The sequence below is a fragment of the Streptosporangium heterodermiicola genome (genome assembly GCF_051390675.1).
Taxonomy (GTDB): Bacteria; Actinomycetota; Actinomycetes; order Streptosporangiales; family Streptosporangiaceae; genus Streptosporangium.
In genome coordinates this window covers 114094-169527 of record NZ_JBPJSR010000012.1, presented here as the reverse complement: position 1 = coordinate 169527, position 55434 = coordinate 114094, and the positions used below count along the sequence as shown (strand labels likewise).

Below are 55434 nucleotides of genomic sequence, written 5' to 3'. Positions count from 1 at the left end.
CCCTGTGGGTGCTCTGGTGCCATCTGGGGCTCGTCAGGGAGGGCCGCCACTATCTCGACCGCGCCCTGGCCGCCGCCCCCGTCACCGACCGGGCCAGGTCCAGGCCGCTCTGGGTCGCCGCCCACCTCGCGCTCATCCGGGGAGACATGGCCCTGGCACGCAGCAGGGCCGAGGAGGGCGTCGAGAGCGCCCGGCGGCACGGCGACGCCGACGCCGAGGCACACGCCCTCCTCGCCCTCGCCGAAGCCCGCCTGTTTACCGGAGACCTGGACCTGGAGGGCGCGCGGGCGTACGCGCGGCGCGTGGCCGACGGGCTTGACCCCACCTCGCCGGGGGCGCTCTTCCTGCCCTCCTTCCTCGCGATGGCCGCCATCTTCGGCGGCGACTTCGACGAGGCGGTGCGGGTCCTGCGCGAGGCGCGCTCCCGCCACGAGGCGCGGGGGGAGCTGTCACAGCGCGCCATGGACGACTACGTCCTCTCCCTGGCCCTCTTCGGCCGGGGGGACGTCGCGGCGGCCTCCGCGGCGGCCAGGGCGGCGCTGGAGGTCAAATGGCGGCTACGGGACACGGTCGGCAGCGTCCTCGCCATCGACCAGCTCGCCAGGATCGCCGCCGCCGTGGAGGACGGGCACCGCGCGGCCTGGCTCCTGGGAGCCGCGCACCGCATCTGGACGACCTTCGGGCCGCCCGCCACCGAGGCCGACACCCTGGCCGCGCTCCGCGAGACCGCCGGGGCCCGCGCCGCGTGCCTGATCGGCGAGACCGCCTACGCGCGGGCCTTCAACGAGGGCGCGGCCGCCCACTTCGAGGGCGCCGTGACCTACGCCCTGCGGGACTGACCGCACCGAGGCTGCCGAGACCGCCGTGGCCGCCGGGGCTCACGCCCCGACGAGCCCGAGCCCCGCCCGGCGCGCGGAGGCCGTACGCGTAGGGAGATCGTGGCCCGGCCGGCCGGACGGGGAGCCGTCGTGCTCAGCCGGCCTGGCCGAGGAACTTGGCGAGGCGGCTCACGCCCTCGGCGAGGTCGTCGTCGCCGAGGGCGTAGGACAGGCGGAAGTAACCCGGGGTGCCGAAGGCCTCACCGGGGACGACCGCCACCTCGGCCTCCTCCAGGATGATCTCGGCCAGCTCGGCGGAGGTCGCCGGGCGCCCGCCGCCGAACTCCTTGCCCAGCAGCGCCTTGACCGACGGGTAGGCGTAGAACGCGCCCAGCGGCTCGGGGCAGAGCACGCCCGGGATCTCGTTGAGCATCCGGACCATGGTCCGGCGGCGCCGGTCGAAGGCGGCGCGCATCTCCGCCACGGCCGACAGGTCGCCGGTGACGGCGGCGAGCGCGGCGGCCTGGGCGACGTTGGAGACGTTGGAGGTGGCGTGCGACTGCAGGTTGGACGCGGCCTTGACGACGTCCTTGGGGCCGATCAGCCAGCCCACCCGCCAGCCGGTCATCGCGTAGGTCTTGGCGACGCCGTTCAGGACCACGACCTTGTCGCCCAGCTCGGGGACGACGGTGGCGATGCTCGCGAACGTCGCGTCGCCGTACGTGAGGTGCTCGTAGATCTCGTCGGTGACGACCCACAGGTCGTGCTCGACGGCCCAGCGGCCGATCTCCGCGACCTGCTCGGGGGTGTACACCGCGCCGGTCGGGTTGGACGGGGAGACGAAGAGGAGGACCTTGGTGCGGTCGGTGCGCGCCGCCTCCAGCTGCTCCACGCCCGCCAGGTAGCCGGTGGTCTCGTCGGTCACCACGTCGACCTGGACGCCGCCGGCGAGCTTGATCGCCTCGGGGTAGGTCGTCCAGTAGGGGGCGACGACCAGGACCTCGTCACCCGGGTCGAGCAGCGTGGCGAACGCCTCGTAGACGGCCTGCTTGCCACCGTTGGTGATCAGGACCTGGGCCGCGTCCACCCGGTAGCCGGAGTCGCGGAGCGTCTTGTCGGCGACGGCCTGCTTCAGCTCGGGAAGGCCGCCGGCCGGGGTGTACTTGTGGAACCGGGGGTTCCGGCACGCCTCGACGGCCGCCTCGACGATGTAGCCGGGAGTCGCGAAGTCCGGCTCGCCGGCGCCGAAGCCGATGACCGGGCGGCCCGCCGCCTTCATCGCCTTGGCCTTGGCGTCCACGGCGAGCGTGGCGGACTCGGAGATCGCGGAGATGCGCGCTGAGATGCGAGGACGGGTCATACATCCATGGTTACAGACCTGTGCCGATGTTTCCGCCGCGTATCCACCATGCGGACGACACCCCCGCAAGCCAGGCGAACACCGGAAAAAAGCCTCTGAGCTGGACGATCGTCAACCGGTTCGACGCGGTGGCCATTCACACGTAGACTCCGGCATGTTCTTTCCGCCGCATGCGTGAACCGGCGGTCAAGACCGTGAGCCACGGACAAACTTCGGTCCAACCGATGTATGGTGGTTCATGTCTTAGGGCACTAGCGCAATTGGTAGCGCACCGGTCTCCAAAACCGGCGGTTGGGGGTTCGAGTCCCTCGTGCCCTGCTAGGAGCGGTCCGCGCATCAGGCGTCCAGCGCGCCGCTTATGTGCGTTGGACTCGACGGATTCAGGTGAGGACTGTGGCGATCGACACGCGCGGCGAAACCGCAGACAAGCCGAGCGGTGAGAAGAAGACTAAGCGCACTTCTCCCGCCCTTTTCTACCGGCAGGTGGTCGCAGAGCTGCGTAAGGTCATCTGGCCTACGCGCAAAGACCTCATTTCGTACACCATCATCGTCCTGGTCTTCGTTCTGATCATGGTCGGGATCGTGTCGGCTTTGGACGCGCTGTTCACCGAGGGCGTGCTGAGAATCTTCGGCGGAGCCTGAGCCGCGGTCTCTCTCCAGCGGGCCAGCGACCCCGCGGACGAGTCCACAAGCCATCGACGAAAAGAGAAAGAGCACCGTGTCCGAGTCTGCACAGTCGGCCGGCGAGTCCCGCGAAGAGCGCGAGGACGAGCTGGAGAAGGCCGTCGACGTCACCGAGGATTCGCTTGACGAGTCCGACGGGCAGGACGTCGACGCCGAAACCGACGCCGACGCCGAAACCGAGGCCGAGCAGGCCCCGGCCGGCGCCGTCGACGAGGACGGTGACGTCCTTCCCGACGTCGACCCGGTCGAGGAGTTCAAGCGACACCTGCGGAGCCTGTTCGGCGAGTGGTACGTCATCCACTCCTACGCCGGCTACGAGAACCGCGTGAAGTCGAACATCGAGACCCGCACGCAGTCCCTCAACATGGAGGACTACATCTTCCAGGTCGAGGTGCCCACCCACCATGTGACCGAGATCAAGAGCGGCAAGCGCCAGCTGGTCAAGGAGCGGGTGCTGCCCGGCTACGTGCTGGTCCGGATGGAGCTCACCGACGAGTCCTGGTCCGCGGTGCGTAACACGCCCGGCGTGACCGGTTTCGTGGGTCTTTCCAACAAGCCGAGCCCGCTGAGCCTCGAAGAGGTCGCCAAGCTGCTCGCGCCGGAGCCCTCGGAAGAGGTCAAGAAGTCCACCGCGAAGGCCTCCGCCGCGACGGTCGACTTCGAGGTCGGCGAGTCCGTCACCGTCATGGACGGCCCGTTCGCCACGCTGCCCGCCACGGTCAGCGAGATCAGCGCCGAGTCGCAGAAGCTCAAGGTGCTCGTGTCGATCTTCGGTCGCGAGACCCCGGTCGAGCTCTCGTTCAACCAGGTCTCGAAAATCTAAACCGGTCGCGTAGACTTCACCAGTCTGCCCCGCGGTCGCGGGGATTGTTCCACGTCCACGGCACCGGTCAAGGTGCGCTCGCCGTGGGTCCCGCTGTCGCGGGGATCTGGAACATCGTTCAGAGAAGCAAGGACCCGGAGAGAAGCATGCCTCCTAAGAAGAAGTTCGCCGCGCTGGTCAAGGTCCAGCTGCCCGCCGGCCAGGCCACGCCCGCGCCGCCGGTCGGTACCGCCCTCGGCCCGCACGGCGTCAACATCATGGAATTCGTGAAGCAGTACAACGCTGCCACCGAGGCCCAGCGCGGCAACATCATCCCCGTCGAGATCACCATCTACGAGGACCGCACCTTCACCTTCGTCACGAAGACGCCCCCGGCGCCTGAGCTGATCAAGAAGGCCGCCGGTGTCGCCAAGGGTTCGGCCGTCCCGCAGAAGGACAAGGTGGGCAAGCTCACCAAGGAGCAGCTGCGCCAGATCGCCGAGACCAAGATGCAGGACCTCAACGCCAACGACGTCGCCGCGGCCGAGAAGATCATCGCCGGCACCGCCCGGTCGATGGGCATCACGATCGTCGACTAGCACCGTCCGCCGTACGGCCCGGCGGCGATCTCGTGGCGGCGAACCGCTTCCGCGAGACCGGCGAGGACCGGCGGCGAGCGCGATCCCGATCGCGCGAACCATCCAACGTCGAAGTAAGTGGAGGGGCCTGCGCAGGCCCGTACCACGGACACTCGGATCCACAGGAGTGAGCAAGTGAAGCGCAGCAAGGGATACCGCGCCGCGACGGCGCAGGTCGACCGCGAGACCCTGTACAGCCCGGCCCAGGCGGCCAAGCTGGCCAAGGACACCAACGTCGCCAAGTTCGACGCCACCGTCGAGGTGGCCCTGCGGCTGGGCGTCGACCCCCGCAAGGCCGACCAGATGGTCCGCGGCACCGTCAACCTCCCGCACGGCACCGGCAAGACCGCCCGGGTCCTGGTCTTCGCGACCGGTGACCGTGCCGAGGAGGCCCGCGCCGCGGGTGCCGACATCGTCGGTGCCGACGAGCTGATCGACGAGGTCGCCAAGGGCCGCCTCGACTTCGACGCCGTCGTCGCCACCCCGGACCTCATGGGCAAGGTCGGCCGTCTGGGCCGCGTGCTCGGCCCCCGTGGCCTGATGCCGAACCCCAAGACCGGCACCGTGACCCCGGCCGTCGGCAAGGCCGTCACCGACATCAAGGGCGGCAAGATCGAGTTCCGTGTCGACCGGCACGCGAACCTGCACTTCATCATCGGCAAGGTGTCCTTCGGTGAGCGCCAGCTCATCGAGAACTACGCCGCCGCCCTCGACGAGGTGCTGCGTCTCAAGCCGTCCGCGGCCAAGGGACGCTACGTCAAGAAGGTCGTCTTCTCCACGTCCATGGGCCCCGGCATCCAGGTCGACCCCAACCAGACGCGGGCGCTGACCGCCGAGCTCGACGCCTGATAGCAGACGTCTTCCGAGGAAGGCCTCAACCGAATGGCCATTCGGTTGAGGCCTTTCTTCGTTCTCCCGGACGACGCGCCCGGCTTTGCCGACGCGTAGTGTCGTAAGTCAGGATCATCGGGGGAAGAAAGGGTGAAGACGAAATGCGCCGATTGGCTCCCGTAGTTGCACTGGGAGCGGCCGCGCTCGTCGCGGTCGCGGGATGCGGTGCACAGGGCACCGGTTCCCTCGGAAACGTAAAACTCGCCGCGGCGGACGCGGTGCAGCAGAGCGCGCAGAAGGCCGAGGAGGTCACCTCCTACTCCGCGGACGTCGTTCTCGACGCCAGCGGCGGCGAGAAGGGGTCGGGCAAGATCCAGGGCAGCATGCTCTACCAGAGCAAGCCCCAGCTGGCCACGGACATCAGGCTCGACACGATCACCTTCGGCGGGCAGAACGTGCCCGGCGGGGCGCGGGCCATCCTGTCGGGTGACACGGTCTACGTGAAGTCGGAGCTCGTCAACAGGTTCGCCGGCACCACCAAGCCGTGGACCAAGGTGTCGCTCGGCGAGCTCGACGCCAAGGGGCAGTCCGAGATCAGGAAGTTCATGGACCAGGCCCAGCAGTTCGACCTGGCGGGCACCGTCAAGCTGCTGACCGCGTCGAAGGACGTCAAGGCGGTCGGCACCGAGACGGTCGGCGGGGTCGACACGACGCACTACAGCGGCACCTTCCCGGTCGCCGAGGCCGCCCAGCTGATCGACCCGGCCAAGCGCGAGAAGCTCCAGGAGCAGCTCTCGCAGGCCAAGAACGTGAAGTTCGACCTCTGGGCCGACGCCCAGAGCCTGCCTCGCAAGGTGACGCTCAGCGGCGCCGAGAAGGAGGCGACGTTCAACCTGACGGCGCTCTTCAAGGGCTTCAACGAGCCCGTGGAGATCACCGCTCCGCCCGCCGACCAGGTGGGCGACCTGCCCGAGCACCGCGGCGGAAACTGACGTTTCCCCGAGTTCCGCGCCCCCGGCCCACCGGCCGGGGGCGCGAGCCTTTTCCAGGGTCCTCCGTCGAGACCGGCCCGCGAGTTGGCATCCGGGACGACAGGACGTATGCTGTCAACGCCGAAGACCGCCGGTCGTCGTCAAGCCGCATGGCCTGACGACTTAAGGATCCACGTCAGTGGACGGCCCGCGCAGGTTGTGATGTGAGTTTTCATCTGGACTAACCTCCTCATGTGAGCCCCGTGCGCCTGCGCCGGGGCTTGTTCGCTTTCCTGGGCCCTTTGCCCCGGCGGCACATCTGGAAGGAGGCCCATGGCGAAGGCAGAAAAGGCAACGGCTGTCGCTGAGCTGAAGAGCAGCTTCGACGGCTCCAATGCTGCCGTTCTGACCGAATACCGCGGTCTCACCGTCGCTCAGCTCAAGCAGCTGCGCGTTTCCCTCGGTGAGAATGCGAAGTTCGCCGTGGTGAAGAACACGCTGACCAAGATCGCGGCCACCGAGGCCGGGTTCAACCAGCTCAACGACCTGCTCGCGGGTCCGTCGGCGATCGCGTTCGTCAACGGCGACGTGGTCGAGGCTGCCAAGAGTCTGCGTGACTTCGCCAAGGCCAATCCCCTCCTGGTCATCAAGGGCGGTGTCGTCGACGGCAGGTCGATGACGCCGGACGAGATCAGCAAGCTTGCCGACCTCGAGTCGCGTGAGGTTCTCCTCGCGAAGCTGGCCGGCGCACTGAAGGCGAAGCAGGGCCACGCGGCCGCCGTCTTCAACGCGCTGCCCACCAACATGGCTCAGCTGGCCGAGGCCCTGCGCGCCAAGCGCGAAGGCGCCGGCGAGTAGGTCCGCGCAGGCGGTCACAGGGGATTAACGCAAACCGCGGTCCCGACTTTCTTAAGTAGTTCAGATCCGTATGGAGGAACCATCATGGCGAAGCTCAGCACCGACGAGCTGCTCGACGCTTTCAAGGAGATGACTCTCCTTGAGCTGTCCGACTTCGTGAAGCTCTTCGAGGAGACCTTCGACGTCAAGGCCGCTGCCCCCGTCGCCGTCGCCGCCGCCGCCCCCGGTGCGGCCGCTGTCGAAGAGGTCGAGGAGCAGGACGAGTTCGAGGTCATCCTCGAAGGCGCCGGCGAGAAGAAGATCCAGGTCATCAAGGAGATCCGCGCCCTGACGAGCCTGGGCCTCAAGGAGGCCAAGGACCTCGTCGACGGCGCTCCCAAGTCCGTCTTCGACGGCAAGGTCAACAAGGAGCAGGCCGAGAAGGCCAAGGCCGCCCTTGAGGGCGCCGGCGCTTCGGTCACCGTCAAGTAGTTCGTCTCACCGGAAAGAGCGGGTCCACCTGGTGCCGGTGGCCCGCTCTTTTCGTGTTTCCGGGCTCGGCCGGTTCGTACGCGCTCAGGCGGGCCGGGGCGAATTTCGTACGCGCTCAGGCTGGGCGTGGGGAAATGGCCCGAGGCATGTGCGCGAAGGCCGTTATGCGGATCTGCGCGGCGGGTTATGATCCGGCGATCGGGGAGCATGCCGTCCCGGGCGGCGAAGCGGTCGCGCTCGCCGGCCAGCGTTCCGCGGACCGTGCGATGGGAGAGACGCATGGCAGACGCCACCCGCCCCCGTCGCTCGCGTCGCTCCCGCCGCCCGCTCAGGATCGCCGGGCCGGTGCTGGGGGTGCTGATCGTGGTGCTGCTCGCCGCCGCGTTCTGGGTCGGTGCCACCCTGCGCGACGCCCAGACGGCCGCTGACGACAGGCAGGCGGCGCTGCGGGCCGCGGGGGCCCACGCCGTGTATCTGCTCTCTGTCGGCTACAGGAGCGTCGACGACGACATCGGGCGCATCCTCGGCACCTCCACGGGAGCGGCCAGGGCCGAGTACGTCAGGACCGCCGCGGAGCTCAAGAAGAGCACGGTGAAGGACAAGATCCTCCAAACGGGCGCCCTGCGGGCCTCGGGGCTGGTCTCGCTGCGGGGGAGTACGGCCCAGGTGATGGTGGTGGGCGACGCGGTGGTCCGGCGGGACGGGAGCGAGGACGCCCCGCAGGCGCGGTTCTACCGGTGGAACATGGAAGTGACCAAGGTGGGGGAAGCCTGGCTGGTGTCCAGGGCGGAGCTGGTGCTGTGAGACGCGCCTCCCGGCTGGCGACCGGGCTCATGGTCGCCGTCGCGCTCGCGCTCGCGGCGGCCGTCTGGATCATGTTCACCGACCTGAGCCGGTTGCGCGCGGACGAGACGGCGGGGGTGGAGGCGCTCGCCGCCGCCCGTGCGGTCGCCCCCGACATGCTGTCGTACGACTATCGTACGATCGAACAGGATTTCGCAAGAGCGGGCGGATACACCACCGGGGCGCTCAGCCTGCACTACCGGCAGCTGGCCAGGAGCATGGCTCCGCAGGCGAGGAAGCAGAAGACGGTGCAGCAGGCCGCGGTGACCGGGGCCGGGGTGGAGTCGGTGGAGTCGGGTGATTTCGGCAGGGTCGAGGTGCTGCTCTTCATGAGCATGAGCACCGTCAGGACCCCCGAGGGCGAGAAGGAGCCCCGCCGGGTCGTGAGCCAGAACCGGGCCAGATTCATCATGGTCAAGAAGGATTCCCGCTGGCTGGTCTCGGAGCTGTCCACGCTGCTCGGAGACCCTCCGCCACCTTGATCGGCGTGTCGCTTTACCCAATTGTTAGTAAAGGCTTGGTTTAGGTTGGGCGCGCGGTTGGGTACATCGGCCATGGCAGCGTCGATCGTCAGTCGATCCCTCGGCTAGCGTTCGATCCGCCGGGTGACTCAGCGTCAGCCGCACCAGGTCGGACATCGTCTCCGGTCTTGTGGTGTACGCAGGTCACCCGGTGGGAAAACTCCCAGGGTCTCGGCTGTCTCCCGGCCGAAATGTCAGCTCCCGGGCTTGACGTTTCGACTCTGACGAGCGATGCTGCGACCAACGTGGAGCTTGCAGAGAGACTGAAGTGGACAGGTGTATGCCGTTCGGCTACACTGCCCCTTTGCGCTGCCCTTTGACGACCCGCTTCTTTTGGTGCTCTGATGCATGGTCGTCTGGCGTGCGTGTAGTCAGTCCGCCGCGAGCCCTCGGAAGGACATCTGTTGGCAGCCTCGCGCAACGCCTTCGCCGTACCCGCCGGTCCCCGTCGTGTGTCTTTCGCACGAATTCAGGAGCCGCTAGAAGTTCCTGACCTTCTCGCTCTTCAGACCGAGTCCTTCGACTGGTTGCTCGGCAACGAGAAGTGGAAGGGGCGGGTCGAGGCGGCTCGCCAGGCCGGGCGCAAGGACGTTCCGGCCCAGTCGGGCCTCGAAGAGATCTTCGAGGAGATCAGTCCCATCGAGGACTTCTCCGGGACCATGTCCCTGTCGTTCCGCGATCACCGGTTCGAGCCGCCCAAGTACTCAGTCGATGAGTGCAAAGACAAGGACATGACCTACTCCGCCCCGATGTTCGTCACGGCGGAGTTCATCAATAACACCACTGGTGAGATCAAGAGCCAGACCGTGTTCATGGGCGACTTCCCGCTCATGACCGGCAAGGGCACTTTCATCATCAACGGCACCGAGCGTGTCGTCGTCTCCCAGCTGGTCCGGTCCCCGGGCGTCTACTTCGACCGCAGTGTCGACAAGACCTCCGACAAGGACCTCTACGGATGCAAGGTGATCCCCTCCCGGGGCGCCTGGCTCGAATTCGAGATCGACAAGCGCGACAGCGTCGGTGTCCGCATCGACCGCAAGCGCAAGCAGGCCGTCACCGTCCTGCTCAAGGCGCTCGGCTGGACCAGCGAGCAGATCCTTGAGCGCTTCGGCCAGTACGAGTCCATGCGCGCCACCCTGGAGAAGGACCACACGGCCGGCCAGGACGACGCGCTGCTCGACATCTACCGCAAGCTGCGCCCGGGCGAGCCGCCGACCAAGGAGTCGGCGCAGACGCTGCTGGAGAACCTGTACTTCAACTCCAAGCGCTACGACCTCGCCAAGGTCGGCCGATACAAGATCAACAAGAAGCTCGGGGTCGACAGCGAGATCACCCAGGGCACGCTCACCGAGGACGACATCGTCGCCACCATCGAGTACATCGTCCGGCTGCACGCCGGCGAGGTCGAGATGCCCGGCGCCAACGGTGAGATCGTCGTCGAGACCGACGACATCGACCACTTCGGCAACCGCCGTCTCCGCACGGTGGGCGAGCTCATCCAGAACCAGGTCCGCCTGGGCCTGGCCCGCATGGAGCGCGTCGTCCGCGAGCGGATGACGACCCAGGACGTCGAGGCGATCACGCCGCAGACCCTGATCAACATCCGCCCGGTCGTGGCGTCGATCAAGGAGTTCTTCGGCACCTCCCAGCTGTCGCAGTTCATGGACCAGACCAACCCCCTGGCCGGCCTGACGCACAAGCGTCGTCTGTCCGCGCTGGGCCCCGGTGGTCTGTCCCGCGAGCGGGCCGGCTTCGAGGTCCGTGACGTCCACCCGTCGCACTACGGCCGCATGTGCCCGATCGAGACGCCGGAAGGACCGAACATCGGTCTGATCGGCTCGCTCGCCTCCTTCGGCCGGGTCAACTCCTTCGGTTTCGTCGAGACCCCCTACCGCAAGGTCGTCGAGGGCCGGGTCACCGACCAGGTCGACTACCTGACCGCGGACGAGGAGGACCGGCACGTCATCGCCCAGGCGAACACGCCGATCGGTCCCGACGGAACGTTCCTCGAACCGCGCGTGCTCGTCCGCAGGAAGGGCGGGGAGTTCGAGTCCCTGCGCGCCAACGAGGTCGACTACATGGACGTCTCGGCACGCCAGATGGTGTCCGTGGCGACCGCGATGATCCCGTTCCTGGAGCACGACGACGCCAACCGCGCGCTCATGGGCTCCAACATGCAGCGCCAGTCGGTGCCGCTGCTCAAGAGCGAGGCGCCGCTGGTCGGCACCGGCATGGAGTACCGTGCCGCGACCGACGCCGGCGACGTCATCACCGCCGACAAGGCCGGCGTGGTCGAGGAGGTCTCCGCCGACTACGTCACGGTGATGAACGACGACGGCACCCGCACGACCTACCGGGTCGCCAAGTTCAAGCGCTCCAACCAGGGCACCTGCTTCAACCAGAAGCCGATCGTGAAGGAAGGCGACCGGATCGAGGTGAACCAGGTCGTCGCCGACGGTCCCTGCACCGACGACGGCGAGATGGCCCTGGGCAAGAACCTCCTCGTGGCGTTCATGCCGTGGGAGGGCCACAACTACGAGGACGCGATCATCCTCTCCCAGCGCCTGGTGCAGGACGACGTCCTCTCCTCGATCCACATCGAGGAGCACGAGGTCGACGCCCGCGACACCAAGCTGGGCCCCGAGGAGATCACCCGGGACATCCCGAACGTCTCCGAGGAGGTCCTGGCCGACCTCGACGAGCGCGGCATCATCCGCATCGGCGCCGAGGTCGTCCCCGGCGACATCCTCGTCGGCAAGGTCACGCCCAAGGGCGAGACCGAGCTCACCCCCGAGGAGCGCCTGCTCCGCGCGATCTTCGGTGAGAAGGCCCGCGAGGTCCGTGACACCTCCCTGAAGGTGCCGCACGGCGAGCAGGGCAAGGTCATCGGCGTCCGCGTGTTCAGCCGCGAGGAGGGCGACGAGCTCCCCCCCGGCGTCAACGAGCTGGTCCGCGTCTACGTGGCCCAGAAGCGTAAGATCACCGACGGCGACAAGCTGGCCGGACGGCACGGCAACAAGGGCGTCATCTCCAAGATCCTCCCGGTCGAGGACATGCCGTTCCTTGAGGACGGCACCGCCGTCGACATCATCCTCAACCCCCTGGGCGTGCCCGGCCGTATGAACGTCGGCCAGGTCCTGGAGACCCACCTCGGGTGGATCGCCGCCAGAGGGTGGGACATCACCGGCATCCAGGAGGCCTGGGCCGAGCGGCTGCGCGACAAGGGCTTCGCCGAGGTCGACCCGCGCACCAACATGGCCACGCCGGTGTTCGACGGTGCCAACGAGGAAGAGATCATCGGTCTGCTCGACAACACCCTGGTCAACAGGGACGGCGGGCGCATGGTCGGCGCGAACGGAAAGGCCCAGCTGTTCGACGGCCGTTCCGGGGAGCCGTTCCCGCACCCGATCTCCGTCGGCTACATCTACATCCTGAAGCTGCTCCACCTGGTCGACGACAAGATCCACGCTCGTTCGACCGGCCCGTACTCCATGATCACCCAGCAGCCGCTCGGCGGTAAGGCCCAGTTCGGTGGCCAGCGCTTCGGTGAGATGGAGGTCTGGGCCCTGGAGGCGTACGGCGCCGCCTACGCCCTGCAGGAGCTGCTCACCATCAAGTCCGACGACGTCCTGGGCCGCGTGAAGGTCTACGAGGCGATCGTCAAGGGCGAGAACATTCCCGAGCCGGGCATCCCGGAGTCGTTCAAGGTGCTCATCAAGGAAATGCAGTCGCTGTGCCTGAACGTCGAGGTGCTCTCCAGCGACGGCATGTCCATCGAGATGCGCGACACCGACGAGGACGTCTTCCGCGCCGCGGAGGAGCTCGGCATCGACCTGTCCCGGCGTGAGCCGAGCAGCGTCGAAGAGGTCTGATCTAGAAGCTGAGGAGGGGATTACATAGTGCTCGACGTCAACTTCTTCGACGAGCTTCGGATCGGCCTCGCGACCGCCGACGACATCCGCCAGTGGTCGCACGGCGAGGTGAAGAAGCCCGAGACGATCAACTACCGGACGCTCAAGCCCGAGAAGGACGGACTCTTCTGCGAGAAGATCTTCGGTCCGACCCGTGACTGGGAGTGCTACTGCGGTAAGTACAAGCGCGTCCGTTTCAAGGGCATCATCTGTGAGCGCTGTGGCGTCGAGGTGACCCGCGCCAAGGTGCGTCGTGAGCGGATGGGCCACATCGAGCTGGCCGCGCCCGTCACGCACATCTGGTACTTCAAGGGTGTCCCGTCCCGTCTGGGATACCTGCTCGACCTGGCCCCGAAGGATCTTGAGAAGGTCATCTACTTCGCGGCCTACATGATCACGCACGTCGACAAGGAAATGCGCGAGCGTGACCTGCCGTCGCTGGAGGCGAAGATCTCCGTCGAGCGGCAGCACATCGAGCAGCGCCGTGACGCCGACATCGAGGCTCGCCAGCGCAAGCTGGAGACCGACCTGGCCGAGCTTGAGGCCGCGGGCGCCAAGGGCGACCAGCGCCGCAAGGTCCGCGAGGGCGCCGAGCGTGAGATGCGGCAGCTGCGCGACCGGGCCCAGCGCGAGCTGGACCGGCTGGACGAGGTCTGGAGCCGCTTCAAGAACCTCAAGGTCCAGGACCTTGAGGGCGACGAGCTCCTCTACCGCGAGATGCGCGACCGTTTCGGCCGCTACTTCCGCGGTGGCATGGGCGCCCAGGCCATCCAGGAGCGTCTGACCAACTTCGACCTCGCCCTTGAGGCCGAGAACCTGCGCGAGACGATCCGCAGCGGCAAGGGCCAGAAGAAGGCCCGCGCGCTCAAGCGTCTCAAGGTCGTGTCGGCGTTCCTGAACACCCGCAACTCGCCCAACGGGATGGTCCTCGACTGCATCCCGGTCATCCCGCCGGACCTGCGCCCGATGGTGCAGCTCGACGGTGGCCGGTTCGCGACCTCGGACCTGAACGACCTGTACCGCCGGGTGATCAACCGGAACAACCGCCTCAAGCGGCTTCTCGACCTCGGTGCCCCCGAGATCATCGTGAACAACGAGAAGCGGATGCTCCAGGAGGCCGTCGACGCGCTGTTCGACAACGGCCGCCGCGGCCGCCCGGTCACCGGGCCCGGCAACCGTCCCCTGAAGTCCCTCAGCGACATGCTGAAGGGCAAGCAGGGCCGGTTCCGCCAGAACCTGCTGGGCAAGCGAGTCGACTACTCCGGCCGTTCGGTCATCGTCGTCGGCCCGCAGCTGAAGCTGCACCAGTGCGGCCTGCCCAAGCAGATGGCGCTGGAGCTCTTCAAGCCGTTCGTGATGAAGCGCCTGGTCGACCTGAACCACGCGCAGAACATCAAGTCGGCCAAGCGGATGGTCGAGCGTGCCCGGCCGGTCGTGTGGGACGTCCTCGAAGAGGTCATCACCGAGCACCCCGTGCTGCTCAACCGCGCGCCGACCCTGCACCGCCTGGGCATCCAGGCCTTCGAGCCGCAGCTGGTCGAGGGCAAGGCCATCCAGATCCACCCGCTCGTCTGCACCGCGTTCAACGCGGACTTCGACGGTGACCAGATGGCCGTGCACCTGCCGCTGTCGGCCGAGGCGCAGGCCGAGGCCCGCATCCTGATGCTGTCGACGAACAACATCCTCAAGCCGGCCGACGGCAAGCCCGTGACCATGCCCACCCAGGACATGATCATCGGCCTCTACTCGCTGACCACGCTCAAGGACGAGGACGAGAACGGCGTCGGCAGGGGCCGGGTCTTCGGCTCGGTGTCGGAGGCGCTCATGGCCTTCGACCGCCGCGAGCTGGACATCCAGTCGCTGATCCAGATCCGGATGAAGGGCGACGTCCCGCCGCCCCGCGGCTGGGCCGGTCCCGAGGGCTGGGAGGCGGGTGACAGCTACCGCCTGGAGACCACCCTGGGCCGTTGCCTGTTCAACCAGACCCTTCCGGCTAACTACCCGTACGTGAACTCGCAGGTCGGCAAGAAGCAGCTGTCGGTCATCGTCAACGAGCTCGCCGAGAAGTACCCCAAGGTCGAGGTCGCCGCGGCGCTCGACGCCCTCAAGGACGCCGGTTTCTACTGGGCGACCAGGGCCGGTGTGACGATCTCCATCGAGGACGTCATCTCGCCGCCGAACAAGGCCGAGATCATGGAGACGTACGAGCGCAGGGCCGACAAGGTCCAGCGTGAGTACGAGCGCGGTCTGATCACGGACGAGGAGCGCCGCCAGGAGCTCATCGAGATCTGGACGCACGCGACCAGTGACGTGACCGACGACATGCAGAAGGCGTTCCCGAAGACCAACCCGGTCTGGATGATGGTCCAGTCGGGCGCCCGAGGAAACCTGATGCAGGTCCGGCAGATCTCCGGCATCCGCGGTCTGGTGTCCAACACCAAGGGTGAGACGATCCCGCGTCCGATCAAGGCCTCGTTCCGCGAGGGCCTGTCGGTGCTGGAGTACTTCATCTCCACCCACGGCCAGCGGAAGGGGCTGGCGGACACCGCGCTGCGGACCGCCGACTCGGGTTACCTGACCCGTCGTCTGGTGGACGTCGCGCAGGACGTCATCGTCCGCGAGATCGACTGCGGCACCGACCGCGGCGTCCCGCTGCACGTCGGCGAGCGCGACGCCCAGGGCAACCTGGTCAAGGCGGAGAACGCCGAGAGCAACGTGCACGGCCGCATCCTCGCCGAGGACGTGGAGGTGGACGGCAAGATCATCGTGCCGGTGGGCGTCGACATCAACGACATCCACGTCACCGCGCTGGTCGAGGCCGGTGTGGAGACCGTCAGGACCCGCAGCGCCCTCGTCTGCGAGGCCAAGATCGGTGTCTGCGCCACCTGCTACGGCCGCTCGCTCGCGACCGGCAAGCTCGTGGACGTCGGCGAGGCGGTCGGCATCATCGCCGCCCAGTCGATCGGCGAGCCCGGCACCCAGCTGACGATGCGTACCTTCCACACCGGTGGTGTGGCGGGTGCGGACATCACCCACGGTCTGCCCCGTGTGCAGGAGCTCTTCGAGGCGCGCGTCCCCAAGGGCGTCGCCCCGATCAGCGAGGCCGAGGGCCGGGTCCGCATCGACGAGACCGACAAGACGCGGAAGATCGTGATCGTCCCGGACGACGGTTCCGAGGAGGTCGCGTACCCGGTGTCGATGCGGTCGCGCATGCTCGTCTCCGACGGGCAGCGGGCCGGTGTCGGCCAGCAGCTGATCGCCGGTGCGGTCAACCCCAACGAGGTGCTGCGCATCCTCGGCCCCCGTGCCGTGCAGCTGCACCTCGTGGCGGAGGTCCAGCAGGTCTACCGCTCGCAGGGTGTGTCGATCCACGACAAGCACATCGAGATCATCGTGCGGCAGATGCTCAAGCGCGTGAACGTGCTGGAGTCCGGCGACGCCGACATGCTGCCCGGTGAGCTCGTCGAGCGGCCGCGCTTCGAGCGGATCAACCGCGAGTGCGTGGCGGAGGGCGGCACGCCGGCCTCCGGACGCCCGGTGCTGATGGGCATCACCAAGGCCTCGCTCGCCACCGAGTCCTGGCTGTCCGCGGCGTCCTTCCAGGAGACGACCCGAGTGCTCACCGACGCGGCGATCCACGCCAAGTCGGACTCGCTGCTCGGCCTCAAGGAGAACGTCATCATCGGAAAGCTCATCCCGGCCGGTACGGGCATGCCCCAGTACCGCAACATCCGGGTCGAGCCGACCGAGGAGGCGAAGGCCGCCATGTACACCGTCGGCGGTTACGACGGCTCCGCGGCCGACTACACCTTCGGCTCGGGCTCCGGTGAGGCCGTGCCGCTGGAGGAGTACGACTTCGGGCAGTACAACCGCTAGGCGGCACGAGCGCTGAACGGCTGAGTGGTCACGGGCGGCGCCCGGTCCCCGGAAGGGGGCCGGGCGCCGTCGCCTTTTCCGGCCGTCGTCCCTCCCTTCCCCTCCCTCGGCCTCCCGGCCGTCGCCGCTTTTTCCTTCCCGCGGGCCCGGTAGCTGGGGATGTGGACCTTTCTTGACCGGAATGTTGCGGCGAAAGCCGTACGTTAATGCGGAGAACGGCCGGAGAAGTGCCCGGCGGCGGGTAAACTCGACACGGACCCAGAAGCGGTCGGTCGGAAACCGATCGCGGGAGTCATGACACGAACGCCGACGCCTGGCGGACGCACCCGTTTTGACGTGTTGCGTTGGGCTGGGTAGTCTTTTCCTTCGTGCCCATGTCTTCATGGGCCTTCATGCGTGCGCGTCGACAGGTTTCCCGCTGGGGAGTCGGCAGAGGCGCCGCGTGGCCTCCTCCACCGGACCGGCCTTAACCGGGATGTGGCGCGGAACCTACGCGACACGCCCGACCGCGTGGGTCGGAGGGGATGAAAGAACCGCAGGTCATGACACCGGCAGCACCTGCAAAATGCACGACATTCGAATTACCGGCTAGCACGAACGGAGACGCGGTGCCCACGATTCAGCAGCTGGTCCGCAAGGGCCGCCAGGACAAGGTCACCAAGACCAAGACCCCGGCGCTCAAGGCCAGCCCTCAGCGACGCGGCACCTGCATGCGCGTTTACACCACGACCCCGAAGAAGCCGAACTCCGCGCTCCGCAAGGTCGCGCGTGTCCGGCTCACCAACGGCATCGAGGTCACGGCCTACATCCCCGGTGTCGGCCACAACCTCCAGGAGCACTCCATCGTGCTCGTCCGTGGTGGTCGTGTGAAGGACCTGCCGGGTGTTCGCTACAAGATCATCCGCGGCTCGCTCGACACCCAGGGTGTCCGTAACCGCAAGCAGGCCCGTAGCCGTTACGGCGCGAAGAAGGAGAAGTAGGAATGCCTCGCAAGGGTTCTCCTGGCCGTCGTCAGCTCATGGCTGACCCGGTTCACAACTCGCCCCTGGTCACCGCGCTCATCAACAAGGTGCTCCTGGACGGCAAGCGATCCATCGCCCAGTCCATCGTGTACGGCGCCCTCGAAGGCGCCAAGGAGAAGACCGGCAACGACCCGGTCGTCACCCTGAAGCGCGCGCTGGACAACGTCAAGCCCACCCTTGAGGTCCGCAGCCGCCGTGTCGGTGGCGCGACCTACCAGGTCCCGGTCGAGGTGCGCGCGGCGCGCAGCACCACCCTGGCCCTGCGCTGGCTGGTGCAGTACTCCCGCGCCCGCCGCGAGAAGACCATGACCGAGCGCCTCATGAACGAACTGCTCGACGCCAGCAACGGCCTCGGCGCAAGCGTCAAGAAGCGCGAGGACACCCACAAGATGGCCGAGTCCAACAAGGCCTTCGCCCACTACCGCTGGTAACAGCGGGTTCGACGAGACGACGAGGACGCGAGAGAAGTGGCCACCACGACCGCTCTTGACCTGGCCAAGGTCCGTAACATCGGGATCATGGCCCACATCGACGCGGGCAAGACCACGACGACCGAGCGCATCCTGTTCTACACCGGTATCAACTACAAGATCGGTGAGGTCCACGAGGGCGCAGCCACGATGGACTGGATGGAGCAGGAGCAGGAGCGTGGTATCACCATCACCTCCGCTGCCACGACCTGCGAATGGCTCGGCCACACGATCAACATCATCGACACGCCGGGCCACGTGGACTTCACGATCGAGGTGGAGCGCTCGCTCCGCGTCCTCGACGGTGCCGTCGCCGTGTTCGACGGCGTCGCCGGTGTCGAGCCGCAGTCCGAGACGGTCTGGCGTCAGGCCGACCGCTACGAAGTGCCCAGGATCTGCTTCGTCAACAAGATGGACCGGGTCGGCGCGGAGTTCCACCGCTGCGTCGACATGATGATCAGCCGCCTGAACGCGACCCCCGCCGTCATCCAGCTTCCCTGGGGCGTCGAGGCCGACTTCAAGGGCGTCATCGACCTGGTCAAGATGAAGGGCCTGCTCTGGAGCGCCGAGGCGGCCAAGGGCGAGATGTACGAGACCGTCGACATCCCGGCCGAGCACGCCGAGATCGCTCGCGAGTGGCGTGACAAGCTCGTCGAGACGGTCTCCGAGAACGACGACGAGCTGATGGAGCTCTTCCTGGAGGGCGTCGAGCCCGCCGAGGAGCAGCTGGTCGCGGCCATCCGCCGCGCCACGCTGGCCAGCGCCATCAACCCGGTCCTGACCGGCACCGCGTTCAAGAACAAGGGCGTCCAGCCCCTGCTCGACGCGATCGTCGCCTACCTCCCCGCCCCGATCGACATCCCGGCCTTCAAGGGCCACGCGGTCGGCAAGGAGGAGGAGGTCATCGAGCGTCACGCCGACGTGAACGAGCCCTTCTCCGCGCTCGCCTTCAAGATCATGAGCGACCAGCACCTTGGCCGCCTCACCTACATCCGCATCTACTCGGGCACGCTCGAGACCGGCACCGCCGTGGTCAACTCGGTGAAGGGCCGCAAGGAGCGGATCGGCAAGATCTACCAGATGCACGCCAACAAGCGCGAAGAGCGCCCGTCGGCCGTCGCGGGTCAGATCGTCGCCGTGATGGGCCTGAAGGACACCACCACCGGTGACACCCTGTCGGACCCGGCTCACCCCGTGGTCCTGGAGTCGATGAACTTCCCGGCGCCGGTCATCAGCGTCGCCATCGAGCCCAAGACCAAGGGTGACCAGGAGAAGCTGGGCACCGCGATCCAGCGTCTGGCCGAGGAGGACCCGTCCTTCCAGGTCCGTCGTGACGACGAGACCGGGCAGACGGTCATCTGGGGAATGGGCGAGCTCCACCTGGAGATCCTCGTCGACCGGATGCGCCGCGAGTTCAAGGTCGAGGCCAACATCGGCCGGCCTCAGGTGGCCTACCGGGAGACCATCCGCCGCAAGGTGGAGAAGGTCGACTACGTCCACAAGAAGCAGACCGGTGGTTCCGGCCAGTTCGCCAAGGTCATCATCGACATTGAGCCGCTGGGCGAGGGCAACGACGGTTACGAGTTCTCGAACAAGGTCTCCGGTGGCCGCATCCCGAGGGAGTACATCCCCTCGGTCGACGCGGGCGCCCAGGAGGCGGCCGAGTTCGGTGTTCTCGCCGGATACCCCATGGTCGGGGTCAAGGTCACCCTGCAGGACGGCGCCTACCACGAGGTGGACTCGTCCGAAATGGCCTTCAAGATCGCTGGCTCGATGGCCTTCAAGGAGGCCGCGCGCAAGGCGGACGCCGTAATCCTGGAGCCGATGATGGCCGTCGAGGTCACCACGCCCGAGGACTACATGGGTGACGTCATCGGTGACCTCAACGGTCGCCGCGGGCAGATCCAGGCGATGGACGAGCGCTCCGGCGCCCGGATCATCAAGGCGCTCGTGCCGCTCTCCGAGATGTTCGGCTACGTGGGAGACCTCCGTAGCAAGACTCAGGGACGCGCGAGCTACAGCATGCAGTTCGACTCCTACGCGGAAGTGCCTGCGCACATCGCCAAGGAGATCGTCGCGAAGGTGCGGGGCGAGTAGTCCAGCACCGTTCCGGGTGCGGGAGGCGAGGAGATCGTCGCCCCGCTACCGGAGGGGTGCGGGGCGAGTAGTCCAGCACCGTTCCGGGTGCGGGAGGCGAGGAGATCGTCGCCCCGCTACCGGAGGGGTGCGGGGCGAGTAGTCCAGCACCGTTCCGGGTGCGGGAGGCGAGAAGATCGCCCCCCGTCACCGGAGGGGTGCGGGGCGGGAGTTCTCTCGCCGGCCGGTTCCGAACAGGAGCCGGCCTCCCCAAGCCCGAATATGAAGACGCAAGTCACGTCAGAATCTCTAAGGAGAGAGCAGTGGCCAAGGCCAAGTTCGAGCGGACCAAGCCGCACGTAAACATCGGCACCATTGGGCACATCGACCACGGCAAGACCACTCTGACCGCGGCGATCACCAAGGTGCTCCACGAGCGTTTCCCGAACCTCAACGAGGCGACCCCGTTCGACAAGATCGACAAGGCGCCCGAGGAGAAGGCTCGTGGTATCACGATCTCCATCGCGCACGTCGAGTACCAGACCGAGAAGCGCCACTACGCCCACGTGGACTGCCCCGGTCACGCCGACTACGTGAAGAACATGATCACCGGCGCGGCTCAGATGGACGGTGCGATCCTCGTGGTCGCCGCCACCGACGGCCCGATGCCGCAGACGAAGGAGCACGTCCTCCTGGCCCGCCAGGTCGGCGTCCCCTACATCGTCGTGGCCCTCAACAAGTCCGACATGGTGGACGACGAGGAGATCCTGGAGCTCGTCGAGCTTGAGGTCCGCGAGCTTCTCTCGGCCCAGGAGTTCCCCGGCGACGACCTGCCGGTCGTCCGCGTCTCGGCGCTGAAGGCGCTTGAGGGCGACGCCAAGTGGGGCGACTCGATCATCGAGCTCATGACCGCCGTGGACGAGAACGTCCCCGAGCCGACCCGTGAGACCGAGAAGCCGTTCCTGATGCCGATCGAGGACGTCTTCTCGATCACCGGTCGCGGCACGGTCGTCACCGGCCGTATCGAGCGCGGTGTCGTCAAGGTCAACGAGACCGTCGACATCATCGGCATCAAGGAGACCAAGACCACCACCACGGTCACCGGTGTCGAGATGTTCCGCAAGCTCCTCGACGAGGGCCAGGCGGGCGACAACGTCGGCCTGCTCCTCCGTGGCATCAAGCGCGAGGACGTCGAGCGCGGCCAGTGCATCATCAAGCCGGGCACGACCACCCCGCACACCGAGTTCGAGGCCCAGGTCTACATCCTGAGCAAGGACGAGGGCGGCCGCCACACCCCGTTCTTCAACAACTACCGCCCGCAGTTCTACTTCCGTACGACCGACGTGACCGGCGTGGTGAACCTCCCCGAGGGCACCGAGATGGTCATGCCCGGCGACAACACGGAGATGAACGTCGCGCTGATCCAGCCCATCGCGATGGAGGACGGTCTCAAGTTCGCCATCCGCGAGGGTGGCCGCACCGTCGGTGCGGGTCGAGTGACCAAGATCATCAAGTAGTACGATCGCGGAGCGGCGGCCGGCCCTCGAAGCAGGGCCGGCCGCCTCCCCACGAGGGGGCCGCGCCGCAGGGCGCGGACCTGGCAGGACCCCACGAACCGTGATCTCGCAGTTGGTTCGGCCGAAGGATGACCGAACTAATTGCCAGATCACGGAAGAAAGCGCGGACTCACAGCGTCTGCTACGTGGGGCATGTGCGGAGAACGCCGCCCCAGGGCGTGACGTGCTCCGGCACGAACGTGGCGGGACCGTCCCCGACGGACCCGGCCATGACACAGCGGCAACAGGCCGCACGTAACTTTTTCAGACGACAGTGAAGGACACCGAGGCCATTATGGCGGGACAGAAGATCCGCATTCGGCTCAAGGCCTATGACCACGAGGTCATCGACGTCTCGGCCAAGAAGATCGTCGAGACGGTGACAAGGACTGGCGCCAAGGTCGCGGGCCCGGTGCCGCTGCCGACCGAGAAGAACGTGTACTGCGTCATCCGCTCGCCGCACAAGTACAAGGACAGCCGCGAGCACTTTGAGATGCGCACGCACAAGCGGCTGATTGACATCATCGACCCGACGCCGAAGACGGTCGACTCGCTCATGCGACTCGACCTTCCCGCCGGCGTTGACATCTCGATCAAGCTCTGAGGGAACGCACTGACATGGCTAACAAGATCAAGGGCGTCCTGGGCAAGAAGCTCGGCATGACCCAGGTCTTCGACGCGGACAACCGGATGGTCCCGGTGACCGTCGTCGAGGCTGGCCCGTGCGTCGTGACCCGCGTCCGCACCGCCGAGAAGGACGGCTACACCGCCGTCCAGCTTGGCTTCGGCCAGGTCGACCCGCGGAAGGTCAACAAGCCGCTCGGCGACTACCTGCGCAAGCACGACATCACCCCGCGCCGTTACTTCGCGGAGATCCGCACCGACGACGCGAGCGACTACACCCTGGGCCAGGAGCTCCTCGCCGACACCTTCGAGGCCGGCCAGTTCGTCGACGTGACGGGCAAGAGCAAGGGCAAGGGTTTCGCGGGTGTCATGAAGCGCCACGGCTTCAAGGGCCTGGGCGCCTCGCACGGTACGCAGCGCAAGCACCGCTCGCCCGGTTCCATCGGTGGCTGCGCCACCCCCGGCCGCGTCTTCAAGGGCGTGCGCATGGCGGGCCGGATGGGCAACGTCCGCACGACCGTCCAGAGCCTCAAGGTTCACGCCGTGGACGCCGAGAAGGGCCTCATCCTGATCAAGGGTGCGATCCCCGGCGCCAACGGCAGCCTGGTCCTGGTCCGCACCGCCGCCAAGAAGGGGGCTGCCAAGTGAGCACCATTGACGTCCTCGACGTGAAGGGCGAGAAGGCCGGGACCGTCGACCTGCCGGAGGACATCTTCGGGACGAAGGTCAACATCCCGCTGATCCACCAGGTCGTCGTGGCCCAGCTCGCCGCTCGCCGGCAGGGCACCCACAAGGCGAAGACCCGCGGTGAGGTCCGAGGCGGCGGCAAGAAGCCGTACCGCCAGAAGGGCACCGGCCGCGCCCGCCAGGGTTCGACCCGCGCCCCGCAGTTCACCGGCGGTGGCACCGTCCACGGCCCGGTTCCGCGGGACTACTCGCAGAAGACTCCCAAGAAGATGAAGGCCGCCGCCCTGCGCGGGGCCCTGTCCGACCGGGCGACCGGCGGCCGCGTTCACGTGGTCCGCGGTCTGGTCGACGGGGAGACCCCGAAGACCAAGGCGGCTCTCGAGTCGCTTCGCAGGCTCACCAAGGCCCGCAGCGTCCTGGTCGTCGTCGACGAGGGTGACGAGCTCAGCTGGCTGAGCCTGCGCAACGCTCCCGAGGTCCACCTCCTGGACGCCGGGCAGCTCAACACCTACGACGTGCTCTGCTACGACGACGTCGTCTTCACTCAGGACGCTTACGACCAGATCGTGGCGCGTCTGAGCAAGAGCGGGAAGGAAGACGCCTGATGGAGAAGATCGCCGACCCGCGCGACATCATCATCAAGCCGGTTGTCTCCGAGAAGAGCTACGGCCTGATCGACGAGCACAACAAGTACACGTTCCTGGTGCGGAAGACGGCCAACAAGACGCAGGTCAAGATCGCCGTTGAGAAGATCTTCGGTGTCAAGGTCGCCAGCGTCAACACCATCAACCGCCAGGGCAAGCGGAAGCGGACCAGGTTCGGCTACGGCCAGCGCCCGGCCACCAAGCGAGCCATCGTCAGCCTGGTCGAGGGCGACCGGATTGACATCTTCGGCCAGATCGGCTGACGCGCTCGCTCAGTAAGTACAGGGAGAAAGCCCCTCACCGCCTGGTGAGGGGCATTCGACCGGATTAACCGACGAAGGATGAACGAAAAAGATGGGCATCCGTAAACTCAAGCCGACGACCCCGGGTCGCCGCGGCGCCAGCGTCTCGGACTTTGCCGAGATCACGCGCAGCACGCCCGAGAAGTCGCTGCTTGCACCCCTGCACAGCAAGGGTGGCCGTAACGTCCACGGCCGAGTCACCACCCGTCACCAGGGCGGTGGCCACAAGCGCGCCTACCGGATCATCGATTTCCGGCGTCACGACAAGGACGGGATCCCGGCCAAGGTCGCTCACATCGAGTACGACCCGAACCGCACGTCCCGCATCGCGCTGCTGCACTACGCCGACGGGGAGAAGCGCTACATCCTCTGCCCCACCGGCCTCAAGCAGGGCGACAACATCGAGAACGGCCCCACGGCCGACATCAAGCCGGGTAACTGCCTCCCGCTGCGCAACATCCCGACCGGTACCTTCATCCACGCGGTGGAGCTCCGTCCGGGTGGTGGCGCCAAGCTGGGCCGGTCCGCCGGCGCGCAGATCCAGCTCCTCGCCAAGGAGGGCCAGTACGCCACGCTGCGTATGCCCTCCGGCGAGATGCGCCAGGTCGATGTTCGCTGCCGGGCCTCGATCGGCCAGGTCGGCAACGCCGAGCAGGCCAACATCAACTGGGGCAAGGCCGGCCGTATGCGGTGGAAGGGCAAGCGCCCCACCGTCCGCGGTGTCGCGATGAACCCGGTCGACCACCCGCACGGTGGTGGTGAGGGTAAGACCTCCGGCGGTCGTCACCCCGTCAACCCCAAGGGCAAGCCCGAGGGACGAACCCGTGCGGCGAACAAGGCCAGCGACCGGCTGATCATCCGCCGTCGTACCAAGCGGAAGAAGCGGTAGGAGCAGCCAAAATGCCACGTAGCCTTAAGAAGGGTCCCTTCGTGGACGACCACCTTCAGAAGAAGGTGGATGTCCAGAACGAGAAGGGCACCAAAAACGTCATCAAGACGTGGTCGCGGCGCTCCATGATCGTGCCCGACATGCTCGGTCACACGATCGCCGTTCACGACGGCCGCAAGCACGTCCCGGTGTTCGTCACCGAGTCGATGATCGGCCACAAGCTCGGTGAGTTCGCTCCCACGCGAACCTTCCGCAGCCACGTCAAGGAAGACCGCCGCAGCCGGCGATAAGCGCCTCAGGACGAGGACGTCGAGCCTCACAGGCGAGACGGACTCGGACAAAACGAAGGGTAAGAGGAGTAAGCGATGGAAGCCAGGGCTCAGGCGCGGTTCGCGCGCCACACGCCCATGAAGGCCCGCCGTGTGGTGGACCTCATTCGCGGGCTGCCCGCTTCGGAGGCGCAGGCCGTGCTGCAGTTCGCTCCCCAGTCGGCGAGCGAGACCGTGTACAAGGTGCTCTCGAGCGCCATTGCCAACGCGGAGCACAACTTCAAGCTCGACCGTGACACGCTCTTCGTGAGCCGTGCCTGGGTCGACGAGGGCCCGACGCTGAAGCGGTTTCGTCCCCGTGCTCAGGGTCGTGCCTATCGGATCAACAAGCGGACCAGCCACATCACCGTGATCGTGGAGTCCCGCGAGCCGAAGGGGAGGACCCGCTAGTGGGTCAGAAGGTTAACCCGCACGGGTTCCGCCTCGGCATCACGACCGACTTCAAGAGCCGGTGGTATGCCGACAAGCTCTACAAGTCGTACGTTGCCGAGGATGTGGCGATCCGCCGCATGCTCAAGAAGGGCATGGAGCGGGCCGGCATCTCCAAGGTGGAGATCGAGCGGACCACCGACCGGGTACAGGTCGACATTCACACCGCCCGTCCGGGCATCGTCATCGGCCGCCGCGGCGCCGAGGCGGACCGGATCCGCGGTGACCTCGAGAAGCTGACCAAGAAGCAGGTCCAGCTGAACATCCTTGAGGTCAAGAACCCCGAGATCGACGCTCAGCTCGTCGCCCAGGGTGTGGCCGAGCAGCTGTCCAGCCGTGTCTCGTTCCGCCGTGCCATGCGCAAGGCGATGCAGTCGGCGATGAAGAGCGGCGCCAAGGGCATCCGGGTGCAGTGCTCCGGTCGTCTCGGCGGCGCCGAGATGTCCCGTTCGGAGTTCTACCGCGAGGGCCGCGTGCCCCTGCACACCCTCCGCGCGGACATCGACTACGGCCTGTACGAGGCCCGCACCACCTTCGGCCGTATCGGCGTGAAGGTGTGGATCTACAAGGGTGAGGCTCCGACCAGCCGCGCCGAGCGCGAGGCGGCCGCCGCCGGTGCTCGCGCCGGCCAGCGTCGTGACCGCGACGACCGTCGTGGCCCCGGTGCCGGTGGCGGCGACCGTCCCCGTCGTGGCGGCGGCGCCGGTGGCGCCCGTCGTGGCGCCGGTGCCGGCCGTGGCGACCGTGCCTCCGCCCCCAGGAACGAGGCGGCCTCGCAGGCCGCCCCCGAGACCGGCCCGGCTGCGCAGCCGGGTGCTGAAGGGAGCTGACCATGCTGATCCCGCGCAGGGTCAAGCACCGCAAGCAGCACCGGCCCGACCGTCACGGCGCCGCCAAGGGCGGCACCAGGGTCGTGTTCGGCGAGTTCGGCATCCAGGCGATTGAGCACTCCTACGTGACCAACCGCCAGATCGAGTCGGCTCGTATCGCGATGACCCGTCACATCAAGCGTGGCGGAAAGGTCTGGATCAACATCTATCCGGACCGCCCCCTCACGAAGAAGCCCGCCGAGACCCGCATGGGTTCCGGTAAGGGTTCGCCGGAGTGGTGGATCGCCAACGTCAAGCCCGGCCGCATCATGTTCGAGCTGTCGGGTGTCGCCGAGCCGGTGGCTCGCGAGGCCCTGCGGCGTGCGATGCACAAGCTGCCGATGAAGTGCCGGTTCGTCAAGCGTGAAGTGGGTGAGGCGTGATGGCTAAGGGCCTGACCGCCGGTGAGCTGCGGGTGGAAGACCAGGACACCCTGGTCACGAAGCTGAAGGAAGCCAAGGAGGAGCTGTTCAACCTCCGCTTCCAGGCAGCGACCGGTCAGTTGGAGAGCCACGGGCGGTTGCGTGCCGTCCGCCGCGAGATCGCCCGTATCTACACCGTGATGCGCGAGCGGGAGCTCGGAATCGTCACGGTAGAGAAGGAGTCGATCGATGGCTGAGGCCACGGAAACCACGACCGAGACGCGGAACTACCGCAAGACCCGTGAGGGTCTGGTCGTCAGCGACAAAATGGACAAGACTGTCGTGGTCGCTGTCGAGGACCGCGTCAAGCACCCCCTGTACGGCAAGGTCATCCGCAGGACGACCAAGTACAAGGCGCACGACGAGGCCAACACCTGCGGTGTCGGCGACCGTGTCCTCCTGATGGAGACCCGGCCGCTGTCCGCCAGCAAGCGCTGGCGGGTCATCGAGATCCTCGAGAAGGCCAAGTAGGCAACGCGCCTCGTGGGGGGTGACACCGTCACCCCCCATGACGGCGTCCAAGGGGGCGAAGCGATCTTCGCCCCGCCTGTGGCGGCGGTCCTGAGAGGGGCTGTCGCCGGAGGAAAAAGACCATCAGGTTCCGCAAGGCTCACCCAGGAACGACGGGTGAGAACCGGCGAGACAAACAGGAGTTCAAGTGATCCAGCAGGAGTCGCGGCTCAAGGTCGCCGACAACACCGGTGCGAAGGAAGTCCTTTGCATCCGTGTTCTCGGTGGCTCGGGCCGCCGTTACGCGGGAATCGGCGACATCATCGTCGCCACGGTCAAGGACGCCATCCCCGGCGGCACCGTGAAGAAGGGCGATGTGGTCAAGGCCGTCATCGTCCGCACCGTCAAGGAGCGCCGTCGTCCCGACGGTTCCTACATCCGCTTCGACGAGAACGCCGCCGTCATCATCAAGGACAGCGGCGACCCCCGGGGCACCCGCATCTTCGGTCCCGTCGGTCGTGAGCTGCGTGACAAGAAGTTCATGCGGATCATCTCGCTCGCGCCGGAGGTGTTGTAATGCCGAAGCTTCATGTGAAGAAGGGTGACCTCGTCCTGGTCATCGCCGGCAAGGACAAGGGTGCCAAGGGTCGTGTGATCGCCGCCCACCCGCGCGACGAGCGTGTGGTGGTCGAGGGCGTCAACATGGTCAAGAAGCACACCAAGGAGACCAACCAGGGTCCGCGCGGCGCCAAGACCGGTGGCGTGCAGACCATGGAGGCCCCCATCCACGTGAGCAACGTCAAGAAGCTCAAGGATGAGAAGCCGGCCAAGGACGACAAGCCCGCGAAGAAGGAGTCGGCCAAGGCCGCTTCCGAGGAGCCGGCCAAGGACGACAAGCCCGCCAAGAAGGAGTCGGCCAAGGCCGCTTCCGAGGAGACGGGTGAGGACAACTGATGACCGCGAACACCACCGAGACCGGACAGCGGGCCCTCCCGCGCCTCAAGCAGCGCTACCGCGAAGAGATCATCGCGAAGCTGAACGAGCAGTTCGAGTTCGAGAACATCATGCTGGTGCCCACCATCACCAAGATCAAGGTGAACATGGGCGTCGGCGAGGCCGCGCGCGACTCGAAGCTCATCGAAGGCGCCGTCCGCGACCTCACCGTGATCACCGGCCAGAAGCCGGCGGTCGTCCGCGCCCGCAAGTCCATCGCCCAGTTCAAGCTGCGCGAGGGCATGCCGATCGGCGCGCACGTCACGCTTCGCGGTGACCGCATGTGGGAGTTCCTCGACCGGCTGCTCTCGCTGGCCCTGCCCCGCATCCGTGACTTCCGCGGTCTGTCGCCCAAGCAGTTCGACGGCAACGGGAACTACACCTTCGGTCTCACCGAGCAGGTCATGTTCCACGAGATCGACCAGGACAAGGTCGATCGCCAGCGTGGTATGGACATCACGGTCGTGACCACCGCTAAGACCGACGACCAGGGCCGGGCGCTGCTGAAGCAGCTCGGATTCCCGTTCAAGGAGGCCTGATCATGGCGAAGACGTCGCTCAAGGTCAAGGCTGCTCGTAAGGCCAAGTTCGAGGTCCGGGCGTACACTCGGTGCTCGCGCTGTGGTCGTCCCCGCGCCGTCTACAGGAAGTTCGGCCTGTGCCGCATCTGCTTCCGCGAGATGGCGCACCGGGGCGAGCTGCCCGGCATCACCAAGTCGAGCTGGTAGCCCTCCGCGCGGCCCCGTGAGCGATCACGGGCCCGCGCGGGCCACCGGCCGCACATAGAAGTCGTATTCACCGGGCGCCGCCTACAGGCGCCCATGACCGCACCGTAGGTCCCCTGTGGAAACCGCGGTGAGGAAGGCCACCGGCCATGACGATGACGGACCCGATCGCAGACATGCTGACGCGTCTGCGAAACGCGAACTCGGCGTACCACGACAGTGTGGCGATGCCGTACTCGAAGATCAAGGCGCACATCGCCGAGATCCTCCAGCAGGAGGGTTACATCCAGTCCTGGAGCGTCGAAGACGCCAAGGTCGGAAAGAACCTCGTGGTGGAGCTGAAGTTCGGGCCGACCCGTGAGCGGTCCCTCGCGGGCCTGCGCCGGGTTTCCAAGCCCGGCCTGCGGGTTTATGCAAAGAAGGACAACCTGCCCCGAGTCCTGGGCGGACTGGGCGTCGCGATCATCTCGACGTCCGGCGGTCTCATGACGGACAAGCAGGCCGGCAAGCGTGGAGTGGGCGGGGAAGTCCTCGCCTTCGTTTGGTAGAGGGGAGAACGAACAGCATGTCAAGAATCGGACGGCTGCCCATCCCCGTACCGAACGGAGTGGACGTCGCCATCGACGGCCGGGACGTCACGGTCAAGGGTCCCAAGGGCACGCTCTCACACACGGTCGCGGAGCCCATCGCGATCGCCAAGGGTGACGACGGCAACCTGAACGTCACCCGCCCCAACGACGAGAACAAGGTCCGTGCGCTGCACGGCCTGTCCCGCACCCTGGTCGCCAACATGGTGACCGGTGTGACCCAGGGTTACTCGAAGACCCTGGAGATCGTGGGCGTCGGTTACCGCGTGCAGGCCAAGAGCCCGACTCAGCTTGAGTTCGCTCTCGGCTTCAGCCACCCGGTGATCGTCGACGCCCCCGAGGGTGTCACCTTCCGCGTCGAGAGGCCGACGCTGTTCCACGTGGACGGCATCGACAAGCAGAAGGTCGGCGAGATCGCCGCGAACATCCGCAAGTTGCGCAAGCCCGACCCGTACAAGGGCAAGGGTGTGCGCTACCAGGGTGAAGTTATCCGCCGCAAGGTCGGAAAGGCTGGTAAGTAGGCATGGCTGGCAAGACTGCGTTCGGCAAGCACACGGCCGCCCGCGCCGTCTCGCGGGCCCGCCGCCACGGCCGAGTCCGCAAGAAGGTGGCCGGTACGGCCACGCGTCCGCGCCTGGTCGTCAACCGCTCCACGAAGCACCTCTTCGTGCAGATCGTCGACGACACCCAGGGCCACACGCTGGTGAGCGCGTCCACCATGGACTCCTCCCTGCGCACGGCGGAGGGCGCCAAGACCGACAAGGCCAAGCAGGTCGGCGAGCTTCTCGCTCAGCGGGCCAAGGCAGCCGGGATCACCGCGGTCGTTTTCGACCGGGGTGGCAACCGCTACGCGGGCCGCATCGCGGCGCTGGCAGACAGCGCACGCGAAGGCGGACTGGAGTTCTGATGACTCCGTCCCAGGATCGCAATCCAGGATCGCAACCGATGGCCCGTCTTACGAATGAGAAGAGGAACCACTAATGGCTGGAGCTCCGCGTCGCGGTGGCGCCGCCGGTGGCGAGCGGCGTGACGGTCGTCGTGACGACCGCCGCGGTGGAAACGCTGACAAGGGCGTCTCGTACATCGAGCGCGTTGTGAAGATCAACCGAGTGGCCAAGGTCGTGAAGGGTGGTCGTCGCTTCAGCTTCACCGCCCTCGTCATCGTCGGTGACGGCAACGGCATGGTCGGCGTCGGCTACGGCAAGGCCAAGGAAGTGCCCGCGGCGATCGCCAAGGGTGTCGAAGAGGCGAAGAAGCACTTCTTCAAGGTGCCCCGCATCCAGGGCACCATCCCGCACATCGTGCAGGGCGAAGAGGCCGCCGGCGTCGTCTTCCTGCGTCCGGCCTCGCCCGGTACCGGCGTCATCGCCGGTGGCCCGGTGCGCGCCGTGCTGGAGTGCGCGGGCATCCACGACGTGCTGTCCAAGTCGCTCGGCTCGGACAACCCGATCAACATCGTGCACGCCACGGTGGCGGCCCTGAAGGGCCTCAGCCGCCCCGAGGAGATCGCGGCCCGCCGTGGTCTCCCGATCGAGGACGTCGCCCCCAAGAGGATGCTCAAGGCTCGCGCCGAGGGCCTCGCGGAGGCCGCGGCCGCGAAGGCGGTGAGCTAGTCCATGGCGCGCCTGAAGATTACCCAGGTCCGTTCCAAGATCGGTGGCAAGCAGAACCAGCGTGACTCGCTGCGCTCGCTCGGTCTGAAGCGAATCGGCGACGTCGTTGTCAAGGAGGACCGCCCGGAGATCCGCGGCATGGTCACCGTGGTGACGCACCTCGTCACCGTGGAAGAGGTCGACTAGACATGGCAGAGAACACTCCGCTCCGCATCCACCACCTGCGTCCGGCCCCCGGCGCCAACAAGTCGAAGGTCCGCAAGGGCCGCGGCGAGGCGTCCAAGGGCAAGACCTCGGGTCGTGGCACCAAGGGCACGAGGGCCCGGAACAAGGTTCCGCTCGGCTTCGAGGGTGGCCAGGTTCCGCTGCAGCGGCGCCTGCCCAAGTTCAAGGGCTTCTCCAACGCCCTGTTCAAGACGACCTACCAGGTCGTCAACCTCGACAGGCTCGGCGAGCTGTTCCCCGACGGCGGCGACGTCACCGTCGACACGCTCGTCGCCAAGGGCGCGGTTCGCAAGAACCAGCTCGTCAAGGTTCTGGGAACCGGTGACATCTCCGTGGCGTTGAACGTGGAGGCGCATGCCTTCTCGGCGAGCGCCAAGGACAAGATCGCCGCTGCCGGAGGCTCCGTCTCCGAGCTGTAGGCGTTATCATCACGCGGCGCGGGGGCTCGTAATGGGCTCCCGCGCCCGTAGTGCGTTAGAGTTCGCTGGACAGTGGGCCTCGACTCATTTCCTTGGGCTCATTGACTGGATATGGCAAAGATGGAACACCCCCGCACCATCGCTGACCGACCTCGCCTTTCAGGCGCGCAGGAGGGACCGTGCTGACCGCATTTACCCGAGCGTTCCGTACGCCGGACCTGCGTAAGAAGTTGCTCTTCACTTTGGGCATCATCGCGCTGTTCCGACTTGGGTCGGTCCTGCCGACTCCGGGTGTGCATACCGAGAACATCAGCCGTTGTCTCACCCAGGCGCAGGCGGGGGACGCGGGCAACATCTACGGAATGGTGCAGCTGTTCAGCGGCGGCGCCCTCCTGAAACTTTCCGTTTTCGCCCTCGGCATCATGCCGTACATCACCGCGAGCATCATTCTTCAGCTGCTCGTCGTGGTCATCCCGCGCCTGGAAGCCCTCAAGAAGGAGGGACAGGCCGGACAGACCAAGATCACGCAGTACACCCGTTACCTCACGGTCGGCCTGGCCGTCCTGCAGTCGACCGCCTTCGTGGCCCTGGCCCGCAGCGGCCAGCTGTTCCCGCAGTGCCGCGAGGAGATCCTCCTCGACAAGGACAACGTCTTCGCCATCGTCACGATGGTGCTGACCATGACCGCCGGCACCGCCGTCGTCATGTGGCTGGGCGAGCTCGTCACCGACCGCGGCATCGGCAACGGCATGTCCATCCTGATCTTCACGCAGGTCATCGCGGTCTTCCCGTCCGAGCTGCTGAACATCGCCCGCCAGAAGGGCGGCTTCGTCTTCGCCGTGGTCATCGTCGTCGGTATCGCGATGATCGCCCTGGTCGTGATGGTGGAGCAGGCACAGCGCCGGATCCCGGTGCAGTACGCCAAGCGCATGGTCGGCCGCAGAATGTACGGCGGGACGTCGACCTACATCCCGCTGAAGGTCAACCAGGCCGGCATCATCCCGGTCATCTTCGCCTCCTCGCTGCTCTATCTTCCGCAGCTGATCACGACGCTCTTCACGAACACCCAGGAAGAGCCGCACCCGATCATCCAGTGGATCTCGCAGGAGTTCGGCGGCGGCGGGACCACCCCGACGTACATGATCACCTTCTTCCTGCTCATCGTCTTCTTCACGTACTTCTACGTGTCGATTACCTTCAACCCCGTTGAGGTCGCCGACAACATGAAGAAGTACGGTGGGTTCATCCCGGGCATCCGTCCGGGCCGCCCGACGGCTGAGTACCTGCACTACGTGCTCACGAGACTCACCGCTCCCGGCGCGCTGTATCTGGGCCTGATCTCCATGGTGCCGATCGTCGCGCTGGCGCTCGTCGGCGCGAGTCAGAACTTCCCGTTCGGAGGGACGAGCATTCTGATCATGGTTGGTGTCGGCCTTGACACCGTGAAGCAGATCGAGAGCCAGCTGCAGCAGCGCAACTATGAAGGCTTCCTGAAGTAGTGCGCCTCGTCCTGGTCGGGCCCCCCGGAGCGGGTAAGGGGACACAGGCCCAGTTCGTCGCATCGAACCTGTCGATCCCGAAGATTTCGACAGGTGACATCTTCCGCGCCAACGTCTCGGGCGGCACGGAGCTCGGCAAGCTTGCCAAGGAATACATGGACCGCGGCGACCTCGTGCCCGACGAGGTCACCATCGCGATGGTCCGCGACCGCCTCGCCGAGAACGACGCGCAGGACGGTTTCCTGCTCGACGGCTTCCCCAGGAACGTGCCCCAGGCCGAGATCCTGAAGAAGATCCTCGCCGAGTTCGAGGTCGGTCTGGACGTCGTCCTGGAGCTCGTGGTCGACGACGAGGAGGTCGTCCGCAGGCTCGCGGGCCGCCGGACCTGCAGCCAGTGCGGCCGCATCTGGCACGTCGACTTCGACGACAAGAAGGACGACATCTGCGACGCCTGCGACGGCCGGCTCTACCAGCGGGACGACGACAAGGAGATGACCGTCAGGCACCGCCTGGAGGTCTACCAGGAGCAGACCGCCCCCTTGGTCTCCTTCTACGCCGACGAGGGGATCCTGGTCGGCGTGGACGCCACCGGTCCGGTGGAAGAGGTCACCCAGCGCGCGATGGAGGCCTTGAACCCCTTCATCGACTAGCGAACCGATATGCGCCGAGCACGCCACCCATGGGTTTCTCATGGGTGGCGTGCTGTCATTTAGGGCAGAATCGGGGGAATTGGGCTCCCGGACCGTCCGTTGAACCACCCCAGGGGGTGTGCACGTGTTCAAGAAGAACAAGCATGGAATCCAGATGAAGACGCCCGAGCAGGTGGACAAGATGCGGGCGGCGGGTCTCGTGGTCGGCCGTACCCTGCAGCTCCTGCGGGAGAGCGTCCAGCCGGGCATGACGCCCCTGGACCTCGACGCGATCGCGGAGAAGGCGATCAGGGCCGAGGGGGCGATCCCCTCCTTCAAGGGCTACCAGGGCTTCCCCGCGACGATCTGCGCCTCGGTCAACCACGAGGTCGTCCACGGCATCCCGAACGACCGCCGCCAGCTGCGGGAGGGCGACATCATCTCGATCGACTGCGGCGCCATCCTGGACGGCTGGCACGGCGACTCGGCCATCACGGTCCCGATCGGCGAGGTGGACCCCAAGCTGACCGAGCTGATGCGGGTCACCGAGGAGGCCATGTGGCGGGGCATCGCCGCGCTCACCGTGGGCCGCCACCTGTCCGACATCGGACACGAGGTGGAGAAGTACATCCGCTCCCAGGGGCGCTACGGCATCCCGCAGGAGTACGGCGGCCACGGCATCGGCACCGAGATGCACATGGACCCGTGGGTGGCCAACCACGGCAAGCCCGGCCGGGGCCCGAAGTTCGAGCCGGGCATGTGCTTCGCCGTCGAGCCGATGGTCAACCTCGGGACGGACCGGACCAAGGTGCTGGCCGACGACTGGACCGTCGTCACAATCGACGGGAAGGTCTCCGCACACTTCGAACACAGCGTCGCCGTGACACATAATGGACCTTGGGTACTGACCGCCCTTGACGGGGGGAAAGAGCGGCTTGCCGATCTGTTGGGAGACGCGGGCTGATTCGGGCCCACCGGTGAGCGGATGTGGTTGACATGGCGGCTGGTCCGGAGATGCGAGCCTCCGACGGAGATCGCGACAAGATCGCCTCGGTCCTGCGGGAGCACTACGCCCAGGGCCGACTGACCACGGAGGAGTTCGACGAGCGCCTCGAACAGCTCTACACCAGCAAGACGTACGGCGAGCTCGCCGTCCTCACCTCAGACCTTCCCGACGTCGACCTGCGCCGGCTCCCCGAGGCCCCTTCCCGGGCCCCTGAGCGCGCCAAGGCGAGCGGCGGGAAGGATCTGCAGAAGAAGGGCCTGGCGGCCGCCTGGTCCGTCTGGGCGACGGCCAGCGGCATCAACTGGATGATCTGGCTCATCGTGGGGATAACCGGCGACTTCCCGTACCCGTGGCCCCTGTGGGTGATGGGCCCGTGGGGCGTGGTGTTGCTGGTGGCGACGATCGCCTCGGGGCTGGGACACGACAAGAACCGGTAATAGTGCACTCTGGGCGTTGAGTGTGCATTCCTCCACAGAAGAGCCCGTTGAATCTTCCTAACGTGAGCGGTGTCCGGACAGCCGGACCCCGGTTCACAGGAGGAAGATTCAATGAGCAAGATCCGTACAGCCCTGGTCGGAGCGGCGCTGGCAGGCTCGCTGGCCGCGGGTGTGGTCGCCGCCCCGTCGGCGATGGCCTCGGCCTCGCAGGCCTCGGCCGGGTCAGCCGTCGCGGTCCAGGAGACCCAGGCGTCGAGCAAGCACTTCTTCGGTCCTTACTACTCGGGCTTCGGCGGCGGCGAGAGCTTCGGCAGGCGCTCCTACTTCAAGGGCTACTGGACCAGCAGCGGTGGCCGCTACTGGTTCTACGGCGACCTGTTCGACCGCGACCGTGACCGCCAGCGCAGCTACGTGTGGTTCAAGTGGCACGACAGGTTCGGCTCGCACAGCAAGGTGTTCAGCACCTTCGGCAACTCGGGCTTCAACAAGTTCGGCGGGTTCAAGAAGAGCAACGGCTTCGACGACTTCAAGATCCGGGTCTGCGAGGGCGGGAACAAGTTCGACGACTGCGGTCGCTGGGGCGACGCATTCTGAGCCCCTCCCGCGCGCTTCGGGGAGACGGTCCGAGGGGTCAAGATCATCCGGTGGGGGCGGGGGCCCTCGACGGGATGCCGAGGTGTTGATCGAGGAGTGCTGATCGAGAGGCGCCGGCCGGGAATGACCGGTCAGGGAACGTTGATCGATAAGGTTGGTCGAACAAGCCCTCCGGCGCCGGGTCGCCGGAGGGCTTTCCCGTGCCGGGAGGCTTTTCCGAGTAGGCAGTCTTTCCAGGCCGGGAGGCTTTCCCGGAGGGCGCGGATCCGGCGCGACCGCCGGCTGTGCCGGCCCTGACTCGGGCCTGACCTGGGCCTGGTACGGGCCGCTGAGGGCGCGGGTCCGGGTCCGGGCCGGGGGCGCCGGTCCGATCCGGCCCGCCCGGGTGGCCGCCTGAGCGGCGGGAACGGTGACGCCCGCCCCGCCCCACCCGTCCCGGCCGCCGGGATGCTGGCCTGACCTGGCCGGACGTGCCACAATGGGCGCACGAGTATTCGCGCGTCGAGCCGTGCCGTCCGTCCCGCTCGGGATCTGCGCTATCCTTTGTAGCGGTTGTGTCAAGGTACCGGCCGTGTGTTTCGCATTTCCTCGCCCGGTGCCGTACACTCCTTCTTCGGTTCACTATGACCATTGCGCATCGGCGGTGTCGCAACCGCCGCTCTCATCGAAGCGCTGGGTCGCGGCTGCTTAGTGTTCCGAAGCCTCAGACGACCGATCAGTGAAACGCGAGGGACATGGCCAAGAAAGACGGCGCCATCGAGATCGAGGGCACTGTGGTTGAGTCGCTCCCGAACGCGATGTTCCGGGTGCAACTCGACAACGGCCATAAGGTCCTGGCCCACATCAGCGGGCGGATGCGGATGCACTACATCCGGATCCTTCCTGACGACAGGGTTGTCGTCGAACTGAGCCCCTACGACCTCAGTCGTGGGCGGATCGTCTACCGATACAAGTAAGCGCGTCTGAGGGACGAATAGGACTATGAAGGTCAAGCCGAGCGTCAAGAAGATCTGTGACAAGTGCAAGGTGATTCGCCGGCACGGTCGCGTCATGGTGATCTGCGACAACCTGCGCCACAAGCAGCGTCAGGGTTAGTCGCTTCCAAACAAGGCCCCGTGAGAGTCCGCTCGTAAGAGGCGGGCTCGATCCATGTGGGGCTTTCACTTAATCGTGTCTCACACCTGCGTCGGCGGCTCGCGCCGTACCCCGCAGGAGACCCCCGGTCGGAGGCCGGGGCCCTCACCCCGGGCATGGGGAGGGGAAGTGAGGCGCAGGACCTCCGCCATAACGAAGGAGAATGCCCGACCATGGCTCGCCTGGTTGGTGTAGACCTCCCCCGCGACAAGCGGCTGGAGATCGCTCTCACCTACATTTTCGGAATCGGCCGCACTCGTGCGCTCGAAACCCTCAAGGCCACCGGCGTCAACGGCGACCTGCGGGTTCACCAGCTGACCGACGAAGAGCTGGTGCCGCTGCGCGACTACATCGAGGCGAACTACAAGATCGAGGGTGACCTCCGTCGCGAAGTTCAGGCCGACATCCGTCGCAAGATCGAGATTCAGTGCTACCAGGGCATTCGGCACCGCCGTGGCCTTCCCGTGCACGGTCAGCGCACGCAGACCAACGCACGCACCCGTAAGGGCAAGAAGAAGACCGTGGCCGGCAAGAAGAAGCCCGGTAAGAAGTAGTCCGCGTAGCCGCAGGACCGAAGACCTCAGGAGTGAAGGCAAAGAATGCCTCCTAAGAGCCGCCAGGGTGCACCCAAGAAGGTGCGCCGCAAGGAAAAGAAGAACGTCGCTCACGGGCACGCCCACATCAAGAGCACGTTCAACAACACGATCGTCTCGATCACCGACCCGAGTGGGAACGTGATCTCCTGGGCCAGCGCCGGCCACGTCGGGTTCAAGGGCTCTCGTAAGTCCACCCCGTTCGCGGCGCAGATGGCCGCGGAGAACGCCGCCCGCCGCGCCATGGAGCACGGCATGCGCAAGGTCGATGTCTTCGTCAAGGGCCCCGGCTCCGGCCGTGAGACCGCGATCCGGTCGCTGCAGGCGACCGGTCTTGAGGTCGGGTCCATCCAGGACGTCACCCCCGTGCCGCACAACGGCTGCCGTCCGCCCAAGCGCCGTCGCGTCTGACGCCCAGGAGAAGATAGAAAATGGCTCGTTACACGGGTGCGGACTGCAAGCTTTGCCGCAGGGAGAAGACCAAGCTCTTCCTCAAGGGCAAGAAGTGCGAGTCCGCGAAGTGCCCCATCGAGATCCGTCCTTACCCGCCGGGTGAGCACGGCCGCGGCCGTCCCAAGGAGTCTGAGTACCAGCTCCAGCTTCGTGAGAAGCAGAAGACCCGCCGCATCTACGGCGTCCTCGAGAAGCAGTTCCACAACTACTACGAGGAAGCCAACCGCAAGACCGGCAAGACCGGCGAGAACCTCCTCCAGATCCTGGAGAGCCGTCTCGACAACGTGGTCTACCGCGCCGGTTTCGCGGAGTCGCGCGACGCCGCCCGCCAGCAGGTCCGTCACGGACACATCCTGGTGAACGGCAAGAAGGTCGACATCCCGTCGTACCGCGTGCGCGAGCACGACATCGTCGAGGTCCGCGAGAAGTCGCGCAACCTCCTGCCCTACGAGGTGGCCCGCGCCACCGCCGGTGACAAGACGTACCCGGCGTGGCTCGGCGTCGTCCCGGACGCCCTGCGCGTCCTGGTCCACCAGCTCCCGGTCCGTCAGCAGATCGACACCCAGGTCCAGGAGCAGTTGATCGTCGAGCTCTACTCCAAGTAGGGCTCCTGTAGGTGCCGTGCGGCAATTCGCCGTACGGCACCTATGCTGTTGTTCGAGCGGCGTCAAATAGCGGGCGCCGCCATGCAAGGGAGATCTCACCATGCTGATCGCTCAGCGTCCCTCCCTCCTTGAGGAGTCCCTCGAGGAGACCCGGTCCAAGTTCATCATCGAGCCGCTGGAGCCGGGTTTCGGCTACACCATCGGCAACTCGCTGCGCCGCACGCTGCTGTCGTCCATCCCGGGCGCGGCCGTGACCAGCATCCGCATCGAGGGTGTGCTGCACGAGTTCACCACCGTGCCGGGCGTCAAGGAGGATGTCACCGACATCATCCTGAACCTCAAGGACCTGGTCGTCTCCTCCGAGCACGACGAGCCCGTGGTCATGTACCTGCGCAAGCAGGGCCCCGGTGACGTCACCGCCGCCGACATCGCGCCCCCGGCCGGTGTCGAGGTGCACAACCCCGAGCTGCGCATCGCCACCCTGAACGGCAAGGCGAAGCTGGAGATGGAGCTGACCGTCGAGCGCGGTCGCGGCTACGTCTCCGCCGCGCAGAACAAGCAGCCGGGCCAGGAGATCGGCCGCATCCCGATCGACTCCATCTACTCCCCGGTGCTCAAGGTCACCTACAAGGTCGAGGCGACCCGAGTCGAGCAGCGCACCGACTTCGACCGTCTGATCCTGGACGTCGAGACCAAGCCGTGCATGAAGCCCCGCGACGCGGTGGCCTCCGCCGGCAAGACCCTCGTCGAGCTGTTCGGTCTCGCCCGCGAGCTGAACGTCGAGGCCGAGGGCATCGACATCGGCCCGTCGCCGACGGACGCGGCGCTCGCCGCCGACCTGGCGCTGCCGATCGAGGAGCTGAACCTCACGGTCCGCTCCTACAACTGCCTCAAGCGCGAGGGCATCCACACCGTGGGTGAGCTCGTGGCCCGCAGCGAGCAGGACCTTCTCGACATAAGGAACTTCGGTGCCAAGTCCATCGAAGAGGTCAAGCAGAAGCTGCACGAGATGACGCTCGCGCTCAAGGACTCCCCGCCCGGGTTCGACCCGAGCGCGGTGGCCGGCGGCGGCTACGACGACGACGACAGCGCGTACGTCGAGACCGAGCAGTACTGAGTTCCGGGACGCCACACGGCGTCCCGTGACACCGGGTGACTCCGCGTCACGTCCGGTGTCACCGAGTTTCACGATGACGGGGGCCCTCCGGCCCCCGGCCCGACCCCGGTACCTCGTACGGCCGGGGCGGGTTTACTCCCAAGGAGAACGTTATGCCTAGGCCCACCAAGGGTGCCCGTCTCGGCGGCAGCCCGGCCCACGAGCGGCTGATCCTGGCGAACCTCGCCACCCAGCTGTTCCAGCACGGCCGGATCAAGACCACCGAGGCCAAGGCGAAGCGTCTGCGTCCGGTGGCGGAGAAGCTGATCACCAAGGCGAAGAAGGGCGACATGCACAACCGTCGCCAGGTGCTGACGATCGTCAAGGACAAGAGCGTCGTCCACCACCTCTTCACCGAGATCGCCCCCACCTTCGCCGAGCGTCCCGGTGGCTACACCCGGATCACCAAGATCGGTCTCCGTAAGGGCGACGCCGCCCCCATGGCCGTGATCGAGCTGGTGTCCGAGCCGCTGAACGCGGTCAAGGTCGGCCAGACCGCCCCGGCCGCCGCCAAGGCCACCGCGCCCAAGGCGGAGGAGGCGAAGGAGGCCGAGGTCGAGGAGACCAAGGCCGACGAGGCCAAGGCCGAGACCACCGAGGAGACGAAGGCCTCCGAGGAGACGACCGAGGCTCCCGCCGAGGAGACCGAGGCGAAGAAGGACAACGCCTGATCCCAGGCACTGCGCTGATTTCAAGCCCGGTCGACTTCAAGCCCTGGTTGACTTCAGGCACTGTGCTGACTTCGGACTCTGCGCTGATTTCAAGCTCTGTGCGCTGATTTCAGGCTTTGTGTTGATTTCAGGCTCCGTGAACGGGCCCGGCACCTCCTCCACGGGGGGCGCCGGGCCCTTTCCGTTCTCCAGGCGGTCTCCGAACGTCCCTTCTGGGCACTCCCGGGAGGGATGGGACCACGAGAGAGCCCGTGAGAGTTCCAGAAAGGAACCATCGTGGTACGGCTGAGGCTGGATCTCGCCTATGACGGCACCGACTTCTCCGGCTGGGCCAAGCAGCCCGGGCGGCGTACGGTCCAGGGGGAGATCGAGGAGGCGCTCGGCAGGATCCTGCGGCTCGCCGAGTCTCCGGCGCTGACCGTGGCCGGGCGGACCGACGCGGGCGTGCACGCCCGCGGCCAGGTGGCCCACGTCGACCTGGACCCCGGCGCGCTCGGCGCGCTGGACGGCCGCGACCGCCGAGGGGGAGCCGGAGGCGCCGGGGACGGGGCCCCGGAGCCGGGATCCGCGGCGGAGTTCGCGGAGCTCGACGAGAGGCTCTCTGCCATGCGCAGGAGGCTAGCCGGAGTCCTGCCGCCCGATGTACGCGTGCGTCTCGTCACGGTGGCTCCTGAGGGCTTCGACGCGCGGTTCTCGGCGCTGTCGAGGCGGTACGCCTACCGGATCTCCGACGCCCCGGGCGGGGTCGACCCGCTCCGCCGCCGCGAGGTCGTCTGGTACAACAGGCCGCTCGACGTGGACAGGCTGAACGAGGCCGCCGCAGCCCTCCTCGGCGAGCACGACTTCGCCGCGTTCTGCAAGAAGCGCGAGGGCGCGACCACGATCCGCGAGCTCCAGCGGCTCGACTGGGTCCGCGCGGACGGGCTCGTCGTCGCGACGGTGAAGGCCGACGCGTTCTGCCACTCCATGGTCCGGGCGCTCGTCGGATCGCTGCTGCCCGTCGGCGAGGGCCGGCTCCCGGTCGACTGGCCGGGAGGGGTGCTGGCGAGGGCCGTACGGGACTCGGGGGTGCACGTCGCGCCGGCGCACGGGCTCTGCCTGGAGGAGGTGCGCTATCCCGGCGCCGAGGAGCTCGCCCGGCGGGCCGCGGAGACCCGCCGGGTGCGGACGCTCAGCTCGTGACACCGGGCGCCCGGCGCGTGACACGGACGCTCAGCTTGTGACGCGGCGCTCCACGACCTTCGCGGTCTGGTCGCGGAAGGCGCCGCTGACCTTGCCCAGGCCCTTCTCCTTCGCGGTCGGCGTGTGCCCGTCGCTGAAGGTGGCGTAGCTGAACACGATGTAGCGGCCCCACACCATCCCGGCCGCGTAGCCGCCCGCGATGTGCACCCGCTCGCCGCCCGTGCCCGCGGCCGAGGGCAGGCCGCGGAACCAGAGGTTGCTGCCGAGGTTCTTGGCCTTGTCGGCCGCGACCGCGGACTCGCGGGTGGGCAGCACGGCGATCCCCGTGGTGACGGCGTATCTCCGCTTGCTGTCCACGTACGTCGCCCGCAGCACCCGGCGGCACTCCTGGGTGCGCAGTGTGCCGGCGAACCTGCCGGACGCGGCCTTCTGGCACTGCTCGGTGACGTCGGTCTTGACCCTGGTGAACGTCGTCCCGGCCACGGACACCTTCTTGCCGAAGGCGTCGGCCACGGTCATCGTGCCCGGGTCGGTCTTCTCCGAGTTGAGCATCGTGGTGTTGATCGGCTCGGGGTCGCCGGTGATGTCCAGGTCGTCGGTGGGGTCGAGGGTCCCGGAGCTGGGGATCGGGTCCGTCGCGTTCGCCGACTGTTTGGCGCTGAACGACTGGTAGGCGAAGAAGGCGCCGGTGCCGATGCCGACCACGACGACCGCGACCACGGCCGCGATCAGCGTCGTGCTCGCCCTGCTGCGGGCCGGCGCGGGGGGAGGGGGCGGGGGCTCGGGGGTGAACGCGGAGAGCGGGGTGAACGCCCCGCGCGTCGTCGCCTGGCCGGTCCCGAGGACCGCCGTCGGCTCGCCCGCGGGCGTGGAGGTCGCCGGCGGGGGCGGGAGGACCGGGAACGGCGGGGCCACGCCGGTGACGACGGGGATACCGCCCGGCGGGGTCGCGTCGGAGACGGGGAAGGGCTGCACGGCCGTCTGGCCGGGATCGCCGGCCTGGGAAGGCCTCCGGTCGTGGGCGGCCTGTTCGAGGGGCGGCGTGGGCACCGGTGAGGTCGGCTCCGGTTCCGGTCGGGTGACGGGCTGGGCCAGGGGCGCGGACATGGGCGCCGCCATAGGCGCGGCCATGGGTCCGGAGACGGGTCCGGGAAAGGAGGAGGGCAGGGTCGCCGGAGCGGGACCGGGCGGGAGGGGCTCGGCCCGCGGGCCGGACGCCGGGGGCGCGGAGGGCTGCTGGGGAGACACCTGCCGGGGAGTGGCCTGCGGCGGGGAGGCCTGCGCGGGGGCCTGTCCGGTGAGCGGGTCCCGCTGGGGCGCGGGGTCGCTCTCCAGGAGATCCCCCTGCTCGGGGTGTCCCGGCGTGGCGGGCCCGGTGGCGCGGACGTCGACCGTGGTGTCGCCGCTCTCGCCAGGCTCCTGCTGGGGGACGGCGTCCGGCGGCCACACGGCGACGTCGCCCGGCTCTCCCGGGCGGGCGGCGCTCTCCTCGGGGTCGGTCGTCCACACCGGCTCGCCGGTCGCGGCGGGCCAGGGGGCCCCCTGGCCGGACGAGGGCCAGACCTGCATGCCCGCGGCCGCGGCGGTGAAGGCGGGGGGCGGCTGCCAGGGTGGAGCGCCCGGCACGATGGGCGCTGTGGAGAGCGGCTGGTCGTCGCGCGGCGCGGGACCCCCGTGCTCGTGGCGCTCGCCCTCGCCGATCCCGCCGGGCCGCGAAGGGGCGGCCGGGTCCGTGGGCCAGGCGGGGGAGGTGTCGTCGCGGAGCGGGGGCGGCCACGCGGGGGAGGTCGTGTCGGGGGCGGGGGAGCCGGGCCAGGACGGGCCAGAGGTGTCGGGTGTGCCCGGCGGGGCCGGCCAGGCGGGAGAGGTCGCGTCGGAGGCGCCGGGCCACGCGGGGCCGGGAGGGTCGCCGGGCCCCGGGGGGCCGGGCCAGGGCGCGGACGGCTGGTCGCCGGGAGACGGCCAGGCGGGGGAGGTGTCGTCGCGGAGCGGGGGCGGCCACGCGGGGGAGGTCGTGTCGGGGGCGGGGGGGCCGGGCCAGGACGGGCCAGAGGTGTCGGGTGTGCCCGGCGGGGCCGGCCAGGCGGGAGAGGTCGCGTCGGAGGCGCCGGGCCACGCGGGGCCGGGAGGGTCGCCGGGCCCCGGGGGGCCGGGCCAGGGCGCGGACGGCTGGTCGCCGGGAGACGGCCAGGCGGGGGAGGTGTCGTCGCGGAGCGGGGGCGGCCACGCGGGGGAGGTCGTGTCGGGGGCGGGGGGGCCGGGCCATGACGGGCCAGAGGTGTCGGGTGTGCCCGGCGGGGCCGGCCAGGCGGGAGGGGAGGGCTCCGGGGGTGTGGGCGAGTTGATCCACGCCGGAGGAGCCGGAGGAGCCGGATCGGTCCGGGAGAACTCGGACCAGCTGGGACCCGATGGGCCGGGCGGGAACTCGGTCCGCGGGCCTGAGGGCTCGGAGGGGAGATCCGGCCGGCCGCTTCCCGAGGGGCCGGGCGGGAACCCGGGCCTGGCGGGATCGGAGGGGAACTCGGGCCGCGGGGGACCGGAGGGGAACTCGGTCCGTGGGGGACCGGAGGGTTCCGGGTGCGGGAGCGGTTCGGGCCGGGGCGCGGGGTGCGAGGAGCCGGGCCAGGGGGCGGGCGGGTCGTCCTCCGGCTGGGCGTACCAGTCGTAGGGGGCCCCGTCGCCGGGGACCGTCCATGGCTGAGCCGCCCCCGGGGTCACCTCCGGCCACGCGGAGGGGCCGTGGGACTGCTCGTCACCTGTGAGATCGGTCCGTAGCACGTGGGGCGAGGGCTGGCCGAAACTCGGCGGCGGTGTCGCCGGCGCTGCCGAACCCTCGGTTTCACGTTGGTGCTCGGACCCGGATTCCTGGCCTCGCATACGAGGCAGCCTAGCGACAGCCGGAGATCGTCATGCGAGTATGGCCGTATCGTCTGCCGGGTTCATGCCTCAAAGGGTAGGTATGACCCCATGGTCAAGGTCGTTTTCCGGTCAGTGACCGTGACTCCAGGGCGGGGGTGATGGTCGCGTCCGCCGCGCCGAAGGCCGCCTGGTTCAGCTTCTTGACCTCGGTCTTCTTCGGCAGGTGGCCGTCTTTGTACTGGAACCAGACCATTACCGCGTAGTGCCCGTGGCGCCATTCGCCCACGAAGGCCTCGCCGGTGCCGAGAAGTTTGGTGACCTTATCCTTACCTGGCAGCGGTTTGAGGTATTCCTCCCGCTCCTTGCCGGAGCCGACCGAGACGACCTTGGAGGCCCCCGCCGACGTCTTGAGGTTGGCGACTCCCACGGTGCCGATGATCTTCCCTGAGGCGTCGCGGAAGCTCGCCCGCAGGAGCTGGTTGCACTTGGCTGCGACGAGGGCCTTCTGGAGCTTCTCCCCGACCACCGCCTTGTCGCACTTCTTGTCGGTCCTGCGCGTGGTCATCAGGTAGGTCTGCCCGCCGATCCTCACCTTCTTGCGCTTGAACACCTCGTTCAGGGTGAGAAGGTGCGGGTCGCCGGCCCGGGAGGAGGCGAAGCCGAACTTGCCGTCCGCGGTGTTGGCGGGCGGCACGAGGGGGGCCTCGGCGGTGGGGTCCGCCGCGCCGGGCACCGGGACGGGGTCGGAGTTGGCCAGCACGGCCAGGCCGATGCCCGCGGCGACCAGCGCGGCGAACGCCCCGGCCGCGATGAAGATCGGGCGGCGTGAGCGGGGTCCCTCGTCGTACGGGCTCCACATCTCCTGGCGGGGCCGCTCCTTGGGCGGCTCCGCCGAGCGTCCGCGCGGTCCGGTGGGCTGGGTGGCCTGCGGAGGGGGCTCGGGGGGGCGGTTGTTCGGCGAGGCGTCGAACCAGTGCTGGCCCTGCGCGGGCGGCGACCCGTCAGGCCGGTCGTAAGGCTGGCGACGCGGTGGCTCCACCGGAAAACCCATGCGCCGAGCGTAGCCCGGTATCGGAGCCGGTTGGCTCAGGAGTATCCGAAGTCCTGGGTCCACCAGGGCCCGTCGGGACCCTGGACGGCCCCGACCCCGGTGGCCGTGAGCTCGCAGTTGAGGATGTTGCGCCGGTGGCCGCCGGTCCCCATCCAGCTGCGCACCGCCTCGTCGGGAGAGGTGTAGCCGCGCCCGATGTTCTCCGCGCCGCCGTCGCGGTAGCCGGTGGCCTCCATCCGCTCCCAGGGGGACGTGCCGTCGGCGGAGGTGTGGGACAGGCTTCCGGCGGTCGCCATCCCGGCCGAGTGCCTCCTGGCGGACGCGGTCAGCCGCCTGTCGATCCTGAGCGGCGTGCACCCGGCCCGCCTGCGTTCGACGTTGATGAGCCGGACGACCTCGCGCTCCATCGCGCCGAGGGCGGAGGTGGCGCCGCCGTCGCCGTCGCCGTTGAGCAGGTAGCGGGAGGGGCCGTCCTCCCCGGAGCCGCCGGGTGACGCGCCGGTGCTGGGGGTGGGGCGCGGGCGCCGGTCCTGGGGGGTGGCGGGGGCGTCGGAGGCGCGGGCGACCCGGGCGAGCGGGGCGCGCTCGACCTGTCCGGCCAGGGCGCCGCTGGGGGTGGGCCGTACCGGCCCGGTGTCGTTCAGGTAGATCTGGTCGGCGGCGTTCTCGTCGCGGCTGCCCCTGCCGATGATGAAGCCGACCAGCAGAACGGCCAGCAGGCACGCGAACACCCCCATGCGACGCAGGCGCGCTCGCTGGGTATGCCCGGGGTGAGGAAGCTGCCACATGCCGCTATCAAAGATAGGGATGTTTGCGGTGAGGAAGAAGGGAATGCTGAGAACATGTTGGAACCGTTCCGTGAAGGTTTCCCGCGCGGCGGTTCCGAGATCGTCCTCCGGTGCCTCTCCCGGAGGGGGTGCCGCCGGGCTCCGGTCCTGGTGAAGGCCCCGCGTGGTGGTGCCGGATCAGTGGTCCCGCGTGGCGGTTTCCGGGCATCGCCCGGGGGCGGGTAGACTGCCAGGGGCACCGGCGGAGAGTCATGTCGTTTTGCAAGCACTCCCCCGCGCCGGTATCCTGCTAGTTCGTTGTGTGCGAATTGGTCTCCTCTCGCAGACCGATACGCGGCGCGTCCGGCGTCATCTCCTCTTTTCCTGGAGACGGAAGGTCCGGGCTGTCGTGTGCCCGCACCTACCGACCATGTTGCTGTCCTTTCCGACAGCGCCGAAGACGCGACCAAAGAAGGCATACGACCGTGCGCACGTACACACCCAAGCCTGCCGAAGTCGAGCGTCAGTGGCACATCATCGACGCCACCGACATCGTGCTTGGCCGGCTGGCCAGCCACGTCGCGATCCTGCTTCGCGGTAAGCACAAGCCGACCTTCGCCAACCACGTCGACACCGGTGACTTCGTCATCGTCATCAACGCCGACAAGGTCGCGCTGACCGGTAACAAGCTTGAGCAGAAGAAGGCCTACCGCCACTCGGGCTACCCGGGCGGTCTGCGTTCCATGACCTACGGCGAGCTCATGGACAAGCGTCCCGACCGCGCCGTGGAGAAGGCCGTGAAGGGCATGCTGCCCAAGAACGCCCTCGGCCGGAAGATGATCAAGAAGCTCAAGGTCTACGCCGGTTCCGAGCACCCGCACCAGGCGCAGCAGCCGGTGTCTTTCGAGCTCACCCAGATCGCCCAGTAGTCACTAGCTGCTTGTCGCCAGCAGCGTTGGCCGATGGCCGACGCCGAGTAGGAAAGTTAGAGGAGAACCGTGGCTGAGTCCACCGGTGTCGAGACGCCCGTCGAGGGCGAGCAGGAAGCGTACTCCGCGGAGGAGTTCCCCTCCGAGTACACCTCCGAGTCCACCGCCAGCGGCGACGTCGCCGTCCGCAAGCCCATCACCACCGGCAACTCGTACGGCACCGGCCGTCGCAAGGAGTCCGTGGCCCGCGTGCGCATCGTTCCTGGCACCGGCAAGTGGACGATCAACGGTCGTACGCTTGAGAACTACTTCCCGAACAAGGTCCACCAGCAGATCGTCAACGAGCCCTTCGTGGTGCTCGGTGCCGAGGAGCAGTTCGACGTCATCGCCCGCATCAACGGCGGCGGCGTGACCGGCCAGGCCGGTGCCCTGCGCATGGGCCTCTCCCGCGCGCTGACCGCGCTGGACGTCGAGGTCAACCGCCCGCCGCTGAAGAAGGCCGGCTTCCTGACCCGTGACGCCCGCGCCACCGAGCGCAAGAAGTACGGCCTCAAGAAGGCCCGCAAGGCTCCGCAGTACAGCAAGCGTTAAGCGTTGGGGCGCCTTTTCGGCACCGACGGGGTACGTGGGGTCGCTGGACGCGACCTCACGGCCGAGCTCGCCATGGACCTGTCCGTGGCCGCGGCTCATGTCCTCGGCGACGCCGGGGCGTTCAGTACCAGCGTCGGGCGGCGGGGCCGTCCCGTCGCCGTCGTGGGCCGGGACCCTCGGGCTTCAGGAGAATTCCTGGAGGCCGCGGTGGTCGCCGGCCTCGCGTCGTCTGGTGTGGACGTTCTCCGGCTCGGCGTGCTGCCCACCCCGGCGGTCGCTTACCTGACGACGGCTCTCAGAGCCGACATGGGCGTGATGATCTCCGCCTCCCACAACCCCGCTCCCGACAACGGGATCAAGTTCCTCACCCGGGGCGGCTACAAGCTGCCCGACACGGTGGAGAACGAGATCGAGCAGCGGCTCGGCGAGAAGTGGGAGCGTCCTGTCGGTGCCTCGGTCGGCCGCGTACGCGAGGCGTACGGTGAGGCCGACCGCTACGTGTCCCACGTGCTGTCCACCGTGAACGGCCGTCTCGACGGCCTGAACGTGGTCCTCGACTGCGCCCACGGCGCCGCCCACATGGTGGCTCCCGAGGCGTTGCTGCGGGCCGGAGCCACCGTGGAGACGATCGGGGCGCGCCCCGACGGTCTCAACATCAACGCGGGGGTCGGCTCCACCCACCTGGACAAGCTCCAGCAGATCGTGGTCTCCCGCGACGCGGACGTGGGCATCGCCTACGACGGCGACGCGGACCGCTGCCTGGCGGTCTCGCACACCGGTGAGATCATCGACGGCGACCAGATCATGGCCGTGCTGGCCATGGCCATGCGCGCCGAGGGGAAGCTGACCGGTGACACCGTGGTGGCCACGGTCATGTCCAACCTGGGCTTCAAGATCGCGCTCAAGAACGCCGGTGTCGACGTCGTCGAGACCGCCGTGGGCGACCGCTACGTCCTGGAGGCCATGAGGGCCGGCGGTTACAACCTCGGTGGCGAGCAGTCCGGCCACGTCCTGATGCTCGACCACGCCACCACCGGGGACGGCCTGCTGACCTCGCTGCACCTGCTGGCGGTCGTGGCGCGGGAGAAGAAGTCGCTGGCCGAGCTGGCCTCGGTGATGACCCGCCTGCCGCAGGTCCTGGTCAACGTGAAGGACGTCGACCGGTCCAAGGCCTCGGCGCCCGAGCTGACCGCCGCGGTCAGCGCCGCGGAGTCGGAGCTGGGGGAGACCGGGCGGGTGCTGATCCGCCCGAGCGGCACCGAGCCGATGATCCGCGTCATGGTCGAGGCGGCCTCGGCCGAACAGGCCGAGCAGCTGGCCGGCCGGCTGGCCGAGGTCGTCCGCACGGCCTGCGCCTGAACCGGGAGCACGCAGGAAGAGCGCGGCCCGCACCTTGCCCATAAGGTGCGGGCCGCGCTCTTTCGCGTGGTCGTCGTCCCGGGCTGGCCGGGCCGGCCGGACTACTCGTCGCCGGTGAGGGAGAAGCTCCGCAGGCGTACGCCCGCCCAGACGACCGCGCCGACGGTGACGACGGCGAGGGCGGGGACGGCGAAGCTCAGGGCGATCTCGGTGGAGAAGAACGCGGAGGACGACAGCTGGTCGGCGATCGTCTGGGCCCACTGCTGGATGGAGAACCTGCGGGCGCCGGGCACGAAGTTGCCGACCACGCCCTCCCAGACGAGCGCGTAGACGATGCCGATCGTGACCGCGTGCCGGGTCAGCACGCCCAGCAGCATGAACACCGCCGCGTACGCGATCCCGCCGACGAGGGAGCCGAGCGCGAAGCCGTACGCGATGCCGGATTCGAGGTTGACCAGGAGGTAGGCCGCGAGGAAGGTCGGCACGGCGGCGAACAGGGCGAGCATCGAGGCGGCGACCACGAACTTGGTCCGCGCGATCACCGGGCGGGAGATCGGCTTGGACAGCAGGTGGATGATCGTGCCGTCGTCGATCTCGGGGGCGATCACCCCGGTCCCCGCGATCAGGCCGAGCAGCGGCAGCATGGTGCCGATGGCGAAGGTCCGCATGAGCGTGACCGCGGTCCGCTCGTCGGCGGCGCCGATGAACCTCAGCAGGGCGGCCATGGCGACCAGCACCAGGGGCAGCATGATCAGCAGCCAGATCCGGCGGCGGCCGAGGAGCGCCCGGTAGGAGATTCCGGCGATGACACCGTTCATGGTCAGCTGCTCCTGTTGATCAGGTAGGAGAAGACGCTCTCCAGGTCTTCGTCGGAGGGGGAGACCTGCAGGATCCGGATGTCCGCGTCCTTGGCGACCCTGGGCAGCAGCCGGGTGAAGCGCCGGAAGTCGACGGCCTGCACCTCCAGGCCCGCCTCGGTCAGCGAGACCGCGCCCGAGGAGGCGTCGGCGATCAGCGCGGACGCCAGGCGGCGGTCGTCGCTGGAGCGGACCCGGAACAGGTGCGGGCGGTCGGTCATCCGGCGGCGGATCTCGCGGAAGTCCCCGGAGGCGGCGTGGCGTCCGGCGACCAGCACCTCGATGTGCTGGGCGACCCGTTCCACCTCCTCCAGGATGTGCGAGCTGAACAGGATGGTCTTGCCCGCGGTGCCCATGGCGCGGACCAGGTCCATCAGGTGCAGGCGCTGGCGCGGGTCCATGCCGTTGAACGGCTCGTCGAGCAGCAGGACCTGCGGGTCGTGGACGAGGGCCGCGGCCACCTTGACGCGCTGGCGCATGCCCTTGGAGTACGTCTCGATCCTGCGGTCCTTGGCGCTCTCCATCTCCACCAGGGCGAGCGCCTTGCGCGCGGCGTCGTCGGGGTTGGGCAGGCGGTGCAGCCTCGCGCTGGACAGCACGAACTGCCAGCCGGTGAGGAAGCCGTAGACGGCCTCGCGCTCGGGGACGAGGCCGATGGAGCGGTAGATCTCGTGGTTGCGCCAGATGCGGTCGCCGTCGAGGGTGACGGTGCCGCCCGAGGGGGCGAGGAACCCGGCCATCATGTGCAGCAGCGTGGACTTGCCCGCGCCGTTCGGGCCGAGCAGGCCGGTGACGCCGGGGCCGACGGTCATGGTGATGTCGTTGACGGCGACCACGTTGCCGTACCAGCGGGAGACCTGGGCCAGTTCGATCTTCATCGGGAGGCCGCCTTACGGTAGCGCGCGATCAGGGCCGTGAGGGACAGGGCGATCAGCGCGATCATGATCACGCCCGCGACCAGGGAGCCGCCGCTCTCGGGGTAGATGACGCCCGCGGTGGGCGCCGCCCCGAAGATCCCGACGTGTATCGCGGCGTCCACCAGGAAGAACGGGTTGATCAGCCACGCCCACGCGGCGGTGGCGTCGTCGCCCATCGACTCCAGCGTCGCGAACAGCACGGTCGACACGGCGGAGGCGAGCAGGTAGAAGGCGATGACCGCGGCCACGCCCAGGCCGCGCCTGGGGGTGAACGAGGCGATCGCTATGCCCAGGCAGGCGAGCAGCAGGGCGTAGCCGACCGCTCCGGCCATGCTGGTGAGGTACGCGGCGGTGTGCGTGTCGCCGGGCAGGTCGATGACCACCTCGCCGATGTAGAGCACGGTGAGCGGGGCCGCCAGCAGCAGGAACACGGCGGTCGCCATCGCCGCGAGCTTCGCCCCGACGTAGTCGAGGATCGTCACCGGGCGCGACAGGTAGAGCGGCAGCACCCGGAAGCGCAGGTCGGGCGCGACGGCGTACGGCGACTGCGAGGCGAGGAAGATCGCGAGCACGGCCTGCATGACGACGGCGTACTCGGTGTAGCGCATCCCCTCCTGCTTGGCCAGCGCCATGATCGCGATGGAGACGACCGCGGGCAGGAGCATGACGCCCACGAGCGCGAACGGGATGATCTTCGAGCGGGCGGTGCGGCCGAGCCCGAAGATCCCGCGCAGGCTGTGCACGGTCAGCGCGGCGGTGGCGTGGCCCCGGCCGAGCCGCGGCCCCTCGTAGTGGCGGTATCCGATGTCGTGGATGACGCCCGTGGGCTCGGACACGGACACGGACACGGATCCGGACGTGGACTCAGACATTGACCGGCTCCCTGAAGACGTCCTCGATGCGCTGGCGGCCCTGCTCCACGCGCACGAGGCAGAGGTCGAGCTCGCAGACGGCGTCGCGGAGCGCGTCGAAGGTCTCCGGCGCGCGGACGTGGACGAGCAGCAGCCTGCCGTGCGGGGTGACGGTCTCGCCCAGCTCGGTCAGGCGGGCCGCCAGCGCGTCCTGGCCCTCCTCGACCTCGACGGTCACGGTCTGGGTGATCTGGGTGAACTCCCCGATGGCCGAGGAGCGCAGCAGCTTGCCGCCGTCGATCACGATGACGTGGTCGCAGACCCGCTCCAGCTCGCCCAGCAGGTGGGAGGTGACCAGCACGCTGATGCCGAACTCGGAGCCGATCCTGCGGATCAGCGAGAGCATCTCGTCGCGGCCCCGGGGGTCGAGGCCGTTGGTGGGCTCGTCCAGCAGGACCAGGCGCGGGTCGTGCACCAGGGCCTGGGCCAGCTTGACGCGCTGCTTCATGCCGGTGGAGTAGCCGCCCATCGCCCGGTAGCGCTCCTCGTACAGCCCGACGTGGCGCAGGACGTCGGCGGCGCGCTCGCGGGCGGCGGTGCGCGGCAGGCCCGACATCTGGGCCATGTGCACGGTGAACTCGGTGGCGGACAGGTCGGGCGGCAGGCAGTCGTGCTCCGGCATGTAACCCACGACCCGGCGGATCTCCGCCCCCCTGGTCGTCGAGTCCATGCCCAGGACCTGGGCGCTTCCCGCGCTGGGTTCGAGCAGGCCGAGCAGGATCTTGATCAGCGTTGATTTGCCCGCCCCGTTGGCGCCGACCAGGCCGGTCACACCGGGGCCGACGGTGACGGTGAGCTGGTCGAGCGCCGTCACCCGGGGGAAACGTCTGGTTAGTCCCTCGGTGGCGAGGATAGTCATGCTCGGACACTATCCGTCGCCGCAGGCGCCCACCTCCGTCACACGAAGGAGTCTCGCCTCGTCCGAAAGGGCAATTCTTTCCCGCTAACTCCCCCCGGGGCGGGCCGGAAGTCTCATCCCGAACCGGGACCAGTAGGCCCTCTGGACGAGAAGCGTCACCCCCCCTGAGATGATCATGCCCGCGACGTTCACCCCGAGCTGGACGGCCGAGGCCGCCATGTCGTCCCAGCGGGCCAGCGCGGCGGCGACCGCGAAGTATCCGGCCGCGGGGACCGTGGTGACCGAGATGAAGACGCCGACCAGGGCCGACGACTTGCCCGCGGTGACCGAGAGCACCCCGGCGGCCCCGGCGAGCAGCGCCACGATGAACGACCACCTGTCGGGCTTGACGATGAACTCGATCTCCTCGTGCCCGGTCCCGAGCGAGCTCACCCCGATCCAGCCGAGCCCCCGCGAGACCAGCGCGCAGACGAAGGTGATCGCGATGGCGGCGGCGAAGCCCAGGACCAGGGTCCTGGCCGCGCGGCCGATGAGGTCCCCGTCGGTACGGAGCAGGCCGAAGCAGATGGCCGCGATCGCGCCGAACTCCGGCCCCATCACCATTCCGCCGATGATGAGGATCGGCGAGTTGACGATCACGCCGATCGCCGCGAGCAGCGTGGCGATCGTGAGGAACGCGAGGAAGGCCCAGGTGAGCCGGGTGTCCTCGTCGACCCGCTGGGCGAACTCCGCCCAGACCACCGCGTCGTCGCTGTCGCCGGGCGCCTCCTCCTGGGCGCGCTCGGCCACCTCGGAGATCGAGAGGTCGACCTGCTCGGCCGCGATCGAGCCCTCCGTGTGCAGGCCGAGCCCCTGGAGTCGTTCGATCACCTCGTTGGCGGCCTCGCGGGCGATGTCGAACTGGACGAGGTCACCGGCGGGGGAGCGCGCGGCACCGGGGAACACGACGATGTTGACGACGCCGACGCACCCGTCGAGGATCTCCAGCACCTTGTCCGACAGCTCCGGCGGACTGATCACGCGTAGATGCAGCACGGGCCAACCCTAGGACGTGCTCCCGGCCCGTTGAAGCCCCAGGCCGGACGGCTATGGGGCGGTGTGGGTCAGGGAACCCTGGTGGCGGGGTCGGCGCTCAGGCGTCGGAGCAGGTCGGCGGTCCGCAGGGCCTGCTCGGCCCCCTGGCCGGTCCGGTGGCCCGACTCGATGGCGTCCGCGAGGGCCGCCACCTCCCGCGGCGGCAGGAAGGCGCGCGCCGCGCGCAGCCGCAGCAGGACTTTGCGGCCGCCCGGCTCCTGGGCGTACAGGTACAGGTACGGGAGCCGGCGGCCGGTCAGGTCGCGGGCCCTTGAGCACTCGGGGAAGGAGTCCAGCCAGACGTGGGCCCGCGCGAGGTCCACCCTGCGCGTCGTGAACGCGCCGTGGACCTCCACGACGCTTCCCCGCATCTCCGCCCGGAAGCGGAAGATGCCGAGGAGGACGACGAGGAAGACCACCAGGACCACGACGAAGGGCACCATCAGGATCTGGGAGTCGAGAGAGGAGCCCTCGGCGGACAGCTGGACGGCCCGTTCGAGCTTCGAGATCGCGAACAGCGGGACGCCGACGAAAGGGACGGCCAGGAGGATGGCGCCGATCTTCATACCGGTGCTCGCGCCAACGCTCAGCTTCAGCGGACCATGGGGTGAGATACTCACATATCTGACCCTAATCCACCCCTCTTGGCGAGACTTGGTGCTGTTACGGCACGCATAGCCGCAGGCGGGGAAACTTTTTACCTTCGATGGGTGACCGGCCGGATCCGGGACCGTGAAGGTAACGGGGTGTCACGCGGGAAGTCCGCTGCGTCGCGATCGCGGTCCTGACGTACCGGTCGGTGGCCGACGCGCCTGTGGGCTGGGTGGACATGTGCTCCCACCTCGTAGGACAGGGAATGGACGACCTTTTTCCAGGGTATTTTCGCAACGTTTATCCGGCCAATTCTGTCAATAAAACACTGGTATTTCCCATCGTTCACTTAATAACCAGTGAGAATGGTTCGCGGGTATGCGCTTCCGCTGTTCCTGGTTCGGTGTCGTCCCTCTCACCGTCGCCGCGTACCGGCGGGCCCGGAGGCCCGGTCGCCCGTCCGCCCGGTGGAGGTGACGGGCGGCGCCGCTCTCCCGGCGGTTCGCGCGGACGGCACCACCCGCGCGTGCGCCCGAGGTCACGGACGGCGTGGGGGTGGGATGGCGACGGTCGGCGAATCGGATCGGGCCGCTCCCGGTGGGAGACGGCCGTGGGCGGGCCTGGTCGGGAGCCTGCCCGGCGGGGTGGCGCGGTGGTACCGCCGGGACCCGCTGGGGTTCGTCGAGTGGGCGGCCCGTGAGCACGGCCCGGTGTTCCGGCTGCCCGACGACGGGTCGCTGTGCGTGGCCGACCCGGCCGAGGCCCTGCGGGTGCTGCACGACGAGGAGGGGCACTA

64 protein-coding genes and 1 tRNA gene (2 of these 65 cut by a window edge) are annotated in these 55434 nt (G+C 68.0%); 55 read left to right on the top strand and 10 right to left on the bottom strand.

All coding sequences use genetic code 11. The features are described from left to right. Positions 1 to 839 carry the end of an ATP-binding protein gene (locus ACSC1Q_RS25610; protein WP_436761221.1) on the top strand. It extends 1201 nt beyond the left edge of the window, so only the last 839 of its 2040 coding nucleotides appear in the window; its start codon lies beyond the left edge, outside the window; its stop codon occupies positions 837 to 839. A 133-nt stretch (positions 840 to 972) separates the two neighbouring features. Here the strand turns inward: ACSC1Q_RS25610 and ACSC1Q_RS25605 are convergent, their stop codons facing one another. Beyond that, positions 973 to 2178, bottom strand: coding sequence for a pyridoxal phosphate-dependent aminotransferase (locus ACSC1Q_RS25605; protein WP_436761220.1), 1206 nt, complete (start codon positions 2176 to 2178; stop codon positions 973 to 975). Between the two features lie 245 nt (positions 2179 to 2423). Between ACSC1Q_RS25605 and ACSC1Q_RS25600 the strand changes: the two genes are divergently transcribed. The 50 genes from ACSC1Q_RS25600 (at position 2424) to truA (ending at position 41873) form a co-directional block, all read left to right on the top strand. Further along, positions 2424 to 2496 (top strand) — tRNA-Trp (locus tag ACSC1Q_RS25600). Between the two features lie 75 nt (positions 2497 to 2571). Further along, positions 2572 to 2820, top strand: coding sequence for a preprotein translocase subunit SecE (gene secE / locus ACSC1Q_RS25595; RefSeq protein ID WP_329089906.1), 249 nt, complete (start codon positions 2572 to 2574; stop codon positions 2818 to 2820). 76 nt (positions 2821 to 2896) lie between these two features. Then, positions 2897 to 3685 (top strand): transcription termination/antitermination protein NusG, encoded by a 789-nt coding sequence (gene nusG, locus ACSC1Q_RS25590; RefSeq protein WP_329089908.1) that lies wholly within the window; start codon positions 2897 to 2899, stop codon positions 3683 to 3685. 146 nt (positions 3686 to 3831) lie between these two features. Continuing rightward, positions 3832 to 4263 (top strand): 50S ribosomal protein L11, encoded by a 432-nt coding sequence (gene rplK / locus ACSC1Q_RS25585; RefSeq protein WP_329089910.1) that lies wholly within the window; start codon positions 3832 to 3834, stop codon positions 4261 to 4263. Positions 4264 to 4437: 174 nt separating this feature from the next. Beyond that, on the top strand, positions 4438 to 5151 hold the full coding sequence (gene rplA, locus ACSC1Q_RS25580) for a 50S ribosomal protein L1 (protein ID WP_436761219.1): 714 nt from the start codon (positions 4438 to 4440) through the stop codon (positions 5149 to 5151). Positions 5152 to 5294: 143 nt separating this feature from the next. Next, positions 5295 to 6125 (top strand): SCO4651 family lipoprotein, encoded by an 831-nt coding sequence (locus ACSC1Q_RS25575; protein ID WP_436761218.1) that lies wholly within the window; start codon positions 5295 to 5297, stop codon positions 6123 to 6125. Between the two features lie 312 nt (positions 6126 to 6437). After that, the gene (gene rplJ, locus ACSC1Q_RS25570) at positions 6438 to 6962 is read left to right on the top strand and encodes a 50S ribosomal protein L10 (RefSeq protein ID WP_350943256.1); all 525 of its coding nucleotides are present in this window, start codon (positions 6438 to 6440) and stop codon (positions 6960 to 6962) included. Positions 6963 to 7046: 84 nt separating this feature from the next. Beyond that, a complete protein-coding gene (gene rplL, locus ACSC1Q_RS25565) occupies positions 7047 to 7433 on the top strand; it encodes a 50S ribosomal protein L7/L12 (protein ID WP_350970963.1) in 387 nt (128 codons plus the stop codon). 279 nt (positions 7434 to 7712) lie between these two features. Beyond that, positions 7713 to 8237 (top strand): Rv1363c family protein, encoded by a 525-nt coding sequence (locus ACSC1Q_RS25560; RefSeq protein ID WP_436761217.1) that lies wholly within the window; start codon positions 7713 to 7715, stop codon positions 8235 to 8237. After that, on the top strand, positions 8234 to 8758 hold the full coding sequence (locus tag ACSC1Q_RS25555; protein WP_436761216.1) for a hypothetical protein: 525 nt from the start codon (positions 8234 to 8236) through the stop codon (positions 8756 to 8758). Before ACSC1Q_RS25560 ends, ACSC1Q_RS25555 begins: the two co-directional genes overlap by 4 nt. A gap of 443 nt (positions 8759 to 9201) precedes the next feature. Then, a complete protein-coding gene (gene rpoB, locus ACSC1Q_RS25550) occupies positions 9202 to 12669 on the top strand; it encodes a DNA-directed RNA polymerase subunit beta (protein WP_350970960.1) in 3468 nt (1155 codons plus the stop codon). A gap of 27 nt (positions 12670 to 12696) precedes the next feature. Further along, the gene (locus tag ACSC1Q_RS25545; RefSeq protein ID WP_436761215.1) at positions 12697 to 16584 is read left to right on the top strand and encodes a DNA-directed RNA polymerase subunit beta'; all 3888 of its coding nucleotides are present in this window, start codon (positions 12697 to 12699) and stop codon (positions 16582 to 16584) included. A 608-nt stretch (positions 16585 to 17192) separates the two neighbouring features. After that, entirely contained in the window at positions 17193 to 17564 is a 372-nt protein-coding gene (rpsL, locus tag ACSC1Q_RS25540; RefSeq protein WP_012887826.1) for a 30S ribosomal protein S12, read from the top strand. Between the two features lie 2 nt (positions 17565 to 17566). After that, positions 17567 to 18037 (top strand): 30S ribosomal protein S7, encoded by a 471-nt coding sequence (gene rpsG / locus ACSC1Q_RS25535; RefSeq protein WP_012887827.1) that lies wholly within the window; start codon positions 17567 to 17569, stop codon positions 18035 to 18037. Between the two features lie 87 nt (positions 18038 to 18124). Beyond that, positions 18125 to 20173: an elongation factor G gene (gene fusA / locus ACSC1Q_RS25530; RefSeq protein ID WP_436761336.1), complete on the top strand. Its 2049-nt coding sequence runs from the start codon at positions 18125 to 18127 to the stop codon at positions 20171 to 20173. A 302-nt stretch (positions 20174 to 20475) separates the two neighbouring features. Further along, on the top strand, positions 20476 to 21669 hold the full coding sequence (gene tuf, locus ACSC1Q_RS25525) for an elongation factor Tu (RefSeq protein WP_350970957.1): 1194 nt from the start codon (positions 20476 to 20478) through the stop codon (positions 21667 to 21669). Positions 21670 to 22003: 334 nt separating this feature from the next. Further along, positions 22004 to 22312, top strand: coding sequence for a 30S ribosomal protein S10 (gene rpsJ, locus ACSC1Q_RS25520; protein WP_030912931.1), 309 nt, complete (start codon positions 22004 to 22006; stop codon positions 22310 to 22312). 14 nt (positions 22313 to 22326) lie between these two features. Beyond that, positions 22327 to 22980: a 50S ribosomal protein L3 gene (rplC, locus tag ACSC1Q_RS25515; RefSeq protein WP_329089937.1), complete on the top strand. Its 654-nt coding sequence runs from the start codon at positions 22327 to 22329 to the stop codon at positions 22978 to 22980. After that, positions 22977 to 23624 (top strand): 50S ribosomal protein L4, encoded by a 648-nt coding sequence (gene rplD / locus ACSC1Q_RS25510; protein ID WP_436761214.1) that lies wholly within the window; start codon positions 22977 to 22979, stop codon positions 23622 to 23624. The genes rplC and rplD overlap by 4 nt, the downstream gene beginning before the upstream one ends. Beyond that, positions 23624 to 23926, top strand: coding sequence for a 50S ribosomal protein L23 (rplW, locus tag ACSC1Q_RS25505; RefSeq protein WP_030912923.1), 303 nt, complete (start codon positions 23624 to 23626; stop codon positions 23924 to 23926). Before rplD ends, rplW begins: the two co-directional genes overlap by 1 nt. 91 nt (positions 23927 to 24017) lie before the next feature. Further along, positions 24018 to 24854: a 50S ribosomal protein L2 gene (gene rplB, locus ACSC1Q_RS25500; protein WP_329089941.1), complete on the top strand. Its 837-nt coding sequence runs from the start codon at positions 24018 to 24020 to the stop codon at positions 24852 to 24854. 11 nt (positions 24855 to 24865) lie between these two features. Further along, positions 24866 to 25144, top strand: a complete 279-nt coding sequence (gene rpsS, locus ACSC1Q_RS25495) for a 30S ribosomal protein S19 (protein WP_012887835.1) — start codon at positions 24866 to 24868, stop codon at positions 25142 to 25144. A gap of 75 nt (positions 25145 to 25219) precedes the next feature. Beyond that, a complete protein-coding gene (gene rplV, locus ACSC1Q_RS25490; protein WP_030912916.1) occupies positions 25220 to 25573 on the top strand; it encodes a 50S ribosomal protein L22 in 354 nt (117 codons plus the stop codon). Continuing rightward, positions 25573 to 26442 carry a 30S ribosomal protein S3 gene (rpsC, locus tag ACSC1Q_RS25485; RefSeq protein WP_344746699.1) on the top strand — a complete coding sequence of 290 codons (870 nt, stop codon included), beginning with the start codon at positions 25573 to 25575 and terminating at the stop codon, positions 26440 to 26442. The genes rplV and rpsC overlap by 1 nt, the downstream gene beginning before the upstream one ends. Positions 26443 to 26444: 2 nt before the next feature. After that, a complete protein-coding gene (rplP, locus tag ACSC1Q_RS25480) occupies positions 26445 to 26864 on the top strand; it encodes a 50S ribosomal protein L16 (RefSeq protein ID WP_030912912.1) in 420 nt (139 codons plus the stop codon). Continuing rightward, the gene (rpmC, locus tag ACSC1Q_RS25475; protein WP_030912909.1) at positions 26864 to 27100 is read left to right on the top strand and encodes a 50S ribosomal protein L29; all 237 of its coding nucleotides are present in this window, start codon (positions 26864 to 26866) and stop codon (positions 27098 to 27100) included. Before rplP ends, rpmC begins: the two co-directional genes overlap by 1 nt. Beyond that, positions 27093 to 27374: a 30S ribosomal protein S17 gene (rpsQ, locus tag ACSC1Q_RS25470; RefSeq protein ID WP_326635528.1), complete on the top strand. Its 282-nt coding sequence runs from the start codon at positions 27093 to 27095 to the stop codon at positions 27372 to 27374. The genes rpmC and rpsQ overlap by 8 nt, the downstream gene beginning before the upstream one ends. Positions 27375 to 27561: 187 nt before the next feature. Beyond that, entirely contained in the window at positions 27562 to 27930 is a 369-nt protein-coding gene (rplN, locus tag ACSC1Q_RS25465; RefSeq protein WP_012887841.1) for a 50S ribosomal protein L14, read from the top strand. Further along, positions 27930 to 28307 (top strand): 50S ribosomal protein L24, encoded by a 378-nt coding sequence (gene rplX, locus ACSC1Q_RS25460; RefSeq protein ID WP_436761213.1) that lies wholly within the window; start codon positions 27930 to 27932, stop codon positions 28305 to 28307. The genes rplN and rplX overlap by 1 nt, the downstream gene beginning before the upstream one ends. Further along, complete coding sequence (gene rplE, locus ACSC1Q_RS25455) at positions 28307 to 28885, top strand: 50S ribosomal protein L5 (protein ID WP_329089947.1); 579 nt, start codon at positions 28307 to 28309, stop codon at positions 28883 to 28885. Before rplX ends, rplE begins: the two co-directional genes overlap by 1 nt. 2 nt (positions 28886 to 28887) lie before the next feature. After that, positions 28888 to 29073, top strand: coding sequence for a type Z 30S ribosomal protein S14 (locus ACSC1Q_RS25450; protein ID WP_012887844.1), 186 nt, complete (start codon positions 28888 to 28890; stop codon positions 29071 to 29073). A gap of 146 nt (positions 29074 to 29219) precedes the next feature. Continuing rightward, a complete protein-coding gene (gene rpsH, locus ACSC1Q_RS25445; protein ID WP_329089949.1) occupies positions 29220 to 29618 on the top strand; it encodes a 30S ribosomal protein S8 in 399 nt (132 codons plus the stop codon). Between the two features lie 17 nt (positions 29619 to 29635). Beyond that, on the top strand, positions 29636 to 30178 hold the full coding sequence (gene rplF / locus ACSC1Q_RS25440; protein ID WP_344746701.1) for a 50S ribosomal protein L6: 543 nt from the start codon (positions 29636 to 29638) through the stop codon (positions 30176 to 30178). 2 nt (positions 30179 to 30180) lie between these two features. Next, a complete protein-coding gene (rplR, locus tag ACSC1Q_RS25435; protein WP_436761212.1) occupies positions 30181 to 30564 on the top strand; it encodes a 50S ribosomal protein L18 in 384 nt (127 codons plus the stop codon). A 73-nt stretch (positions 30565 to 30637) separates the two neighbouring features. Then, positions 30638 to 31270 (top strand): 30S ribosomal protein S5, encoded by a 633-nt coding sequence (gene rpsE / locus ACSC1Q_RS25430; RefSeq protein WP_329089955.1) that lies wholly within the window; start codon positions 30638 to 30640, stop codon positions 31268 to 31270. Between the two features lie 3 nt (positions 31271 to 31273). Beyond that, positions 31274 to 31456: a 50S ribosomal protein L30 gene (gene rpmD, locus ACSC1Q_RS25425; protein ID WP_012887849.1), complete on the top strand. Its 183-nt coding sequence runs from the start codon at positions 31274 to 31276 to the stop codon at positions 31454 to 31456. Between the two features lie 2 nt (positions 31457 to 31458). Then, positions 31459 to 31914 carry a 50S ribosomal protein L15 gene (gene rplO / locus ACSC1Q_RS25420; RefSeq protein WP_329089958.1) on the top strand — a complete coding sequence of 152 codons (456 nt, stop codon included), beginning with the start codon at positions 31459 to 31461 and terminating at the stop codon, positions 31912 to 31914. Between the two features lie 179 nt (positions 31915 to 32093). Next, complete coding sequence (gene secY, locus ACSC1Q_RS25415) at positions 32094 to 33413, top strand: preprotein translocase subunit SecY (protein WP_344746705.1); 1320 nt, start codon at positions 32094 to 32096, stop codon at positions 33411 to 33413. Next, complete coding sequence (locus ACSC1Q_RS25410) at positions 33413 to 34063, top strand: adenylate kinase (RefSeq protein ID WP_350970951.1); 651 nt, start codon at positions 33413 to 33415, stop codon at positions 34061 to 34063. Before secY ends, ACSC1Q_RS25410 begins: the two co-directional genes overlap by 1 nt. A gap of 124 nt (positions 34064 to 34187) precedes the next feature. Further along, a complete protein-coding gene (map, locus tag ACSC1Q_RS25405) occupies positions 34188 to 35006 on the top strand; it encodes a type I methionyl aminopeptidase (protein ID WP_436761211.1) in 819 nt (272 codons plus the stop codon). 50 nt (positions 35007 to 35056) lie between these two features. Further along, positions 35057 to 35485 carry a DUF1707 SHOCT-like domain-containing protein gene (locus ACSC1Q_RS25400; protein ID WP_436761210.1) on the top strand — a complete coding sequence of 143 codons (429 nt, stop codon included), beginning with the start codon at positions 35057 to 35059 and terminating at the stop codon, positions 35483 to 35485. A 111-nt stretch (positions 35486 to 35596) separates the two neighbouring features. Then, positions 35597 to 36079 carry a hypothetical protein gene (locus tag ACSC1Q_RS25395; RefSeq protein ID WP_436761209.1) on the top strand — a complete coding sequence of 161 codons (483 nt, stop codon included), beginning with the start codon at positions 35597 to 35599 and terminating at the stop codon, positions 36077 to 36079. 734 nt (positions 36080 to 36813) lie between these two features. Then, a complete protein-coding gene (gene infA, locus ACSC1Q_RS25390; protein WP_012887858.1) occupies positions 36814 to 37035 on the top strand; it encodes a translation initiation factor IF-1 in 222 nt (73 codons plus the stop codon). A 25-nt stretch (positions 37036 to 37060) separates the two neighbouring features. Next, on the top strand, positions 37061 to 37174 hold the full coding sequence (rpmJ, locus tag ACSC1Q_RS25385) for a 50S ribosomal protein L36 (RefSeq protein WP_003956441.1): 114 nt from the start codon (positions 37061 to 37063) through the stop codon (positions 37172 to 37174). A gap of 212 nt (positions 37175 to 37386) precedes the next feature. Further along, a complete protein-coding gene (gene rpsM, locus ACSC1Q_RS25380) occupies positions 37387 to 37767 on the top strand; it encodes a 30S ribosomal protein S13 (protein ID WP_012887859.1) in 381 nt (126 codons plus the stop codon). Positions 37768 to 37812: 45 nt separating this feature from the next. Beyond that, complete coding sequence (gene rpsK / locus ACSC1Q_RS25375) at positions 37813 to 38217, top strand: 30S ribosomal protein S11 (RefSeq protein WP_012887860.1); 405 nt, start codon at positions 37813 to 37815, stop codon at positions 38215 to 38217. Positions 38218 to 38237: 20 nt separating this feature from the next. Beyond that, positions 38238 to 38864 (top strand): 30S ribosomal protein S4, encoded by a 627-nt coding sequence (rpsD, locus tag ACSC1Q_RS25370; protein WP_030912875.1) that lies wholly within the window; start codon positions 38238 to 38240, stop codon positions 38862 to 38864. A gap of 100 nt (positions 38865 to 38964) precedes the next feature. Beyond that, positions 38965 to 39981, top strand: coding sequence for a DNA-directed RNA polymerase subunit alpha (locus tag ACSC1Q_RS25365; RefSeq protein ID WP_089210160.1), 1017 nt, complete (start codon positions 38965 to 38967; stop codon positions 39979 to 39981). Between the two features lie 152 nt (positions 39982 to 40133). Then, positions 40134 to 40691, top strand: coding sequence for a 50S ribosomal protein L17 (gene rplQ / locus ACSC1Q_RS25360; RefSeq protein WP_436761208.1), 558 nt, complete (start codon positions 40134 to 40136; stop codon positions 40689 to 40691). A 276-nt stretch (positions 40692 to 40967) separates the two neighbouring features. Further along, positions 40968 to 41873, top strand: coding sequence for a tRNA pseudouridine(38-40) synthase TruA (gene truA / locus ACSC1Q_RS25355; protein WP_436761207.1), 906 nt, complete (start codon positions 40968 to 40970; stop codon positions 41871 to 41873). A 30-nt stretch (positions 41874 to 41903) separates the two neighbouring features. Here truA and ACSC1Q_RS25350 read toward each other — a convergent pair whose 3' ends face one another. The 3 genes from ACSC1Q_RS25350 to ACSC1Q_RS25340 form a co-directional block, all read right to left on the bottom strand. Then, positions 41904 to 44651, bottom strand: a complete 2748-nt coding sequence (locus ACSC1Q_RS25350) for a hypothetical protein (RefSeq protein ID WP_436761206.1) — start codon at positions 44649 to 44651, stop codon at positions 41904 to 41906. A 193-nt stretch (positions 44652 to 44844) separates the two neighbouring features. After that, the gene (locus ACSC1Q_RS25345) at positions 44845 to 45783 is read right to left on the bottom strand and encodes a hypothetical protein (protein WP_436761205.1); all 939 of its coding nucleotides are present in this window, start codon (positions 45781 to 45783) and stop codon (positions 44845 to 44847) included. Between the two features lie 35 nt (positions 45784 to 45818). Next, positions 45819 to 46520 carry a CAP domain-containing protein gene (locus ACSC1Q_RS25340; RefSeq protein WP_436761204.1) on the bottom strand — a complete coding sequence of 234 codons (702 nt, stop codon included), beginning with the start codon at positions 46518 to 46520 and terminating at the stop codon, positions 45819 to 45821. Between the two features lie 515 nt (positions 46521 to 47035). Between ACSC1Q_RS25340 and rplM the strand changes: the two genes are divergently transcribed. The 3 genes from rplM (at position 47036) to glmM (ending at position 49429) form a co-directional block, all read left to right on the top strand. Further along, entirely contained in the window at positions 47036 to 47479 is a 444-nt protein-coding gene (gene rplM, locus ACSC1Q_RS25335; RefSeq protein WP_344746717.1) for a 50S ribosomal protein L13, read from the top strand. Between the two features lie 69 nt (positions 47480 to 47548). Beyond that, a complete protein-coding gene (gene rpsI, locus ACSC1Q_RS25330; protein ID WP_344746718.1) occupies positions 47549 to 48070 on the top strand; it encodes a 30S ribosomal protein S9 in 522 nt (173 codons plus the stop codon). A gap of 3 nt (positions 48071 to 48073) precedes the next feature. Further along, positions 48074 to 49429: a phosphoglucosamine mutase gene (glmM, locus tag ACSC1Q_RS25325; RefSeq protein ID WP_436761203.1), complete on the top strand. Its 1356-nt coding sequence runs from the start codon at positions 48074 to 48076 to the stop codon at positions 49427 to 49429. A 101-nt stretch (positions 49430 to 49530) separates the two neighbouring features. Here the strand turns inward: glmM and ACSC1Q_RS25320 are convergent, their stop codons facing one another. The 6 genes from ACSC1Q_RS25320 to ACSC1Q_RS25295 all read right to left on the bottom strand — a co-directional run bounded on the left by ACSC1Q_RS25320 (position 49531) and on the right by ACSC1Q_RS25295 (position 54667). Beyond that, positions 49531 to 50247 (bottom strand): ABC transporter permease, encoded by a 717-nt coding sequence (locus tag ACSC1Q_RS25320; protein WP_436761202.1) that lies wholly within the window; start codon positions 50245 to 50247, stop codon positions 49531 to 49533. Positions 50248 to 50249: 2 nt separating this feature from the next. Next, positions 50250 to 51164, bottom strand: coding sequence for an ABC transporter ATP-binding protein (locus ACSC1Q_RS25315; RefSeq protein ID WP_436761201.1), 915 nt, complete (start codon positions 51162 to 51164; stop codon positions 50250 to 50252). Next, the gene (locus ACSC1Q_RS25310; RefSeq protein WP_436761200.1) at positions 51161 to 52075 is read right to left on the bottom strand and encodes an ABC transporter permease; all 915 of its coding nucleotides are present in this window, start codon (positions 52073 to 52075) and stop codon (positions 51161 to 51163) included. The genes ACSC1Q_RS25315 and ACSC1Q_RS25310 overlap by 4 nt, the downstream gene beginning before the upstream one ends. Beyond that, entirely contained in the window at positions 52068 to 52973 is a 906-nt protein-coding gene (locus tag ACSC1Q_RS25305) for an ABC transporter ATP-binding protein (RefSeq protein ID WP_436761199.1), read from the bottom strand. The genes ACSC1Q_RS25310 and ACSC1Q_RS25305 overlap by 8 nt, the downstream gene beginning before the upstream one ends. A gap of 84 nt (positions 52974 to 53057) precedes the next feature. Beyond that, entirely contained in the window at positions 53058 to 54008 is a 951-nt protein-coding gene (locus tag ACSC1Q_RS25300) for a DUF389 domain-containing protein (RefSeq protein WP_436761198.1), read from the bottom strand. A 68-nt stretch (positions 54009 to 54076) separates the two neighbouring features. Further along, the gene (locus tag ACSC1Q_RS25295; protein WP_436761197.1) at positions 54077 to 54667 is read right to left on the bottom strand and encodes a hypothetical protein; all 591 of its coding nucleotides are present in this window, start codon (positions 54665 to 54667) and stop codon (positions 54077 to 54079) included. A 531-nt stretch (positions 54668 to 55198) separates the two neighbouring features. Here ACSC1Q_RS25295 and ACSC1Q_RS25290 point away from each other — a divergent pair. Continuing rightward, on the top strand, positions 55199 to 55434 hold the start of the coding sequence (locus ACSC1Q_RS25290; protein WP_436761196.1) for a hypothetical protein. The gene runs 388 nt beyond the window's last position; the window shows 236 of its 624 coding nt (coding positions 1-236); the start codon lies at positions 55199 to 55201; its stop codon lies off the right edge, out of view.

Bases quoted from the DNA above. Each gene is read 5' to 3' on its own strand.
- rplO (WP_329089958.1), top strand. From the start codon at position 31,459: ATGGCAGAGAACACTCCGCTCCGCATCCACCACCTGCGTCCGGCCCCC.
- ACSC1Q_RS25315 (WP_436761201.1), bottom strand. From the start codon at position 51,164: ATGAAGATCGAACTGGCCCAGGTCTCCCGCTGGTACGGCAACGTGGTC.
- rplX (WP_436761213.1), top strand. From the start codon at position 27,930: ATGCCGAAGCTTCATGTGAAGAAGGGTGACCTCGTCCTGGTCATCGCC.
- ACSC1Q_RS25395 (WP_436761209.1), top strand. From the start codon at position 35,597: ATGAGCAAGATCCGTACAGCCCTGGTCGGAGCGGCGCTGGCAGGCTCG.
- ACSC1Q_RS25320 (WP_436761202.1), bottom strand. From the start codon at position 50,247: ATGAACGGTGTCATCGCCGGAATCTCCTACCGGGCGCTCCTCGGCCGC.
- rpsD (WP_030912875.1), top strand. From the start codon at position 38,238: ATGGCTCGTTACACGGGTGCGGACTGCAAGCTTTGCCGCAGGGAGAAG.
- rpsJ (WP_030912931.1), top strand. From the start codon at position 22,004: ATGGCGGGACAGAAGATCCGCATTCGGCTCAAGGCCTATGACCACGAG.
- rpsM (WP_012887859.1), top strand. From the start codon at position 37,387: ATGGCTCGCCTGGTTGGTGTAGACCTCCCCCGCGACAAGCGGCTGGAG.
- ACSC1Q_RS25310 (WP_436761200.1), bottom strand. From the start codon at position 52,075: ATGTCTGAGTCCACGTCCGGATCCGTGTCCGTGTCCGTGTCCGAGCCC.
- rplB (WP_329089941.1), top strand. From the start codon at position 24,018: ATGGGCATCCGTAAACTCAAGCCGACGACCCCGGGTCGCCGCGGCGCC.
- rpsE (WP_329089955.1), top strand. From the start codon at position 30,638: ATGGCTGGAGCTCCGCGTCGCGGTGGCGCCGCCGGTGGCGAGCGGCGT.
- ACSC1Q_RS25340 (WP_436761204.1), bottom strand. From the start codon at position 46,520: ATGGGGGTGTTCGCGTGCCTGCTGGCCGTTCTGCTGGTCGGCTTCATC.
- rplP (WP_030912912.1), top strand. From the start codon at position 26,445: ATGCTGATCCCGCGCAGGGTCAAGCACCGCAAGCAGCACCGGCCCGAC.
- rpmD (WP_012887849.1), top strand. From the start codon at position 31,274: ATGGCGCGCCTGAAGATTACCCAGGTCCGTTCCAAGATCGGTGGCAAG.
- rplV (WP_030912916.1), top strand. From the start codon at position 25,220: ATGGAAGCCAGGGCTCAGGCGCGGTTCGCGCGCCACACGCCCATGAAG.
- fusA (WP_436761336.1), top strand. From the start codon at position 18,125: ATGGCCCACATCGACGCGGGCAAGACCACGACGACCGAGCGCATCCTG.
- ACSC1Q_RS25400 (WP_436761210.1), top strand. From the start codon at position 35,057: ATGCGAGCCTCCGACGGAGATCGCGACAAGATCGCCTCGGTCCTGCGG.
- rpmC (WP_030912909.1), top strand. From the start codon at position 26,864: ATGGCTAAGGGCCTGACCGCCGGTGAGCTGCGGGTGGAAGACCAGGAC.
- ACSC1Q_RS25575 (WP_436761218.1), top strand. From the start codon at position 5,295: ATGCGCCGATTGGCTCCCGTAGTTGCACTGGGAGCGGCCGCGCTCGTC.
- rplK (WP_329089910.1), top strand. From the start codon at position 3,832: ATGCCTCCTAAGAAGAAGTTCGCCGCGCTGGTCAAGGTCCAGCTGCCC.
- rplW (WP_030912923.1), top strand. From the start codon at position 23,624: ATGGAGAAGATCGCCGACCCGCGCGACATCATCATCAAGCCGGTTGTC.
- rpsK (WP_012887860.1), top strand. From the start codon at position 37,813: ATGCCTCCTAAGAGCCGCCAGGGTGCACCCAAGAAGGTGCGCCGCAAG.
- rpsH (WP_329089949.1), top strand. From the start codon at position 29,220: ATGACGATGACGGACCCGATCGCAGACATGCTGACGCGTCTGCGAAAC.
- rpsS (WP_012887835.1), top strand. From the start codon at position 24,866: ATGCCACGTAGCCTTAAGAAGGGTCCCTTCGTGGACGACCACCTTCAG.
- rplE (WP_329089947.1), top strand. From the start codon at position 28,307: ATGACCGCGAACACCACCGAGACCGGACAGCGGGCCCTCCCGCGCCTC.
- rpsG (WP_012887827.1), top strand. From the start codon at position 17,567: ATGCCTCGCAAGGGTTCTCCTGGCCGTCGTCAGCTCATGGCTGACCCG.
- ACSC1Q_RS25560 (WP_436761217.1), top strand. From the start codon at position 7,713: ATGGCAGACGCCACCCGCCCCCGTCGCTCGCGTCGCTCCCGCCGCCCG.
- rplF (WP_344746701.1), top strand. From the start codon at position 29,636: ATGTCAAGAATCGGACGGCTGCCCATCCCCGTACCGAACGGAGTGGAC.
- rpmJ (WP_003956441.1), top strand. From the start codon at position 37,061: ATGAAGGTCAAGCCGAGCGTCAAGAAGATCTGTGACAAGTGCAAGGTG.
- ACSC1Q_RS25605 (WP_436761220.1), bottom strand. From the start codon at position 2,178: ATGACCCGTCCTCGCATCTCAGCGCGCATCTCCGCGATCTCCGAGTCC.
- ACSC1Q_RS25450 (WP_012887844.1), top strand. From the start codon at position 28,888: ATGGCGAAGACGTCGCTCAAGGTCAAGGCTGCTCGTAAGGCCAAGTTC.
- ACSC1Q_RS25365 (WP_089210160.1), top strand. From the start codon at position 38,965: ATGCTGATCGCTCAGCGTCCCTCCCTCCTTGAGGAGTCCCTCGAGGAG.
- rpsQ (WP_326635528.1), top strand. From the start codon at position 27,093: ATGGCTGAGGCCACGGAAACCACGACCGAGACGCGGAACTACCGCAAG.
- ACSC1Q_RS25345 (WP_436761205.1), bottom strand. From the start codon at position 45,783: ATGGGTTTTCCGGTGGAGCCACCGCGTCGCCAGCCTTACGACCGGCCT.
- ACSC1Q_RS25305 (WP_436761199.1), bottom strand. From the start codon at position 52,973: ATGACTATCCTCGCCACCGAGGGACTAACCAGACGTTTCCCCCGGGTG.
- rplC (WP_329089937.1), top strand. From the start codon at position 22,327: ATGGCTAACAAGATCAAGGGCGTCCTGGGCAAGAAGCTCGGCATGACC.
- rplQ (WP_436761208.1), top strand. From the start codon at position 40,134: ATGCCTAGGCCCACCAAGGGTGCCCGTCTCGGCGGCAGCCCGGCCCAC.
- rplJ (WP_350943256.1), top strand. From the start codon at position 6,438: ATGGCGAAGGCAGAAAAGGCAACGGCTGTCGCTGAGCTGAAGAGCAGC.
- rplR (WP_436761212.1), top strand. From the start codon at position 30,181: ATGGCTGGCAAGACTGCGTTCGGCAAGCACACGGCCGCCCGCGCCGTC.
- rplL (WP_350970963.1), top strand. From the start codon at position 7,047: ATGGCGAAGCTCAGCACCGACGAGCTGCTCGACGCTTTCAAGGAGATG.
- infA (WP_012887858.1), top strand. From the start codon at position 36,814: ATGGCCAAGAAAGACGGCGCCATCGAGATCGAGGGCACTGTGGTTGAG.